Source organism: Promicromonospora sp. AC04 (assembly GCF_003058225.1).
GTDB lineage: Bacteria > Actinomycetota > Actinomycetes > Actinomycetales > Cellulomonadaceae > Promicromonospora.
On the sequence record NZ_QBUG01000009.1, the window covers coordinates 1 to 57,083 of the forward strand.

Annotated in this window: 50 protein-coding genes and 1 rRNA gene (1 of these 51 running past the window's edge); 34 read left to right on the forward strand and 17 right to left on the reverse strand. The window is 71.8% G+C overall.

The window, feature by feature from the left end; genetic code table 11:
• From rrf to C8K30_RS21565, 6 genes are all read left to right on the forward strand, one after another.
• Window positions 1–87, forward strand: a 5S ribosomal RNA gene (rrf, locus tag C8K30_RS21540); the annotation flags it as partial.
• Between the two features lie 487 nt (window positions 88–574).
• On the forward strand, window positions 575–871 hold the full coding sequence (gene gatC, locus C8K30_RS21545) for an Asp-tRNA(Asn)/Glu-tRNA(Gln) amidotransferase subunit GatC (protein ID WP_108494973.1): 297 nt from the start codon (window positions 575–577) through the stop codon (window positions 869–871).
• Between the two features lies 1 nt (window position 872).
• The gene (gatA, locus tag C8K30_RS21550; protein WP_108494974.1) at window positions 873–2,414 is read left to right on the forward strand and encodes an Asp-tRNA(Asn)/Glu-tRNA(Gln) amidotransferase subunit GatA; all 1,542 of its coding nucleotides are present in this window, start codon (window positions 873–875) and stop codon (window positions 2,412–2,414) included.
• A complete protein-coding gene (gene gatB, locus C8K30_RS21555) occupies window positions 2,411–3,931 on the forward strand; it encodes an Asp-tRNA(Asn)/Glu-tRNA(Gln) amidotransferase subunit GatB (RefSeq protein ID WP_108494975.1) in 1,521 nt (506 codons plus the stop codon). Before gatA ends, gatB begins: the two co-directional genes overlap by 4 nt.
• A 24-nt stretch (window positions 3,932–3,955) precedes the next feature.
• Window positions 3,956–4,543, forward strand: a complete 588-nt coding sequence (locus tag C8K30_RS21560; RefSeq protein ID WP_108494976.1) for a GNAT family N-acetyltransferase — start codon at window positions 3,956–3,958, stop codon at window positions 4,541–4,543.
• A 97-nt stretch (window positions 4,544–4,640) separates the two neighbouring features.
• On the forward strand, window positions 4,641–6,968 hold the full coding sequence (locus tag C8K30_RS21565) for an autotransporter-associated beta strand repeat-containing protein (protein ID WP_108494977.1): 2,328 nt from the start codon (window positions 4,641–4,643) through the stop codon (window positions 6,966–6,968).
• A 72-nt stretch (window positions 6,969–7,040) separates the two neighbouring features.
• Here the strand turns inward: C8K30_RS21565 and C8K30_RS21570 are convergent, their stop codons facing one another.
• The 4 genes from C8K30_RS21570 to C8K30_RS21585 form a co-directional block, all read right to left on the reverse strand.
• Window positions 7,041–8,069 (reverse strand): zinc-binding dehydrogenase, encoded by a 1,029-nt coding sequence (locus C8K30_RS21570; protein WP_108494978.1) that lies wholly within the window; start codon window positions 8,067–8,069, stop codon window positions 7,041–7,043.
• Between the two features lie 2 nt (window positions 8,070–8,071).
• The gene (locus C8K30_RS21575) at window positions 8,072–8,860 is read right to left on the reverse strand and encodes a carbohydrate ABC transporter permease (protein WP_233257349.1); all 789 of its coding nucleotides are present in this window, start codon (window positions 8,858–8,860) and stop codon (window positions 8,072–8,074) included.
• Between the two features lie 23 nt (window positions 8,861–8,883).
• The gene (locus C8K30_RS21580) at window positions 8,884–9,846 is read right to left on the reverse strand and encodes a carbohydrate ABC transporter permease (RefSeq protein WP_233257350.1); all 963 of its coding nucleotides are present in this window, start codon (window positions 9,844–9,846) and stop codon (window positions 8,884–8,886) included.
• A gap of 123 nt (window positions 9,847–9,969) precedes the next feature.
• A complete protein-coding gene (locus tag C8K30_RS21585) occupies window positions 9,970–11,307 on the reverse strand; it encodes a sugar ABC transporter substrate-binding protein (protein WP_233257351.1) in 1,338 nt (445 codons plus the stop codon).
• Window positions 11,308–11,519: 212 nt separating this feature from the next.
• On the opposite strand from C8K30_RS21585, the gene C8K30_RS21590 reads away from it, so the two are divergent.
• The gene (locus C8K30_RS21590) at window positions 11,520–12,494 is read left to right on the forward strand and encodes an AraC family transcriptional regulator (RefSeq protein ID WP_108494981.1); all 975 of its coding nucleotides are present in this window, start codon (window positions 11,520–11,522) and stop codon (window positions 12,492–12,494) included.
• Here C8K30_RS21590 and C8K30_RS21595 read toward each other — a convergent pair.
• Window positions 12,478–12,912 carry a CBS domain-containing protein gene (locus tag C8K30_RS21595; protein ID WP_108494982.1) on the reverse strand — a complete coding sequence of 145 codons (435 nt, stop codon included), beginning with the start codon at window positions 12,910–12,912 and terminating at the stop codon, window positions 12,478–12,480. The two genes, C8K30_RS21590 and C8K30_RS21595, sit on opposite strands and share 17 nt — an antisense overlap.
• A gap of 206 nt (window positions 12,913–13,118) precedes the next feature.
• On the opposite strand from C8K30_RS21595, the gene ilvD reads away from it, so the two are divergent.
• From ilvD to C8K30_RS21620, 5 genes are all read left to right on the forward strand, one after another.
• The gene (gene ilvD, locus C8K30_RS21600; protein WP_108494983.1) at window positions 13,119–14,981 is read left to right on the forward strand and encodes a dihydroxy-acid dehydratase; all 1,863 of its coding nucleotides are present in this window, start codon (window positions 13,119–13,121) and stop codon (window positions 14,979–14,981) included.
• A 147-nt stretch (window positions 14,982–15,128) separates the two neighbouring features.
• Window positions 15,129–15,800, forward strand: coding sequence for a VOC family protein (locus tag C8K30_RS21605; protein ID WP_108494984.1), 672 nt, complete (start codon window positions 15,129–15,131; stop codon window positions 15,798–15,800).
• 115 nt (window positions 15,801–15,915) lie between these two features.
• Window positions 15,916–16,734: an ABC-2 family transporter protein gene (locus C8K30_RS21610; protein ID WP_108494985.1), complete on the forward strand. Its 819-nt coding sequence runs from the start codon at window positions 15,916–15,918 to the stop codon at window positions 16,732–16,734.
• Window positions 16,727–17,575, forward strand: a complete 849-nt coding sequence (locus C8K30_RS21615; protein ID WP_233257352.1) for an ABC transporter permease — start codon at window positions 16,727–16,729, stop codon at window positions 17,573–17,575. The genes C8K30_RS21610 and C8K30_RS21615 overlap by 8 nt, the downstream gene beginning before the upstream one ends.
• Entirely contained in the window at window positions 17,572–18,537 is a 966-nt protein-coding gene (locus C8K30_RS21620) for an ATP-binding cassette domain-containing protein (RefSeq protein ID WP_108494986.1), read from the forward strand. The genes C8K30_RS21615 and C8K30_RS21620 overlap by 4 nt, the downstream gene beginning before the upstream one ends.
• Before the next feature lie 83 nt (window positions 18,538–18,620).
• Here C8K30_RS21620 and C8K30_RS31695 read toward each other — a convergent pair whose 3' ends face one another.
• Both C8K30_RS31695 and C8K30_RS21630 read right to left on the reverse strand, forming a co-directional pair.
• A complete protein-coding gene (locus C8K30_RS31695) occupies window positions 18,621–19,925 on the reverse strand; it encodes a cytochrome P450 (protein WP_304590814.1) in 1,305 nt (434 codons plus the stop codon).
• 52 nt (window positions 19,926–19,977) lie between these two features.
• The gene (locus C8K30_RS21630) at window positions 19,978–20,553 is read right to left on the reverse strand and encodes a Uma2 family endonuclease (protein WP_108494988.1); all 576 of its coding nucleotides are present in this window, start codon (window positions 20,551–20,553) and stop codon (window positions 19,978–19,980) included.
• Between the two features lie 128 nt (window positions 20,554–20,681).
• Between C8K30_RS21630 and C8K30_RS21635 the strand changes: the two genes are divergently transcribed.
• The 11 genes from C8K30_RS21635 (at window position 20,682) to C8K30_RS21690 (ending at window position 34,622) form a co-directional block, all read left to right on the forward strand.
• Window positions 20,682–21,944: a 3-oxoacyl-ACP synthase III family protein gene (locus C8K30_RS21635; protein WP_233257353.1), complete on the forward strand. Its 1,263-nt coding sequence runs from the start codon at window positions 20,682–20,684 to the stop codon at window positions 21,942–21,944.
• Window positions 21,941–22,744, forward strand: a complete 804-nt coding sequence (locus C8K30_RS21640; RefSeq protein ID WP_108495221.1) for a glycosyltransferase family 2 protein — start codon at window positions 21,941–21,943, stop codon at window positions 22,742–22,744. The genes C8K30_RS21635 and C8K30_RS21640 overlap by 4 nt, the downstream gene beginning before the upstream one ends.
• A 62-nt stretch (window positions 22,745–22,806) precedes the next feature.
• The gene (locus C8K30_RS21645) at window positions 22,807–24,135 is read left to right on the forward strand and encodes a cytochrome P450 (RefSeq protein WP_233257354.1); all 1,329 of its coding nucleotides are present in this window, start codon (window positions 22,807–22,809) and stop codon (window positions 24,133–24,135) included.
• Complete coding sequence (locus C8K30_RS21650) at window positions 24,132–25,979, forward strand: class I adenylate-forming enzyme family protein (protein ID WP_158281089.1); 1,848 nt, start codon at window positions 24,132–24,134, stop codon at window positions 25,977–25,979. Before C8K30_RS21645 ends, C8K30_RS21650 begins: the two co-directional genes overlap by 4 nt.
• Window positions 25,976–26,950, forward strand: coding sequence for an NAD(P)-dependent oxidoreductase (locus C8K30_RS21655; RefSeq protein WP_108494990.1), 975 nt, complete (start codon window positions 25,976–25,978; stop codon window positions 26,948–26,950). Before C8K30_RS21650 ends, C8K30_RS21655 begins: the two co-directional genes overlap by 4 nt.
• 43 nt (window positions 26,951–26,993) lie before the next feature.
• Entirely contained in the window at window positions 26,994–29,264 is a 2,271-nt protein-coding gene (locus C8K30_RS31370; RefSeq protein ID WP_233257355.1) for an ATP-binding cassette domain-containing protein, read from the forward strand.
• On the forward strand, window positions 29,261–30,025 hold the full coding sequence (locus C8K30_RS21670; RefSeq protein WP_132233321.1) for a hypothetical protein: 765 nt from the start codon (window positions 29,261–29,263) through the stop codon (window positions 30,023–30,025). The genes C8K30_RS31370 and C8K30_RS21670 overlap by 4 nt, the downstream gene beginning before the upstream one ends.
• Window positions 30,026–30,291: 266 nt before the next feature.
• Complete coding sequence (locus C8K30_RS21675; RefSeq protein WP_108494992.1) at window positions 30,292–32,172, forward strand: acetolactate synthase large subunit; 1,881 nt, start codon at window positions 30,292–30,294, stop codon at window positions 32,170–32,172.
• A gap of 16 nt (window positions 32,173–32,188) precedes the next feature.
• Window positions 32,189–32,713, forward strand: a complete 525-nt coding sequence (ilvN, locus tag C8K30_RS21680) for an acetolactate synthase small subunit (RefSeq protein WP_108494993.1) — start codon at window positions 32,189–32,191, stop codon at window positions 32,711–32,713.
• A 48-nt stretch (window positions 32,714–32,761) separates the two neighbouring features.
• Window positions 32,762–33,790 carry a ketol-acid reductoisomerase gene (gene ilvC, locus C8K30_RS21685; protein WP_108494994.1) on the forward strand — a complete coding sequence of 343 codons (1,029 nt, stop codon included), beginning with the start codon at window positions 32,762–32,764 and terminating at the stop codon, window positions 33,788–33,790.
• A gap of 202 nt (window positions 33,791–33,992) precedes the next feature.
• Window positions 33,993–34,622 carry an ASCH domain-containing protein gene (locus tag C8K30_RS21690; protein ID WP_233257356.1) on the forward strand — a complete coding sequence of 210 codons (630 nt, stop codon included), beginning with the start codon at window positions 33,993–33,995 and terminating at the stop codon, window positions 34,620–34,622.
• A 14-nt stretch (window positions 34,623–34,636) separates the two neighbouring features.
• On the opposite strand, the gene C8K30_RS21695 is transcribed toward C8K30_RS21690, so the two are convergent.
• Window positions 34,637–35,848, reverse strand: a complete 1,212-nt coding sequence (locus C8K30_RS21695; RefSeq protein WP_158281090.1) for an amidohydrolase — start codon at window positions 35,846–35,848, stop codon at window positions 34,637–34,639.
• 227 nt (window positions 35,849–36,075) lie between these two features.
• On the opposite strand from C8K30_RS21695, the gene C8K30_RS21700 reads away from it, so the two are divergent.
• The 4 genes from C8K30_RS21700 (at window position 36,076) to C8K30_RS21715 (ending at window position 39,467) form a co-directional block, all read left to right on the forward strand.
• Window positions 36,076–36,474, forward strand: coding sequence for a VOC family protein (locus C8K30_RS21700; RefSeq protein WP_108495223.1), 399 nt, complete (start codon window positions 36,076–36,078; stop codon window positions 36,472–36,474).
• A gap of 46 nt (window positions 36,475–36,520) precedes the next feature.
• Window positions 36,521–37,051 carry a pyridoxamine 5'-phosphate oxidase family protein gene (locus tag C8K30_RS21705; protein WP_108494996.1) on the forward strand — a complete coding sequence of 177 codons (531 nt, stop codon included), beginning with the start codon at window positions 36,521–36,523 and terminating at the stop codon, window positions 37,049–37,051.
• Between the two features lie 69 nt (window positions 37,052–37,120).
• Window positions 37,121–38,179, forward strand: coding sequence for a 3-isopropylmalate dehydrogenase (locus tag C8K30_RS21710; protein WP_108494997.1), 1,059 nt, complete (start codon window positions 37,121–37,123; stop codon window positions 38,177–38,179).
• Between the two features lie 157 nt (window positions 38,180–38,336).
• Window positions 38,337–39,467, forward strand: coding sequence for a branched-chain amino acid aminotransferase (locus tag C8K30_RS21715; RefSeq protein WP_108494998.1), 1,131 nt, complete (start codon window positions 38,337–38,339; stop codon window positions 39,465–39,467).
• Window positions 39,468–39,514: 47 nt separating this feature from the next.
• Here the strand turns inward: C8K30_RS21715 and C8K30_RS21720 are convergent, their stop codons facing one another.
• On the reverse strand, window positions 39,515–40,318 hold the full coding sequence (locus tag C8K30_RS21720) for a GAP family protein (protein ID WP_108494999.1): 804 nt from the start codon (window positions 40,316–40,318) through the stop codon (window positions 39,515–39,517).
• Window positions 40,319–40,428: 110 nt separating this feature from the next.
• Between C8K30_RS21720 and C8K30_RS21725 the strand changes: the two genes are divergently transcribed.
• From C8K30_RS21725 to C8K30_RS21735, 3 genes are all read left to right on the forward strand, one after another.
• Window positions 40,429–41,958, forward strand: coding sequence for a sensor histidine kinase (locus tag C8K30_RS21725; RefSeq protein ID WP_108495000.1), 1,530 nt, complete (start codon window positions 40,429–40,431; stop codon window positions 41,956–41,958).
• Entirely contained in the window at window positions 41,955–42,614 is a 660-nt protein-coding gene (locus C8K30_RS21730; RefSeq protein WP_108495001.1) for a response regulator transcription factor, read from the forward strand. Before C8K30_RS21725 ends, C8K30_RS21730 begins: the two co-directional genes overlap by 4 nt.
• Before the next feature lie 144 nt (window positions 42,615–42,758).
• Complete coding sequence (locus C8K30_RS21735) at window positions 42,759–44,522, forward strand: cellulase family glycosylhydrolase (RefSeq protein WP_108495002.1); 1,764 nt, start codon at window positions 42,759–42,761, stop codon at window positions 44,520–44,522.
• An 86-nt stretch (window positions 44,523–44,608) separates the two neighbouring features.
• On the opposite strand, the gene C8K30_RS21740 is transcribed toward C8K30_RS21735, so the two are convergent.
• Window positions 44,609–45,193: a hypothetical protein gene (locus C8K30_RS21740; protein ID WP_108495003.1), complete on the reverse strand. Its 585-nt coding sequence runs from the start codon at window positions 45,191–45,193 to the stop codon at window positions 44,609–44,611.
• Between the two features lie 137 nt (window positions 45,194–45,330).
• On the opposite strand from C8K30_RS21740, the gene C8K30_RS21745 reads away from it, so the two are divergent.
• Genes C8K30_RS21745 through C8K30_RS21755 form a run of 3 tightly spaced genes read left to right on the forward strand, consistent with a single transcriptional unit; the run spans window position 45,331 to window position 47,923 of the window.
• Complete coding sequence (locus tag C8K30_RS21745; RefSeq protein WP_108495004.1) at window positions 45,331–46,260, forward strand: ABC transporter ATP-binding protein; 930 nt, start codon at window positions 45,331–45,333, stop codon at window positions 46,258–46,260.
• Window positions 46,260–47,087: an ABC transporter permease gene (locus C8K30_RS21750; protein WP_108495005.1), complete on the forward strand. Its 828-nt coding sequence runs from the start codon at window positions 46,260–46,262 to the stop codon at window positions 47,085–47,087. The genes C8K30_RS21745 and C8K30_RS21750 overlap by 1 nt, the downstream gene beginning before the upstream one ends.
• Window positions 47,084–47,923 carry an ABC transporter permease gene (locus C8K30_RS21755; protein ID WP_108495006.1) on the forward strand — a complete coding sequence of 280 codons (840 nt, stop codon included), beginning with the start codon at window positions 47,084–47,086 and terminating at the stop codon, window positions 47,921–47,923. The genes C8K30_RS21750 and C8K30_RS21755 overlap by 4 nt, the downstream gene beginning before the upstream one ends.
• 45 nt (window positions 47,924–47,968) lie before the next feature.
• On the opposite strand, the gene C8K30_RS21760 is transcribed toward C8K30_RS21755, so the two are convergent.
• The 7 genes from C8K30_RS21760 to C8K30_RS21790 are packed head-to-tail and all read right to left on the reverse strand — an operon-like array spanning window position 47,969 to window position 55,561.
• Window positions 47,969–49,369 (reverse strand): alkaline phosphatase family protein, encoded by a 1,401-nt coding sequence (locus C8K30_RS21760; RefSeq protein ID WP_108495007.1) that lies wholly within the window; start codon window positions 49,367–49,369, stop codon window positions 47,969–47,971.
• Complete coding sequence (gene eboE / locus C8K30_RS21765) at window positions 49,366–50,670, reverse strand: metabolite traffic protein EboE (protein WP_199230627.1); 1,305 nt, start codon at window positions 50,668–50,670, stop codon at window positions 49,366–49,368. Before eboE ends, C8K30_RS21760 begins: the two co-directional genes overlap by 4 nt.
• Window positions 50,671–50,681: 11 nt before the next feature.
• Window positions 50,682–51,560: a TatD family hydrolase gene (locus C8K30_RS21770; protein ID WP_108495008.1), complete on the reverse strand. Its 879-nt coding sequence runs from the start codon at window positions 51,558–51,560 to the stop codon at window positions 50,682–50,684.
• Window positions 51,561–51,562: 2 nt separating this feature from the next.
• Window positions 51,563–52,372 carry an EboA domain-containing protein gene (locus tag C8K30_RS21775; RefSeq protein WP_108495009.1) on the reverse strand — a complete coding sequence of 270 codons (810 nt, stop codon included), beginning with the start codon at window positions 52,370–52,372 and terminating at the stop codon, window positions 51,563–51,565.
• On the reverse strand, window positions 52,369–53,262 hold the full coding sequence (locus C8K30_RS21780) for a sugar phosphate isomerase/epimerase (RefSeq protein WP_233257357.1): 894 nt from the start codon (window positions 53,260–53,262) through the stop codon (window positions 52,369–52,371). The genes C8K30_RS21775 and C8K30_RS21780 overlap by 4 nt, the downstream gene beginning before the upstream one ends.
• Window positions 53,259–54,338, reverse strand: coding sequence for an SCO3242 family prenyltransferase (locus C8K30_RS21785; RefSeq protein WP_108495226.1), 1,080 nt, complete (start codon window positions 54,336–54,338; stop codon window positions 53,259–53,261). Before C8K30_RS21785 ends, C8K30_RS21780 begins: the two co-directional genes overlap by 4 nt.
• On the reverse strand, window positions 54,335–55,561 hold the full coding sequence (locus tag C8K30_RS21790; protein ID WP_199230628.1) for an inositol-3-phosphate synthase: 1,227 nt from the start codon (window positions 55,559–55,561) through the stop codon (window positions 54,335–54,337). Before C8K30_RS21790 ends, C8K30_RS21785 begins: the two co-directional genes overlap by 4 nt.
• 349 nt (window positions 55,562–55,910) lie before the next feature.
• Here C8K30_RS21790 and cimA point away from each other — a divergent pair, with 349 nt between their 5' ends.
• A protein-coding gene (gene cimA, locus C8K30_RS21795; protein ID WP_108495010.1) for a citramalate synthase crosses the window boundary here: on the forward strand, window positions 55,911–57,083 show its 5' portion. It continues 459 nt past the right edge of the window; the window shows 1,173 of its 1,632 coding nt (coding positions 1–1,173); the start codon lies at window positions 55,911–55,913; its stop codon lies off the right edge, out of view.

The window sequence follows — 57,083 nt, forward strand, 5'->3', positions numbered from 1 at the left end:
GGTCCCATTCCGAACCCGGAAGCTCAGCCCTACAGCGCCGATGGTACTGCCCTGGAGACGGGGTGGGAGAGTAGGACGCCGCCGGACAACCATTGGAAAGAGGTCTTTCTTTCCTGACCAGTGATGGTCGGGAAAGGAAGGCCTCTTTTCTTGTGCCCGAAACCGGTGAGCAGCCTGTCGACACCCCGGGCCGAAGAAGAACACCCCGGGCAGAACCGAAAGTTGCGCGTCCCCCGGGGGCCGAACCGAATGTTGCACGCCCTCCGGGGGATCGGACCGAAGGTTGATGGTCCACACGGGCGGCGATCGACGCGCGTCCTGCGGCTCGGCCACTGCGACGACCGGCACGTTGCGGCTCGGCGTCTGCGACGGCCGGCAGGTTGCGGTTCGGCGACTGGGACGGCCGGCAGGTTGCGGATTGGCGTCCGCGACGACCGGTAGGTTGCGGTTCGGTACCGTCGGCGGAGAGCGTGTCCGAAGGGCCGAAGTGTTGCCGCACGAGTTGCAGAGATTTCACATTGAACGCGCGGGTATCCGGGCGATCGAACGGCGTCCGGCGACTAGACTGGCGGCCATGTCCACCATCTCCCGTGACGAGGTTGCGCGCGTGGCTGCGCTGGCACGGATCGACCTGCGACCGGACGAGGTTTCCCGCCTCGCCGGTGAGCTCGACGTGATCGTCGAGTCCATCGCTCGCGTCAGCGAGGTCGCCACCGCAGACGTGCCTGCAACGAGCCACCCCCTCCCGCTGACGAACGTGTTCCGAGACGACGTGCCCGAGGCCGCTCTGCCGGTCCAGGACGTGCTGGCCGGTGCCCCGCAGCAGGAGAATGGACGGTTCGCCGTCCCGCAGATCCTTGGCGAAGAGTGAGATGGGTACCAGCGACATGACGAACGACATCACCCGGCTCAGCGCGTCCGACCTTGCGTCCGCGCTGAGCAACAAGGACATCACCAGCGTCGAGGCCACCCAGGCACACCTGGACCGCATCGCCGCCGTCGACGGCGACCTGCATGCGTTCCTGCACGTCTCCTCCGACAAGGCGCTGGCGACGGCCGCCGAGGTCGACGCCAAGCGCGCCGCCGGCGAGGAGCTGCACCCGCTCGCGGGCGTGCCCATCGCGGTCAAGGACGTCGTGGTGACCAAGGGCCTGCCCACCACTGCGGGGTCGAAGATCCTCAAGGACTGGATCCCGCCGTACGACGCGACCCTCGTGGAGCGCATCAAGGCCGCGGGCCTGCCGATCCTCGGCAAGACCAACATGGACGAGTTCGCCATGGGCTCCTCGACGGAGCACTCGGCGTACGGCAACACCAAGAACCCGTGGGACCTCGACCGGATCCCCGGTGGGTCCGGCGGTGGCTCCGCCGCCGCGGTGGCCGGCTTCGAGGCGCCCCTGGCGATCGGCACCGACACCGGCGGTTCCATCCGCCAGCCCGGCGCCGTCACCGGCACCGTCGGCGTGAAGCCCACCTACGGTGGCGTCTCGCGCTACGGCCTGATCGCTATGGCGTCCTCGCTCGACCAGGCAGGCCCCGTGACCCGCACGGTGCTCGACGCCGCGCTGCTGCACGAGCTCATCGGCGGTCACGACCCGCACGACTCGACGTCGATCAACGAGCCGGTGCCCGGCGTCGTCGCGGCCGCCCAGCAGGGCGCCAAGGGCGACCTGAAGGGCCTGCGCGTCGGCGTCGTCAAGGAGCTCTCCGGCGAGGGCTACCAGGCCGGCGTGTCCGCGCGGTTCGAGGAGTCGCTCGACCAGCTGCGCGCGCTCGGCGCCGAGATCGTCGAGGTCTCGTGCCCCAGCTTCACCTACGCGCTCGACGCGTACTACCTGATCATGCCTGCCGAGGCGTCCAGCAACCTGGCCAAGTTCGACGGCATGCGCTTCGGCCTGCGCGTCGAGCCGGCCGAGGGCCCGGTCACCGCGGAGCGCGTCATGGGCGCCACGCGCGGCGCCGGTTTCGGCGACGAGGTCAAGCGACGTGTCATCCTCGGCACGTATGCCCTGTCCGCGGGTTACTACGACGCCTACTACGGCAGCGCGCAGAAGGTTCGCACGCTGATCCAGCGCGACTTCGCGGCCGCGTTCGAGCAGGCCGACGTGCTGGTCTCGCCCACGGCGCCGACCACGGCGTTCAAGTTCGGCGAGAAGCTCGACGACCCGCTGGCGATGTACCTCAACGACGTCGCGACCATCCCCGCGAACCTCGCGGGCGTCCCCGGCATGTCGCTGCCGAACGGCCTGTCCGACGACGGCCTGCCCGTCGGCTTCCAGATCCTGGCCCCCGCCAAGGCGGACGACCGGCTGTACCGCGTGGGCGCTGCCCTCGAGGCGGCCCTCGAGTCCGGCTGGGGCGGCCCCCTCCTGAACAAGGCACCCGAACTCAAGACCACGGAGCTCGCCCGATGACCGCACCGTCGACCGCCACGGCCACCAGCCTGGTCGCCTACGAGGACGCCGTCCGCCGCTACGACCCGGTGCTGGGCATCGAGGTGCACGTGGAGCTCGGCACGCTCACCAAGATGTTCTGCGCGGCCGAGGTCGCGTACGGCGGCGAGCCCAACACCCAGGTGACCCCGGTCAGCCTCGGGCTGCCGGGTGCTCTGCCCGTGGTCAACGGCAAGGCCGTCGAGTACGCGATCCGCATCGGCCTCGCGCTCAACTGCAACATCGCCGAGAGCTGCCGGTTCGCCCGCAAGAACTACTTCTACCCGGACGTCCCGAAGAACTTCCAGACCTCGCAGTACGACGAGCCCATCGCGTACGACGGCTGGATCGACATCGAGCTCGACGACGGCGAGGTGTTCCGCGTCGAGATCGAGCGGGCACACATGGAAGAGGACGCCGGCAAGAACACCCACGTGGGTGGCTCGACCGGCCGCATCCAGGGCGCCGAGTACTCGCTGGTGGACTACAACCGCGCCGGCATCCCGCTCGTGGAGATCGTGACACGGCCCATCGAGGGCGTCGGCGACCGGGCCCCCGAGGTGGCCCGGGCCTACGTGCAGACGCTGCGCGACATCTTCCGCTCGCTGGGGGTCTCCGAGGCCCGCATGGAGCGGGGCAACGTCCGCGCGGACGTGAACCTGTCGCTGCGGCCGACGCCCGAGTCGCCCCTGGGCACGCGCACCGAGACCAAGAACGTGAACTCGTTCCGCTCGGTCGAGCGCGCCGTCCGCTACGAGGTGTCCCGCCAGGCGGGCGTGCTCGACGCCGGCCTGCCGGTGATCCAGGAGACGCGCCACTTCCACGAGGAGGACGGCACCACGTCGTCGGGCCGCGTGAAGTCGGACGCCGAGGACTACCGCTACTTCCCCGAGCCCGACCTGGTGCCCGTGGCTCCGAGCCGCGAGTGGGTAGAGGAGATCCGGGCGACGCTCCCGGAGCTGCCGGTCGCGCGCCGCCGTCGGCTCCAGACGGAGTGGGGGTACGCCGACGCCGAGATGCGCGACGTCGTCAACGCGGGCGCCATCGAGCTCATCGAGGCGACCGTCGTCGCGGGCACGAGCGCCGCGGGCGCGCGCAAGTGGTGGATGGGCGAGCTGGCCCGGCGGGCCAACCAGGACGAGGTCACGCTCGAGGACCTCACGGTCACCCCGGCGCAGATCGCGCAGCTGCAGGGCCTCGTGGAGTCGGGCCGGATCAACGACAAGCTCGCCCGCCAGGTGCTCGACGGCGTGCTCGCCGGAGAGGGCGACCCGGAGGCGGTAGTCGTGGCTCGCGGCCTGGAGATCGTGTCCGACGACGGCCCGCTGCTCGCCGCCATCGACGACGCGCTCGCCGCTCAGCCCGACATCGTCGAGAAGGTCCGTGGTGGCAACCAGGGGCCGGTCGGCGCGATCATCGGCGCCGTCATGAAGGCGACCAGGGGCCAGGCCGACGCGAAGCGGGTCCGGGAGCTGGTGCTGGATCGGATCGGCTCGTGAGGCTCGGCTCATGAGGCCAGGCAGGTGACCCGCGGACCCCTCCTGCACGGCGAGATGATGCGGTTGCGGCCCATCGAGGCGCGCGACGCGGAACGCCTGTGGGAGGCAGTCCAGGATCCGGAGGGGACCCGTCTGACGGGGACCACCGCTGTCTTCACGCGCGACCAGATCGACGAGTGGGCGAGCACGGTCAGCGACCGGCCCGGCCGTTTCGACTGGGCGATCTGCCCCGCTGCCATGCGGGAGGGCAAGCCGATCAGTGACGAGATGATCGGTGAGATCGTCCTCAACGACCTCGACGAGGACGTCCGCTCGGCGAACCTGCGGCTCCAGCTGCTGCCCAACTACCGGGGCCGCGGGTACGGCCGGGAGGCCATCCTCGAGGTCTTGCGGTTCGCGTTCGACGGCGTCGACGACGAGCCCGGGCCGCACCTGCACCGGGTGAGCCTCGACGTGCTCAGCATCAACCCGCGTGCCCAGGCCCTGTACGAGTCGCTCGGCTTCCGTGAGGAGGGCCGCCTGCGGGACATCTACCGCGACGGCGACGCCTGGGCCGACGCCATAGTGATGAGCATCCTCGAGGACGAGTACCGAGCGACGCTGCGGACCTAGATCACACGGTTGCCGGCGGGCGGAGGCGGGCGCGGCCCTGCAAAACACCTTCGGGTTTTCGTCCGTCGGCACCCGAAGTGAGCGCTAACATCCCTCCATGCCGCACCTGTCGTCCCGTCTGCCCCTGCGGCTGCTCGCCGTGGTCGCGCTGACGTTCGCCACCGTCCTGCCTGCCGGGATGCCGGCCCAGGCGGCAACGGACATCACCGAGAGGGTCCGGGCGAACGAGAACATCGAGCTGGCGGGTGACGCCGTCATCACGCTCGGTGACGGCGAGGAGGTCGTCTACGGCGGCGTGTTCTCCGGCGTCGGCACCCTGACCGTCCGCGGGCGAGGCAAGCTCGTGCTGACGGCGGACAGTGACTTCCAGATCCCCGAGGACCGTCAGCGACAGCGCATGGAGATCCTGGGCATCCCGGGGCACCCCTCCATCACGATGCGCGACCCCGATCCTCCGGCCGTCACGGTCGAGGCCGGCGCGACGCTCCAGTACGGTGACGGCGCCGGCTCGACGGGGCGCGTCGGCCACTACCCGTACGACTACCCGAACTTCGCCTGGAACGCGCTCAACCACCACGTCGACGGCACGCTCGTCGTCGCCGTCAGCGGTGCGCTGTACCACCCGGGGATCCTCAGCGGTGGCGGTGTGCTGAACCAGCCGCGGTTCATCTGGGACGGCGTCGACCTGGCCGGGGACCACACTTTCTCGGGCACCATCGTCAACGGGACCGGAGTGCATGTCGGCCGGCGGGAGTACCTGACGTCCCTCCCCAACCTCGCGAAGCTGGTCAACTACGGCTCGTTCATGGTGGACACCCCGCACGCCTACGACACCGTCCTGGGGTTCGACATCTTCTCCCGCGAGTGGGGCAACGACATCAACTTCTACGGCGCCCCCGACGGCAGCCGGGTCATCATGTCGGGCGTCTACTCCTGGAGCGACCAGGGTTCGGAGACGGACCCTTCGCTGTCGGACCCCGACCTGAACTACCGGGCGGTCCCCAAGAACATCAACAAGCGCGGCGTGAACATCCAGGGCGCGATCGTCCAGTGGGGCGACGGCACCCACAACCGGTTCTTCCTGCCCGGCACCCGCGAGACCATCTACATCAACCTGTACACGCGCCGCGCGCGCGGGCACCTCATCTTCGACTACAACGGACCGGTCACCCTGGGCGCGCCCATCTCCGGGGGGCAGTACCACGACACGATGGCCGCCGTGGCGCAGGGGGACGTCACCATCGCCGGCACGCCGGGGAACGACGTCACCTTCGCTGACCAGCAGAACTACGAAGGCACCACAACCATCGAGAACGGGGCGACCCTGCGGCTCGGCAGCGGCAGCCCGGGCCAGGACTCCTGGCTGATCACCGGCACGGCGGGCGCCAAGATCGTCGACGACGGCGTGCTCGTCGTCAGCAACGCCGAGCAGGCCATCGAGCTCTCCGGGGTCACGGGTGCGGGCTCCTTCCAGCAGGCGGGTCCGGCGTCGGTGACGTTCACGGGTGACATCGCCTACACGGGGCCGACGACGGTGTCGAGCGGGGAGCTCGTCCTCGCCGGCGGAAGCATCGCGTCGTCCGCGGGCCTCGACCTGTCGAGACCTGGCGCGGCGCTCGACGTGACCGCCGCCGAGGACCAGACCGTGCACAACCTCCGCGGCGTCAAGGGAAGCGCCCTCCGCCTCGGCGCCGCCGGGCTGATCGTCGCCAGCACCGAGAACACCACCTACGCCGGCAAGGTCGAGGGAGCGGGCGGCCTGGTAAAGGCCGGGGCCGCCACGCTGACCTACTCCGGCACGAGCACCGCCCAGGCCCCCTGGGCCGTCACGGACGGGACGCTCGTGCTCGCGGACGCGAAGCTCGCCGGGGGCCTCGTCGTCGGCAGATCGCTCGGAGTCGCCGGAGCATCCGCGGTGGGCGGCAACCTGACCCTTCGGCGTACCTCCACCCTCCAGGTGGGCACGGGCGCCGCGCTGACGGTCGCCGGCGACGTCGAGCTGGGCGGCAGGCTCACGATCCGCCACAAGGACGGCGCTCGCCTTCCCCGCGAGCTCGCCGTCGTCACGTCCGGCGGAAAGATCACCGGGACGTTCGCCGGCCTCGCCGACGGAGACCGGCTCGACATCGGTGGCACTGCCTACGAGATCAGCTACGCGGCCGACCGGGTCCTGCTCACGGTCCCGGCGCCGTCCGCGGGTCCGAGCGCGGATGCCCAGCCCGAGAACGCCGCCGGCCCCACCGCTCCAGGGGCCAGCGCTTCGCCCGTCGTCGCCATCCTTCTCGGCTCGGCCGCCGTGCTCGTCCTGGGCGCGACCGTCTTCGTCGTCGTCCGTCGACGCCGCAGGCCCCTGACCCCGCGCCACGCCCAGTCCGCCATGATCACGCACGAACAGACCTCGTCCGACCAACCAGACGTCAGGTAGTTCAACCCGCTGCCCCTGCTCCAAGTTCCGCGGGTGGTTCGAGCGGCGAGCACGCCGTCGAGGGACCGGGTGTCACGCCGTCGAGATCATGACCTTCCCCGATGTGTCGGCGCCGGCGGCCGTGAAGGCCTCCGCGACGTCGTCGAGCCCGTAGGTGGCCGACACGATCTCGTCGACGGGAAGCCCGCCCGCCACGGCGATGGCGAGGGACGTGACGATGTCCTCCTCGGTGTACGCCGCGCAGCCCTGCACGCGCAGCTCCCAGTCCTGGATCAGCGGGAGGTTGACCGCGCCCGGCCGAGGGGGCACACCGACGACCAGGAGCGTTCCGGCCCGGCGCAGCAGTCCGACCGCCTGGTCGAGGGACCGGTCGTTCGCCACGCAGTCGAAGACGACGTCGGCCGGTCCGCCCAGCAGGTCGCGGACGTCGTGGGCCAGCCAGCCGGCCGTCGCGAGGACCCCACCGGCCGCACCGACGCGCACCGCGCGGTCGAGCTTGCTCTGCTCCATGTCCGTCACGACCACGGCGGAAGCACCGGCGTGCAGCGCGGCGACGACGCAGAGCAGGCCTATCGTCCCGGCTCCGAGGACGACCACCCGCGCCCCGCGGAGGTCGCCGGCGATCCGGGCGGCGTGCACGGGAGTCGCCAGGCACTCGACCAGCGCCGCCGCTTCGTCGTCCAGGACGTCCGGGACGGGGTAGAGATTGCCCGCGGGTGCGACGAACCAGCCGGCCATCGCGCCGGGGAGCGCACCGGAGGGGTCGCAGCCGACCCAGGCGAGAGTCTCGCAGGCGTTGGTGCGGCCCGCCCGGCAGTTGAGGCAGGTGCCGCAGGCCACGTTCGGCTTGAGCAGCACCCGTTGCCCGGCATGCACTGCGCCGTCGACACCCGGCCCTGTCGACACGACCGCGCCGGTCGCCTCGTGACCCGGCACGTAGGGGCCGGTCAGGAAGGGGTGACGGCCTGCGAGGGCGTGCGTGTCGGATCCGCAGATCCCGACCAGGGTGCTGCGTACCAGCACCTCGCCCGCGCCCGGGACCGGGATCGCGGCCTCTTCCAGCCGGGCGCCCACCCCGGGCTCGACGACGACGCGGCGCATCGTCACTTGACCGCCCCCATGGCCAGGCCGCGGACCAGCTGCTTCTGGGCGAGCCAGCCGGCGAGCACGACCGGCAGGACGGCGAGGCTCGATGCGGCCGACAGGATGGCGAGGAACTGTCCGCGGCCGGAGACGAAGCCGGCCAGGAACGGCGGTACGGTCCGGGCGTCGACGGTCGTGAGGATGGTGGCGAGGAAGTACTCGTTCCACGCGAAGATGAAGCAGATCAGCGCCACGGCCGCGATGCCGGGCAGCACGATGGGCAGGACCACTCGCGCGAGCTCGGCACGGAGGTTGGCGCCGTCCAGGCGCGCGGCCTCGACGATCTCTTCGGGCACCTCGCTGAAGAAGGAGCGCATCATCCATACGGCGATGGGCAGGTTCATCGCGGCGTAGAGCAGCAGCATCACGTTGATGTTGTCCAGGGCTCCGATGGTCTTCAGGATGATGAAGATCGGCAGGATGGAGGCTGCGGCGGGCAGGAAGCGGGTCGAGATGAAGAAGAACAGCACGTCCCGGACCTTGACGATCGGCCGGATGCTCAGCCCGTAGGCCACCGGGATGGCCAGTGCGAGCACCAGCGCTGTCGATCCGAGGCTCGCGATGAACGAGCTGATGAGGTAGTCCCCGATGCCTTCGTCGATCACGGCCTGGAACTGGTCCAGGCTGAGGGCGGCGTCGAATCGCGGGGGGATTGCAGCGGCGTCGTTCTCCGACTTGAGGGCCGTGTACACCATCCAGGCGACCGGGAAGAAGAAGAGCAGCACCACCAGCCACGTGAGGCCGGTCACCAGACTTTCCTTGAAGACCCGCATCAGCGCACCTTCCCTTCGACGAAGATGGAGAACACGCTGCGCAGGGTGATCATCGCGAACCCGATGGTGACGACGACCGCGATGACGCCGAACGCCGCTGCCTGGCCGATGTCCAGGCCGATGAACGCCCGCTCGTACAGCAGGTAGGACAGGGTCTTGGTCCCGCCGGTGCCCTTCGTCATGATCGCGATGGGGTCGAAGACCTGCAGCAGCATGATCGATCCGAGGAGGGTCGCGATCTCGGCGTAGGGGCGGAGGTGGGGAAGCGTGAGCGACCAGAAGACCCGGACGGGTCCGGCGCCGTCGACGGCGGCCGCCTCCAGGACGTCCCGGCCCTGGCTCTGCAGGCCGGCCATCAGGATCAGCATCATGAACGGCGTGTACTGCCAGACCAGGACGATGACGATGGTGGCCCACGGGTAGTTCGTGTTCCACTGCACCGGGTCGATCCCGAACAGCCCGAGGGACCAGTTGACCATGCCGACGTTCGAGTCGAGCATCAGCCACTTCCACAGGAGTGCCGCGGCGGCGGGCATCACCAGGAACGGAGTGATGGCCAGCGTGCGGGCCAGGCCGCGTCCGCGGAACTTGCGGTCCAGCAGCACCGCGAGGAACAGGCCGAGCAACAGGGACAGCAGCACCGCCGAGCCGGTGATGGTGACCGTTGCACCGAGGGACCTGAGGAAGTCGGGTCCGGTGAAGACCACGGCGTAGTTGTCCCAGCCGGTGAAGCGGATCTCGTCCGGACGTAGCTGGTTCCACTGCAGGAACGAGAAGACGATCGTCACGACGAACGGGATCTGGGTCAGCAGGATAGTGAAGATCAGGCCGGGCAGGACCAGGCCCCGGGCGAGCCGGGCCGTCTGCTTCGCGGCTGCGCCGCCCGTGTCGGGCCTTCGGGCTCGGCGCGGTGGCGCGCCGCCCCACATCGCGAGGGGCGCCTGGGTGGGAAGGGTGGCCACGGCGGGACGCGATGGCGTTGGTGTCTCAGGGTTGGTTCTCATGGAGCCTCCGGCCGGCTCCCGGGTCCACCTGGCACGTCGCGGCCGGCGTGGACCCCGGGAGCATCGGCCCGTCGTCGCGGACTACTTCTGCTTGTCGCCGGCGGTCTGGGCGATCTCCTGCCCGCTGTCGAGGGCTTCCTGGACCGTGGTGCGACCGGCGATCGCGTCGGCGACGCCCTGCGCCACCTGGTTGCCGACGTCCTGGAACTCCGGGATCGGGACGTACTGGATCCCGACGTACGGCTGCGGGTCGACGCCCGGGTGCGTCGGATCGACGCTCTCCATCACCTCGAGAGTGATCGGGGCGAACGCGGCCGCCGCCTCCTTGTACTCGGGGATCGAGTAGGTGGACGTGCGCGCGCCCGGCGGGACGCGGGTCCAGCCCAGTTCCTCGCCGACGAGCTGGTGGTACTCCTTGCTCGTCGCCCACTTCACGAAGGTCGTCGCCGCATCGGCGTTCTTCGTCGTCTTCGGCACCGCGAGGTTCCACGACCAGAGCCAACCGGACTCCTCGGTCTTGTTGACCGGCGCGTGGGTGTATCCCATCTGGCCCGCGACCTCCGACGCCTCGGGGTCCTCGAGAATCGACGCCGCGACGGAGGCGTCGTACCACATGGCAACCTTGCCGGAGCTGAGCAGGTTCAGGCACTCGGTGAAGCTGTAGGACACCGGGTCCGACTCCCCGTGCTCCTTGAGGAGGTCGACGTAGAACTCGACACCCTCCACGAACTCGGGCGAGTTGACCTGGGCGTCCCAGTTCTCGTCGTACCAGTTGCCGCCGAAGGTCTGCACCACCGTGGTCAGGGGTGCGAAGAGATCGCCCCAGCCGGGCTTGCCACGCAGGCAGATGCCGGCATGCTCGTCGGTGTCCAGCTCGGCCGCGTACTCGGCGACCTCCTGCCAGGTCGGGTTGTTCGAGATCTCGATGCCCGCCTCGGCGAACATCTCCTTGTTGTACATGAGGATCGACGACTCCCCGTAGAACGGCACGGCGTACTGCTTGCCGTCGACCGACAGCGCGTCACGAAGCGGAGGCAGGATGTCGTCGACGTCGTACGCGGCGTCCTCCTGGAGGGGCTCGGTGAGGTCCAGGAGCCAGTCCTGCGCGCCCCACTGCGGAACCTCGTAGGCACCGACGGTGACGATGTCGTACTGGCCGGCGCCGGAGGCGACGTCGGCGGTCACCGCGGCGCGCAGGTCGCCCTCCTCCATGGTCACGAAGTCGACAGTGATCCCGGGGTTGTCCTCCTCGAAGTGGGAACTGAGCTCCTCCATGTCCTGCATCTGCGGGTTGTTGACCGTTGCGATGGTGAGGTGGGCTTCCTCTCCGGCGCCGCCGGAGGAGGAACAAGCACTTGTCGCCAGCAGGGAGCCCACCAGGGCGATGCTGGTCATGTACGTGCGAGGGCTGGCCTTCACGAGTACTCCTTTGTCACTCTCGGTGCACTGACCGTTCGGGCACCTGGGCTGATGGGTGTGGCGGCCGTCAGTGGCGCTCGGTCCAGGGCCGACCGTGGTCGTGCGATGTGGTCGGAATACGACGGTCGCAGCCTCGCGTCGTTGAAACTACGCCGATACTGAACGGATACTGGTACTTTCATTCCCAGATTCGTCAACGGGAAGGGCTGCTCGTGGTCGTCTCGGACCCTGCCTCGGAGGTGCTCGCCACGCTGGAACGCGTGACCTCGCGGCCGGCTGAGCTCGAGGTCATCTCCGTGCCGCCGACCCAGTCGTTCCGATGGGTTCAGCACGACTATCCGACGGACGTCGCCCGGTGGAACCGCCACCCGGAGTACGAGCTGCACCTGATCCGGTCCAGCCACGGCAGCTTCATCATCGGCGACCAGATCGGCCGGTTCGGACCGGGCCACGTCGCCATGGTCGGCAGCGGAGTGCCGCACGACTGGATGAGCGACCTCGACCCGGGTGAAGTGCTCGTGAACCGCGACGTCGTCATCCAGCTCCACCCCGACTGGCTGCACCAGTCCATCGAGGTGATCCCCGAGCTCCAGGAGGTCGCCGGTCTCCTCGAGCTGTCCCAGCGGGGCATCGAGTTCCTGGGGGAGACCGGACGGCGGGCGGCCGAGCTCATCGAGGAGGTGGGCCGGTGCACCGGCACGGCGCGCATCGGTGCGCTCTACACGCTCCTGGCGTTCCTCGCCCACGCACCCGAGAGCGAGTCACCCTGCATCAACAGCACCTGGATCGCAGACTCCACGAGCAGGGAGAGCGTGGCCGCCGTCGAGACCGGACTGGCCTACATCCTCGAGGATCTGCGAGGACACATCACCGCACAGCGCGCCGCCGAGCTGGCCTACCTGTCCCAGCCGTCGTTCTCCAAGCACTTCAAGCGTGCCAGCGGACTCAGCTTCACCGAGATGGTCCGCCGGCTCCGGATCGCCCAGGCCTGCCGCCTGCTGGTCTCGACCGACCTGAAGGTGGCCAGGATCTGCGAGGAGGTGGGCTATACCAACCTGTCCAACTTCAACCGGCAGTTCCTTGCGGAGATGGGCGTCACGCCGCGGGAGTACCGGCGTCGCGAGCAGCGCATGCCGCCAAGCAGACCGCCCGGCAGGGCCGAGACCCGGCCTACGGGCCCCCGGTGATGTAGGCCGTCAGCTGGTCGCGCTCGGCCTGTACCTCGGCGATCCGGTGCTTGACCACGTCACCGATGCTCACGATCCCGGTCAGCCGGGCGTCCACGAGCACGGGGACGTGCCGGACCCGGTGCTCGGTCATCACGGGCATCAGCTCGTCGAGCGTGGCCTCCGGCCCACAGGTGTGCACGGCGGTCGTCATGATCGCCTCCACCGTGCCGTCGAGGATGCCGTCACCGTCCGAGTGCAGCCGGCGGACGACGTCGCGCTCGCTCACGATTCCGTCGACGCTCACGCCGTCTTCGGACACCACCACTGCACCGATGCGGTGCTCGGCGAGCAGGGCGAGCAGGTCACGCACGCTCCGGTCCCTGGAGATGGTGACGACCGAGCCACCCTTACGCCGCAATGCCTCTGTCACTCGCATTCGAGCACCCCCGTCGCGTGCACGCCGGAAACCCACGCCTTTGCGGGTCCTGCTATGACGGTACGGCACATGGCTCGAATTCAGGTAGGGGCCCATGGGTCACCTTGTGGACGCCTGCTGTCGGTCCCGGGATACCGGAGGTAGCGTGACGTGGCCGTTCGCCCGCATCGCGCACGGCCACCCAGCATCGAAGGAGCTGAACAGTCATGAGTCGTCCCCTGCGCTCCCGGACGTCCACCCACGGCCGCAACATGGCCGGAGCCCGCGCGCTCTGGCGCGCCACCGGCATGGGTTCCGAGGACTTCGGGAAGCCGATCATCGCGATCGCGAACTCGTACACGCAGTTCGTACCGGGGCACGTACACCTCAAGGACATGGGCGACCTCGTGGCCTCGGCCATCCGCGAGGCCGGCGGCGTCGCGAAGGAGTTCAACACCATCGCCGTCGACGACGGCATCGCGATGGGCCACGCCGGCATGCTCTACTCCCTGCCGAGCCGCGACCTGATCGCGGACTCCGTGGAGTACATGGTCCAGGCGCACACCGCCGACGCCCTCGTCTGCATCTCCAACTGCGACAAGATCACGCCCGGCATGCTCAACGCCGCGCTGCGGCTGAACATCCCGGTGATCTTCGTGTCGGGCGGCCCCATGGAGGCCGGCAAGGCCGTCGTCGCGAACGGCGTCGCGAAGACCCCGCTGAACCTGATCAACGCGATCAACTACTCGGCGGACGAGAACGTGGACGACGCCGCGCTCGGCCTGGTCGAGGAGAACGCGTGCCCCACGTGCGGCTCGTGCTCCGGCATGTTCACCGCGAACTCGATGAACTGCCTCACCGAGGCGCTGGGCCTGTCCCTGCCCGGCAACGGCTCGACGCTGGCGACGCACGCCGCTCGCAAGGAGCTGTTCCTGGAGGCCGGCCGCACCATCGTGGACCTGGCCCGCCGGTACTACGAGGACGAGGACGACTCCGCGGCGCCCCGCGGGATCGCCACCAAGGCGGCGTTCGCGAACGCGATGGCGCTCGACGTGGCCATGGGCGGCTCCACCAACACGGTGCTGCACGTCCTCGCCGCCGCCCAGGAGGCCGAGGTCGACTTCACGCTCGCCGACATCGAGGACATCAGCCGCCGGGTGCCGTGCCTGTCCAAGGTGGCGCCCAACCACCCGGACTACCACATGGAGGACGTCCACCGGGCGGGCGGCATCCCCGCGCTGCTGGGCGAGCTCGACCGCGGCGGCCTGCTGGACCACGACGTCACCTCGGTGCACACGCCCACGCTGCGCGCCTGGCTCGACGACTGGGACGTCCGCGGCGGCAAGGCCACCGACCGGGCGCTCGGCCTGTTCCACGCGGCGCCCGGCGGGGTGCGCACCACCAAGGCGTTCTCCACGAACAACCAGTGGGAGTCGCTCGACACGGACGGCGCGGGCGGCTGCATCCGCGACATCGAGCACGCGTACACCGTCGAGGGCGGGCTGGCCGTGCTGCGCGGCAACCTTGCCGAGGACGGCGCCGTCTTCAAGACGGCGGGCGTCGATCCCGACGTGTTCCACTTCGTCGGCAAGGCGCTGGTCTGCGAGTCGCAGGACGAGGCCGTCGAGAAGATCCTGACCAAGCAGGTCGAGCCCGGGCACGTGGTGGTCGTGCGCTACGAGGGTCCCGCCGGCGGGCCGGGCATGCAGGAGATGCTCTACCCGACGTCGTACATCAAGGGTCGTGGCCTGGGGAAGGTGGTCGCCCTGATCACGGACGGCCGGTTCTCCGGCGGGTCCAGCGGCATCTCCGTCGGCCATGTCTCCCCGGAGGCCGCCGCGGGCGGCACGATCGGCCTGGTCGAGGACGGCGACGAGATCGAGATCGACGTCGACACCCGCAAGATCCGGATCAACGTGCCGGACGAGGTGCTCGCCGAGCGGCGCGCCAAGATGGAGTCCTCCGAGCGGCCGTGGCAGCCCGTGGCCCGCGACCGGTACGTGTCGCCGGCGCTGCAGGCGTACGCGGCCCTGGCGACGTCGGCGGACAAGGGTGCGGTGCGGGACGTCGCGCGCCTGCGGCGCGGCTGACGCCGTCGCCCGACGGCGGACCCGCGCCGGGTCCGCCGTCGGGCGACGCACTGACGAGCGGCGACGGCGAGGGCCTGTCGGGTGTCGGAGTCTCGTGCCATGGTGGTGGGACCCGGACGACTGGACGTACGAGGGAAGGCACTACCCATGAGCGACGCGATCACCGCTGCCGAGTTCACCGCGGCAGAAGGCACGGACGACTGGCGGGTGCTCCACGACGCGGCGCTCGCGCGCTTCACCACCGGTTCGTTCGCCACCGGGCTGGTGCTGGTCGCCCGCATCGGTGAGCTCGCCGAGTCGGCCAACCACCATCCCGACGTCGACCTGCGCTACGGGAGCGTGACGGTGCGGACCTGGTCGCACGACATCGGCGGGCTGTCCGAGCGGGACCTCGCGCTGGCGCGGGCGATCTCGGCCGCGGCCCGCAACGTCGGCGTCGCGGCGGACGTGTCCGGGCTGCGCGAGGTGGCGATCGCGATCGACGCCGTGGTCGGGCCCGCCGTCCAGGCCTTCTGGCAGGCGGTGCTGGGTCACGAGGCGCAGCCGTACCGCGGTGGGAACACCGCGGCCGGTCGGCTGCTCGACCGGGACGGACGCCAGCCGATGTTCTGGTTCCAACAGACCGACGAGCACCGGGAGCAGCGCAACCGCATCCACGTGGACGTCTGGGTGCCGCACGACCTGGCCGAGGCGCGGGTGGCGGAGGCGGTCGCTGCCGGCGGGCGGCTCGTCACGGACAAGTACGCCCCGTCGTGGTGGGTGCTGGCCGACGCCGAGGGCAACGAGGCCTGCGTCTGCACCTGGCAGGGTGAGTTCTGAGAGCGCCGCGCGACGGCGTCGTGCGGGCAGGGCCAAGCACGTGCGACGCCGTTCGTCGAACGGATCCGTAAAAGAGGGTGAACTCCGGCCGCACGGCGAGTAGGGTCTCGCGCTTGTGCGCCCACGCCCGTCCCCGGCTCGGAACCCGTACTGGCGGTTCCTCGTAGCGGGTATCCGCGGACAGTCGGCCTACCCGCTGGCGACGCTCGCCGGCCTGGTCGCGAACGCGACGTTCGGCCTGCTCAAGGGCGGGATCATGGGCGCGGCGGTGGCGAGCTCCGGCGGCGAGCTGGCGGGGTACACGGCGGCCACGATGGCGGCGTTCGTCTGGCTGGGGCAGGGGATGCTCGGGTCGGTGAACCTGTCGGGCCGCAGCGACCTGCAGACCCGGATCAAGTCGGGCGACGTCGCCGTCGACTTCCTGCGGCCGGTGAGCGTGCAGGCCGCGCACATCCTGACGGACGTCGGCAAGGGGCTGTTCGCCCTGCTGCCGCGCGGGCTGCCGAGCGTGGTCATCGGTGTGCTCGTCTCCGGCATGGCGCTGCCACCCGACGCTGCCGCGTACGCGCTGGGCCTGGCCAGCCTCGTCATCGGCATCACCGTCTCGCACGCCACCATGTACGCCCTGGCGACCTCGGGGTTCTGGCTGGTGGAGACCCGCGGCGTCAGCGTTCTCTACATGGCGCTCTCCGGGTTCTTCACCGGCCTGTTCACGCCGATCTACCTGTTCCCGGACTGGCTGCTGACCCTCGCGCTGCTCACCCCCTTCCCTTCGATGATGCAGTTCCCCATCGACGTGCTCTCCGGGCAGGTCAGCGGGGCAGCGGCATGGCAGCACCTCGGGGTGCAGCTGGTCTGGCTGGCCGTTGTGCTCGCCGTCGGGCACCTGACCACCAGGGCCGGACGCCGCAGGCTGGAGGTGCAGGGTGGCTGAGCCGAAGCGGAACCGCCGGCTCGGACGCCAAAGGGCACTGCCTGACGGGCTGCGGGCCTATCGGGCGGTCCTCGCGAGCCGCGCGCGCTCGCAGGCGAGCTACCGCGCCAGCTTCCGCATGGACCTGGTGGGCACAGTGCTGGTGGGGCTCATCGAGTTCTCCGAGGTCTGGGTGCTGTACTCGGCGACGGACCAGATCGGCGGGTTCACGCTCGCCCAGATCCTGCTCGTGTTCGGACTGGCCGACCTCGCCTTCTCCCTGGCCGACCTCGTGGCCGGGCACTGCGACAACCTCCCGGTATACGTGCGCGCGGGCACCCTCGACGTCTTCTTCCTGCGGCCGCAGCCGGTGCTGGCGCAACTCATCACGAGCGACCTCAGCCTGCGCCGCCTGGCACGCTGCCTGGTGGGCGCGACGTCGCTCACCGTGGGCCTGGTGCTCAACGACATCGACTGGAGCGTCGGGACGGTTGGGCTGCTGGTGGTGGCCCTCGTCTGCGGGTTCGTCATCTTCACCGCGCAGTTCGTCACCGCCGCCGGCCTGCAGTTCTTCCTGATCAACGGCAGCGAGATGACCAACGCGTTCGTGTACGGCGGCCGGTACGCGGCCACGCAGCCCGCGAACGTGTGGCCGCGCGGCCTGCTGGTCGTCTTCGGCGCTGTCTTTCCGGTGGCCTTCGCCGCCTACCTGCCGGTGTCCACGCTGCTCGGCATGCCCGGCCTCGCCGGGCTGCCGACGTGGCTGGGCTGGTGCGCGCCGATCGCCGCCCTGTGGGCGGTAGTCGTCGCGGGGCTGTGCTGGCGCTGGGGCCTTCGTCACTACCGAGGAGCGGGCGGATGAACGTCATCAAGACCGAGGGCCTGACCCGGGTGTTCACGGGCCGGCCGAACCGCAAGGACAGGTTCCGGCGACCCCGGCACGTCGCCGTCGACCGCCTCGACCTGATCGTGGAGGCCGGCGAGTCCGTGGGCTACATCGGCGCGAACGGCGCCGGAAAGTCCACCACCATCAAGATGCTGGTCGGCATCCTGGTGCCCACGAGCGGCGCGGTGACCACGGTCGGGCTGCACCCGCTGAAGCAGCGCCGCGCGCTCGCGCGCCGGATCGGCGTGGTCTTCGGGCAGCGCTCGCAGCTGTGGTGGGACCTGCCGGTGCGGGAGTCGTTCTCGATCCTGGCGGCGATCCACTCCCTGCCCGCGGCCGACGAGCGCACTCGGACCGCCGAGCTCGTCGAGATGCTCGAGATGGGCGAGTTCTTGAGCACGCCCGTGCGGCAGCTCTCCCTGGGGCAGCGCATGCGCGCCGAGGTCGCGGCGGCGCTGCTGCACCGCCCGGAGCTGGTGATCCTCGACGAGCCGACGATCGGCTTGGACGTGCTGTCCAAGCAGCGCCTGCGCGAGTTCCTCGTGGCGCAGCGGCGCGAGCACGGCACGACGCTGCTGCTCACCACGCACGACATGGGCGACGTCGAGCGGCTCTGCGACCGGATCCTCGTCGTGGACCACGGCAGCCTCGCGTTCGACGGCACGCTCGACGGGCTGGCCCGCACCGTGGGCGCGCGGCGCGAGCTCGTCGTGGACCTCGCCACGGCGAGCGGTGACCTGGTGGACCTGGACGGCGCGGAGCACGTGCGCAGCGAGTCGGACGGCCTGCGGCAGCGCCTCGCCTTCGACCCGCAGCGCACGACGGCGGCGCGGGTGCTCGCCGCGGTCTCCGAGCGGGTCGAGGTGCTGGACCTGTCGATCACCGAGCCCGACATCGAGGACGTGGTGCGCGAGATCTACCGCGCCACCCGGCGGTAACCCCGGCTGTTCGGTTGTGGGCGCGATCGTTGCGACTACGCGTCCGTTCTAGGCGCAACGGTCGCGCCCACAACCAAGGCTCGTCAGGTTTGGGAGACGTGTAGCTCCGACCAGGCCGGGATCAGCACACCATGGGCCGCCCGACGTCGGACGACGCGCAGCGGCCGGTCCTCCGACCACAGCATCCGCAGCAGGGTGCCGATCTCGGCTCTGGCCAGTGCCGCGCCCAGGCAAAGGTGCCGGCCGGCGCCGAACCAGAGCTGGCGGGACTCCCGCACGTACGGGCGGTCGGCGCGGAACGGGCCCGCAGCGGCGTTCGCCGACCAGACCAACAGCATGATCCGCTCGCCGGCGCGCAGGCGTGCGCCGCCGATCTCGACGTCGGCGGCAACCCCGCGGCCGATCACGGAGGCCGGGCTCGTCACCCGCAGCCCTTCGCGCACCACGTTCTCGACCGGGTCGCCCTCGCCCGGGTTCAGCAGGCGACCCGCGCCCGGGCCCGTGCCCTCGCTGCCGGCCTCGGCGAGAGGGACGGTCGCGCCCGCCCGCATCGCCGCGAGCATCCGATGCTGCTCGCCCGTGTCGATCAGCAGCGCGGTGGTGCGGCCCATGGCGCTCGCGGCGGTCTCCGTGCCCGCGACCATGAGCAGGGAGGCCAGGCCGGAGGTCTCGGTCAGCCCGAGCCCGAGCTCCCGGCAGCGGCCGAGCAGGGTGTCCGGCGGCGCGTTCCGCCAGCCGTCGGGGATCCCGGCGGTCAGCTCGGCGACGATGCCCTGTGCGGTCGCCACCTGGTCCGGCGTCAGGGTCGTCGACCCCGCGGTGTTGAGCGCGACGGTGGCCAGGCGCTCACCGGTCTCGAAGACCTGCAGCGCGCCCTCGTCGTCCGGCCAGGTTCCGCGGTGCCCAGCGGGCCGGGGGATGCCCAGCAGGCCGATGACCATGCGTCCCACCAGGACCCGGGCGAGGTGCGCGACGTCGAGCGTGCCGCCCGAGCGCAGCACCTCGCCAGCGGCGGCGACCCGCTCGCCCCACGCGGTGTGCACGAGGTCGCGGGAGACGGCCTCCGTGAAGAGCTCGCGGGTGCGGGATCGCAGGTCGTGGTGGCCGGCGCCGTCGAACAGGTCGAGCACCCAGTCGCCGAGGATCTGCGCCCACAGGTCGCCCACTCCGCCCTCGCCGAGGATCGTGAACGAACGGTGGTCCTGCAGGACCGCGCGGGCCACCACAGGGTCTGCCGTGACCCACCCGATGCCCGGCACCTTGCGGATCGGCGAGCTCTTGACGGGCCAGCTCTGGGCCGCGGTGCCCGCCAGGAGCAGGCCGGCCATCGCAGGCCGAGCGCGGTACAGAAGGCCCAGCTCGTGCCGGGTGGTCGGAAAGGTCTGCATCACAGCCGCCACACTATGGGCAGGTGCTTCTCGCGCGGCGGCGGCCCGCCGCTCAGCCGTACAGGCCCTGGACGTCCAGCTCGATCGGGAACGGCAGGTCGACCTTGAGGGTGTCGCGGAAGATGCCGATCGGGACGTAGGTCCTGGTCATGTCGTCGAGCTCGTAGACATGAATCGTCGTCGACGCGTTGCCGTCCTCGTCTTCGACCCGCCAGAAGTGGCTGATGCCGGCCTCGGCATACTTGTGCGGCTTGACTGCCTTGTCGCGGTGCTCGGACTCGGGCGAGACCACCTCGACCGCCAGCACAATGTCCTTGGCCTCGTACCAGGTCGCGTCGTGAGCTATCGACACGGTCGAGGCGATGACGTCCGGCTCCGGCCGGTTGTGCTTGTCCAGGCGGACCGTCATCTCGCTGTTGACCTCGATCCCTTCCGGCGCCTGGTCGTTGAGGGCATTGTCGAGCGCTTTGATGACACGGCGGTGCCAGTTGCGTTGAGGGGACATCATGAAGACGAGGGCTCCGTCGATCAGCTCGGTGTGGCGGGGAGCGTCCGGCAGATTGTCCAGGTCCTCAGCAAGCCAGCCCTCCGGGCGCGGAGGGCGCATCCAGTCGGGGAGCTCGGCCATGGCACCACGGTAGCAACGCGCAACAGGCGTGTCATGACTCGGCGCTACTGCTGTCGATCGCATGCCTAGACGTTAATACGTCTAGCTGTCATCGGTGCGCGATAAGGGGTGCCGCTACCCTGTGCCGAGTGCTTCCCGAACCAGCCGCCGTGCTGAGCCCGGCACCCACCCGACCCACCGAGCCCTCTGCGCCGTCCCAGCAGCTCCGGCGGGCTCCCCACCCCGTCGCCCGCATCGCCGAAGTGGCCGTTCACCTGCCCGAACGCACGCGGGACGTGGCCGAGGCGGAGCGCGACCTGCACCGCAGGAACCCGCGCGTCGCGCCGCGCATCCCGATGGTGTCGCGCCTGACGGGTGTGCGCCGCGTCCATGTGGCCGACGACGACCAGCAGGCCTCCGACCTAGCCGTCGCCGCCTCCCGCACCGTCCTGGACCACGCGGGCCTGGGACCCGAGGACGTCGACCTCCTGATCTTCGCGTCCGCCACCCAGGACATGGTCGAACCCGCCACCAGCCACATCACCGCGGCCAAGCTGGGCGTCCGCGCGCCGGTGATGGACGTCAAGAACGCCTGCAACTCCGTGCTCAACGGCATCGAGGTGGCCGAGGCGCTCATCGGCACCGGCCGGTACCGCCGGGTGCTCGTCGCCTCCGGCGAGATGCCGACGCGCGGGGTCCGGTGGGACGTGCCCGACCGCCGCACGTACGCGATGTCCGCGGCCGGCTACACGATGTCCGACGCCGGGGCGGCGGTGCTCGTCGAGGCGACCGACCCGCCGTCCGGCGCGGCGCCATGGAACGGGGGCACCTCCGGAGGCTCCAGCGACTTCGAGGACGACCTGGCCGCTGAGCTCGCGGGCCTGGTCGATTCCGGGACCGATTCCGGGATCGACCCCCGTACCGGTGCTAAGACCGATCCCGGGACCGACCCCGGGACGCGGCCCTCGGGCATCCTGGCGTCGGTGTTCACCGCCGAGTCGCAGCACTGGGACGTCGGGATGCTGCCGGGTGGTGGCACCGTCAACCCACGCGACCCGGAGCGGACCTACTTCGAGATCGACGGGTCGCGGCTGCGTGAGGCGTTCCTCGCGCTCGGGCCGGGCCCGGTCGACCAGGCCCTGGACCAGGCGGGCGTCACCATGGACGACGTCGCGCTCGTCGCCGTGCACCAGGTAGCGGTCGCGTACCTCGCGGACGTGCACCGGGCGCTCGGTGTGCCGGCCGACCGCACGATCCTCACCGTGGCCGATCACGGCAACATCGCCTCGGCGACGCTGCCGCTGCAGCTCGTGACGGCACTGGAGTCGGGCCGCCTGAAGCGGGGCGACGTCGTGCTGCTGCTCGGCCTCGCGGGCGGGATCAGCATGGGCGCGATGGTGGTCCGGTGGTGAGCGACGCTCCCGGCACGCCGGAGGGCACGACGGCGCAGCGCCCGCGCCTCGCCGTCGTCGTGCCGGCGCTGAACGAGGCGCACGACCACGGGATCCTGCGCACGCTCGAGGCGCTGCACGCGCAGGAGGACGACGACTTCGACCTGGTGGTGGTGGACAACGCGTCCACCGACGGCACGCCCGATGTCGTGCGCAAGGCGATCGCGGAGTGGGGTCGGCTGCGCTGGCAGGTGGTCGCCGAGCCGCAGAAGGGGACGGGCGCCGCCGCCGACACGGGGATGCGGGCCGCCATCAGTCTCGGGGCCGAGCTGCTGGCCCGGACCGACGCCGACTGCCTGCCGCCGCCCGGGTGGACGCGCGCGGTGCGGGCGGCGTTCGCGTCGGGCGACGAGCTGGTCGCAGGAAGGCTCGTGCCGCGCACGGACGACGTGCCGGTGTCGCGGTTCCAGCAGGGCGTGCTGTCGTTCGCGCTGTGGGCGTCGAGCACGTTCGGCAAGGTCCGCCCGGGCAACCAGGACGCGGGGTACCTCGGGCCGTACGTGATGACGCCCGGCTGCAACATGGCGATCACGGCGTCCCTGTACGAGCGGGCGGGCGGGTTCCCGCGCACCCGGATCGAGGACGTGCACGAGGATCGCGCCCTGGTCAACGCCGTGCGGCGGCTGACAACGCGGTACGCGGAGCACCGCGAGGTGTGGGTGCGCGCCTCGACGCGCCGCGTGCACGCGTGGGGCCTGGTGCGCACGCTCGGCTGGTACGCCGACCACCGGTACCGCCCCGAGCTGGTGGACATCCGATGAGGGCCGTCCAACTCGCCGGGCGGCGATCGACCACAGCAGTTGCTGCCAGGACGAGGCTGGCCTTGGCAGCAGCTGCTGTGGTCAGTCGCCGCCCGCCGGCGGCCGGCGCACTGGGCGACGGCGCGGCCTCGCCCGAGGTGCTCTGGGAGGAACACGTCCAGCGTGCCGCGCACCCGCTCGCCTACCCCGCGCTCCGGTCCGCGCGGAACCGGCCGGTCGTGCGCGTGCCGCGTATCGGGGTGGTGGTGAGCGACGCAGCGATCGCGCGCGAGGTGCTGCTCGACCTGGACCACTTCTCGAAGGTGGGCCCAGGGGCGCCGTCGGACCTGTGGACGCCCGTGCTGGGGCCGTCCGTGCTGCTCAACATGGAGGGCGCGGAGCACGCCGCGCTGCGGCGCACGCTCGGGCTGCTGTTCTCGCCCCGGGCGGTGCGTGAGCTCGTGTCCGCGGACGGTGCGGACGGTGCGGACGGCGGCGGCGTGCTGCCGGAGCTCACCCGGCGGCTTGCCGCGGGGGAGACCGTCGACCTCGCGGCGGCCGTGGCCGCGCAGGCGGGGGCGGTGATCTGCGGGATGGTCGGGCTGCCGCCGACGGACGACGCCGTGCGCTCGTCCATGGCCGCCGCGCAGACGATCACGGGGATGGTGCGGCTGCATCGCCGCGGGCTCACCCGGTCCCAGGTGGCGCAGGCGCGGGTGGTGCTGGAGCGGCTGACGGCGCCCGCGCGCGCCGCCTACCGCGCGGGCGACCCGGCCACCGTGCCCGGTCGGATGCGCGACCTTGGGCTGTCGGAGCGCGAGGCGATGGGCGCCGTCGGCGCGTTCGTGCTCACCGGGACCGAGACCATCCAGTCGTTCGTGCCGCGGCTCGTCGCGATCGCGCACGACACCGGGTGGACCGCCCGCCTGCTCGCGGACGACGCGCAGCTGCGCCGTCGGGCCGTCGAGGAGGGGCTGCGCGTCACCGTGCCGACGCCGGCGATGCTGCGCTCGGTGCGGGCCTCCGCCTCGGTGGGCGGCGTCCCGGTCGCCGCCGGCGATCGCGTGGTCATCGCCACCGTGAACTGCTGCCGGGCGTCGGGCGGCTTCGATCCCGACCGGCCCGTCGACCCCGCTGTGCGGCACCTCTGGTTCGGTGCGGGCCCGCACTTCTGCCTCGGCATGCCGCTTGCGATGGCGCAGGTGGACGCGGTGCTGGACGCGCTGGCGGCTGCGGCGTCGGATGGCCGGGTCCCGGTCGTGGGGCGGCGTCGTGCCGCACGCGGTGTGCTGGTCCCGGCCTACCGGTCGCTGGAGCTGAGCCTGCGCGGCGAGGGCCCGCGGGAATCGAGGCCGCGGGGCGGCAGCCTGCCGGACGCGGGCCGGGGCCGGGCACCGGAGGAGACGGCGTGACGAACTTCCTGGACGACCTGCTGGCCGTGGCGCGGAACGCGCCCGACGTCGTCGCGTTGCGCTGGTTCGGCGGGAGCCGGTTCGGCGGGAGCCGGTTCGGCCGCCGCGATGGGGCGCTGGTGCGCGAGGAGGTCACGTTTGGCGACCTCGCCGAGCGGGTCGAGCGGACGGCGGCCGGCCTGCGAGCGCAGGGCATGGCGCCCGGCGACCGGGTGCTGTTCAGCATTCGCCCCCGGCCCGAGGGCGTGATCCTGTGCCTCGCGGTCCTGCGCGCGGGCGGTGCCGTCGTCTTCGTGGATCCCGGCTCGACGCCGGAGCTGTTCGCGGCGCGGATCGCGGCGGCCAAGCCTCGCTGGGCTGCGACTGAGGCGCTGCTGTACGCGGCGTCGTCCGGTCCGCTGCGGGGGATCGCCCGGTCGCGCGGGCTGCTGCTCCCGGACTACGGGCGGCTGCCCGTGCGGCACCTGTACAGCGGCGGCTGGCTCCCGGGAGTGCCGCGCGGCGCGCGCCGCGTGGCGAGCCTCGCGGGGCGGGTCGCGGCCTCCGGTTCGCTGCTCGGTTCGTTGCTCGGTTCGGCGCCTGGTTCGGCGCCTGGTTCGGCGCCTGGTTCGGCGCCTGGTTCGGCGCCCGGCTCGGTAGCCGAGGCAGCACCGCGGACGGCGCCCGAGGCGGCTCCGGAGGGGGAGGACCGGGAGGCGCTGATCGTCTTCACCTCCGGGACGACGTCGGACCCCAGGGCAGTGGTGCACACCGCGCGCACGCTCGGCGGCATGCTGGGCCTGTTCGCGCAGGTCGGCGACCTGAAGGCCGGTCAACGGGCGCATACCGACCAGATGTTCCTGGGGCTCCCGGCGATCCTCGCGGGCGGCACCTGGGAGATCCCGGCGAAGGCGCCCAAGGAGGCGCCGGAGGCGTTCACGCGCGGCGTCGCGGGGGCGGACTCGTCGTTCCTGGTCCCCGCCGACGTGACCGCGCTGCTCGACGTCCTGGAGGCGCGGCACGACCCGGCTTCCGCGGACGGCGGTGCGGACCCAGCGGTAGGGCCGGCCGTGCTGGCGGTCGGCGCCGCGCCGGTCACCGTAGCGCTGCTCGAACGTGGCCGCCGCATCCTGCCCGGCACGCGCTGGCTCGCCGTCTACGGCGCCACCGAGATCCTGCCCGCGGCGATGACCGACGCCGACGAGAAGATCGTCGCCGCGGCGTCCGGCGACCTCGTCGGCCGCCCGCTCGACGGTATCGGCGTCCGGATCGACACCGCGGTCGTCGACTTGGACGACGACCTGGCGGCCCCGTCCACGACCTCGGACGGCGGGCCGGCGGTGGGCGAGCTCGTGCTGACCGGGCCCTCCCTGATGGCCGGCTACCTGTCCGACCTCGACGCGGGCAAGCCGCGCGCGACCGAGCACCGCACCGGCGACCTCGCCTACCAGGACGCCGACGGCCGGATCGTGCTGGTCGGCCGCAACCGGGACATGATCATCCGCGGCACGGTGAACATCTACCCGGGCTTGTTCGAGCCCCGGCTGCGGGACCTGCCGGGGGTGGCCGACGCCGTCCTGGTCGGCGTCCCCGTGCCAGACGGCGACGAGCGGGTGGTCCTCGTGGTGACGGCGGAGGGCGGGTCTCGACGTGAGCCGGGAGGCGCGGGCGCTCCCCGGGTCCGGACCGACACCGACCTGACCCGGGCCGTCGCGGACCAGGTCGGGCAGGTCCTGGACCACGGCGCCCTGCCCGACCTGGTCGTCGAGGCGTCGCACGTGCCGCTCACCGGCCGCTCGCAGAAACCGGACCGTCGTGCGCTGGTCAACTTGGTTTCACCACTCACGGGTACAGTGCGCGCATGAAGGTGGCTGTGACCGGTTCGTCAGGTTTTGTCGGAGGGGCCGTGGTCCGCGACCTCGCGGCGCACGGGCACGAGGTGGTCGCGTTCTCGCGCCGGGTTCCTCGCCTGCCCAGCGAGATCCTCCATCAGGTCGCCCACCAGTTCTGGGACCTGCGGGACGGCCCGCTGGCCAAGGAGGACCGGCCCGAGCACGTCGACGCCGTCGTGCACTGCGGCGCGGCCGTGGGCGACGGCGGCAGCCACGCCCGCGCGTGGGTGGTCAACGTCGAGGGCACACGTGCCGTGCGCGAGACCTTCCCCGACGCGCGGTTCGTGCACGTCTCGTCGGGCAGCGTGTACGACCCCCGCAAGCCGAGCGTCGCCGCGACCGAGGCGGAGGCGCCCGCGCACGGCTACGTCAACGCGTACGGCTCCACGAAGGCGGCCGCCGAGCGCTACCTCGCGGCCGACGCGGGGCGCGAGGACCGCGGGCCCGTCGTCGTGCTGCGGCCCCACGCGGTGTACGGACCGGGGGACACGACCCTGCTGCCGCGGCTCGAGTCCGCGGCGATCGGCGCCTGGCTGCCGATCCCGGGCGGCGGGAAGGTGCGTCAGCACCTCACGCACGTGGAGACCCTGGCCCATGCCGTGCGAGCCGCCCTGGACGCGGACGTCGAGCCCGAGATCGCGGCCGGCAAACCGCTCGTCGCGAACGTGGCCGACGCCAGGCCCATCGACCTCGACGAGACGATCGAGCTGCTGATGTTCGCCCGGTTCCGGCCCGTGCAGGTGGTGGGCATCCCGATCCGGCTGGCGAACGCCCTGGCCTGGGCCGGGGAACGGCTGGCCCGGTGGACCGGGCGCGAGCCGCGCCTGTCGCGGTACGCCATCAGCCACCTCGCGATGGAACGCACCTACGACCTCACGGTGCTGCGCGAGCGCCTCGGCGTGGACCCGGCGCCGACGTCGCTGCACGGCGCGATGAGCTGGTAGCCGTCGAAACAGGGGCTTTTCCGGAATGCCCTACCCTGTGCGGGTGATCCCGGAGAGCGACGTCGCGATCGAGACGCTCGGGCTGCGCAAGGCGTACCGCTCGGTGCGTGGACGGGTCGTGGGCGTCGACGGGCTGGACCTGCGGGTTCCGGCCGGTGGCGTGCACGCGCTCCTCGGGCTCGCGGGCTCGGGCAAGACCACCACGCTGCGCCTGCTCACCGGCCTCGCCCGCGCGGACGGGGGCGCCATGAAGGTCTTCGGCACCCACGTCCCGGACGGCCTGCCCGACCTCGCCGGCCGCATCGGCGCCGTCGTCGGCGAACCCGGGTTCCAGGCCCGGCTGAGCGGCCGCCGCAACCTGGCCCTCCTCGCGAGCGCGGCCGGCGTGCCGCGTGCCCGGGTCGACGAGGTGCTCACCCGGGTAGTCCTGGCCGACCGTGCGAAGGCCGCCTTCGGCACCTACTCGGCCGACGAGGAGCGCCGGCTGGCGCTCGCTGCCGCCCTGCTGCGCGATCCCGACCTGCTCGTCGTCGACGACCCGAGCGCAGGGCTCGACGCCGTCGGCACCCGCGAGATCCGCCAGGCGCTGCGTCGCCTCGCGGACCAGGGCAAGACCGTCCTCGTCGCGACCGGCGTCCTCACCGAGGCGCAGCAGATCGCGGACACGGTAACCGTCCTCGACGGCGGCCGCGTCCTCGTGCAGGGCGCCGTCGCCGAGCTGCTGGGCGACGCCAAGGTCAGCGTCCGGGTGGGCATCGACGAGCCGGGCAAGGCTGCCGCGGTCCTGCGTACAGCGGGTTTCAAGGTCCGGGCCGACGGCGACGTGCTGCACGTCGACGACGTCGCCGAGCCCGCCGACATCGGGCGGGCGCTCGCCAAGCAGAAGCTCTTCGCGAGCGAGCTGGTGCCGCAGCGGGAGGATCTGGCGGCCGTCGTCGGGCGGCTTCGTCCGGTCGTGGCGCCGACTCCGGAGCCGCTCAGCCGCGCCGAGGAACGGGCTGCCCGCAAGGCGGCCGAGCGGAAGGCAGCGGACCGGAAGAAGGCCGCCGACCAGCGCAAGGCCGACAAGGAAGCGGCCGCGAAGCAGGCCGCGGCCGCGGAGAAGGCAGCCGAGGACGCCGCGGCGAAGCAGGCGGCGATCGACGCCCGGGCCGCGGCCAAGGAGGCGGCCCTCGCGGAGCGGGCTGCCGCGAAGGAGGCGGCGCTCGCGGAGCGAGCTGCCGCGAAGGAAGCCCGGAGGTCGGCTGGAAAGCCCGCCGTGAGCGGCATCGCATTGGCGGGGGAGCGGGCTGCGGCGGCTGCTGCGCCGGGACCGGCCCCGAAGCCCGCTGCGAAGCCTGCCGCGAAGCTCGCTCCGAGCCCGGTCTCGAAGCCCGCCTCCAAGCCGGTGCTGAATCCGGCCGGCAACGCGGCGTCGCCGAAGGTCACTCCGAAGGCCCTGCCAAAGTCGGCCGCGAAACCGGCGAACGCGGGGAAGACCGAGGTAAAGGCGGCGGCCGCCGCGGAGACCGACGCTCCGCCGAAGCAGTCGAAGCTCGCGCAGCGGCGGGCCGCGTTCGACGCCAAGGTCGCGGAGAAGCAGGCAGCCGCCGAGGCGCGGCTCGCCGAGCGGAAGGCGGCCGCTGACGCGAAGGCGGCGGAGAAGCAGGCGGCCGCAGACGCGAAGGCGGCTGCGAAACAGGCGGCCGCGGATGCCAGGGCGGCCGCGAAACAGGCCAAGGTCGAAACCAAACAAGCCCGGATCGACGACAAGCAGGCCAAGATCAACGACAAGGCCGCGCAGAAGCAGGCGGCGATCAACGACAGGGCGGCCAAGAAGCAGGAGGCCGCCGACGCTCGCGCCGCCCGGCTGGCGGCCCAGAAGAAGGGCGCCACGGCGCTCCTGAGCCGGCGCGCGGCGGAGACCTCGGGCGGGCAGGTAGAGCCGGGCGGTCGCGACCAGGGAACGACGACGGCGGCCGCTCCGGCCGGAAAGCCGAAGCCGGCGGCCGACAAGGCCCCGTCGGGGTCGGACGACGCTGAACCGGAGGAGGTCGAGCTGGACGACCTCGAGCTGGACGAGCTTGATTCGGAGTCCGGCGAGCTGGACGACCTTCAGCTGGACGACGTCGAACCGGACGACGTCGAACCGGACGACGTCGAACCAGACGACGTCGAACCAGACGTGTGGGAGTCCGAGGACTCGGATCCGGACACCCCGCAGCCGGGCCCCCAGCAGGACCGGGCCCGGCGCCAGGGTCAGGGACGACAGAACCCGGGGCAGCAGCGACCGGGCCAGGGCCGGGGCAAGAAGCGCTCCAAGGGGAGACGATGATGGGTCTGCTGTGGGCCGAGCTGCGCCGGTTCGGCGTGCGCCCGGCGATCCGGTGGATAGCGGTGGCGATGCTGGCGCACGTCGCGCTGGCGGTAGTGCTGACGGCCTTCGCGCCGGAGGCGTCGACGCTCGCGGCGATGATCGAGCAGGGGCAGATCTCGTTCTACGCGATGACGTCGGTGTTCCTCGCGTACGTGGCGGGCGTGCTGCTGGTGACGGGCGAGGCGGCGTCGGGCGGGACGCGGGCGCTGCTGACCGTCGAGCCGCGCCGCGGCCGCGTGTACTGGAGCAAGCTGGCGGCCGCCGGGCTGGCGGTGGTGCCAGGGATCGCGGCGGCCTACGCGTTGCTGGCTTCCGGCATGTACTGGGTGCACGCGCGCGCCGGCGTGCTCGGCGGTCCGCCGTCGGACCTGGTGTACGCGATGACGTGGAGCGGCGTCCGGGTGCTCGCCCTGGCGGTGTGCGCGGCGGTCGGCGGAGCGGCGCTCGGCGTGCTGGTGCGGCGCTGGTGGGTGGCGGTCGCGCTCGCGGTGGCGTGGTTCCTGTTCGAGGAGCAGGTGGTGCTGAGCGCGGCGTCGGGCGTCCGGGACTGGTTCCCGTTCACGAGCGCGGACGCATGGGTCCGGGGTACGCGGACGGTCCTGTCCGGCGACGGGCTCCTGGCGGTCCCGCTCGTGCACAGCGCGCTCCTGCTGCTGGGCCTCACGGTGGTGCTGACCGTGCTCGGCTCGGTAGTGTTCCGGCATCGGGACGTGCGCTGAGGCCCGGAATCCTGCGGCTGGACCGCCGTCGTGTCTCGGATCGTGGGACCTTCGGCCCGCTGGGTGACATCGCCGAAAATTCGGCGTAACGTGCGTCACGTGCAGACGATCATTCTTGTAGTACTTCCTGAGCGCGCGGCCTAAGCCCAGCACAGGCATCGTCCGCGCGCTCACCCTGGCAGTCCTTCTCACCAAAGGACCCGGGGTTTTTTTGTTGTCACGAACGCTCGCTCGCCCCGGACGGGGCGCGACGGCAGGAGAACCGTATGACCGGCACACCGACACCCGCACAGATCGCCGCGCGCGCCGAGGCGCGTGACCAGGTGCGCACCGAGCTTCGGTCTCGCGTGGTAGGCGGCAAGACCGAGCCCGAGGCAGCCGCGCCTCGCGTCGGGCCGGAAGAAGTCACGGGCGCCGAGTCGATCGTCCGCTCGCTCGAGGAGATCGGGGCCGACACCGTCTTCGGCATCCCCGGCGGTGCGATCCTGCCCCTGTACGACCCGTTGATGGACTCCGCCAAGCTGCGCCACATCCTGGTGCGGCACGAGCAGGGCGGCGGCCATGCGGCGTCGGGCTACGCCCACGCGACCGGCAAGGTCGGGGTGACCATGGCGACGTCGGGCCCGGGCGCGACGAACCTGGTGACGCCGATCGCGGACGCGCACATGGACTCGATCCCGCTCGTGGCGATCACCGGTCAGGTGGGGGCCGCGGCGATCGGCACCGACGCGTTCCAGGAGGCCGACATCGTCGGCATCACGATGCCGATCACCAAGCACAACTTCCTGGTCACCGACCCGGACCAGATCCCGCGCACCATCGCGGAGGCGTTCCACATCGCCTCGACCGGGCGGCCGGGGCCGGTGCTCGTGGACATCGCGAAGTCGGCGATGCAGTCGCGCACCACGTTCTCGTGGCCGCAGGAGCTCGACCTGCCCGGCTACCACCCGGTGACCAAGCCGCACTCGAAGCAGATCCGCGAGGCCGCGAAGCTGCTGGCCACGGCCCGGCGGCCGGTGCTGTACGTCGGCGGCGGCGTGATCCGGTCGGGGGCGGCGGACCTGCTGCGCAAGCTGGTGGACCTGTCCGGTGCGCCGGTGGTGACCACCCTCATGGCTCGCGGAGCCGTGCCGGACAGCCACCCGCAGCACCTCGGCATGCCCGGCATGCACGGCACGGTGCCCGCGGTCGCGGCGCTCCAGAAGGCGGACCTGGTGTTCGCGCTCGGCGCCCGGTTCGACGACCGCGTGACGGGCAAGCTGTCGAGCTTCGCGCCGCTGGCGGCCATCATCCACGCGGACATCGACCCGGCCGAGATCGGCAAGAACCGCGAGGCGGACGTCCCGATCGTGGGTGACCTCCGCGAGGTCATCGGCGACTTGCTGCCCGAGCTGGCCAGGGAGCACGAGGAGCACGGCAAGCCGGACATCGAGGGCTGGTGGCGTCAGCTCGACGAGTGGCGCCGAACCTACCCGCGCGGCTACACCGCGCCGGAGGACGGCCACCTCGCGCCGCAGCACGTGATCCAGCGCCTCGGCGAGCTGACCGGGCCGGACGGGATCTACGTCGCGGGCGTCGGACAGCACCAGATGTGGGCGGCGCAGTTCATCAGCTACGAGCGGCCGAACACCTGGATCAACTCCGGCGGGCTCGGCACGATGGGCTACTCCGTCCCCGCGGCGATGGGTGCGAAGGTCGGCCAGCCGGACAGGACGGTCTGGGCGATCGACGGCGACGGCTGCTTCCAGATGACCAACCAGGAGCTCGCCACCTGCACCATCAACGACATCCCCATCAAGGTGGCGGTGATCAACAACAGCTCGCTGGGCATGGTGCGGCAGTGGCAGACGCTCTTCTACGAGTCGCGCTACTCCAACACCGACCTGCACACCGGGCACGGCACGATGCGCGTGCCCGACTTCGTGAAGCTCGCCGACGCGTACGGCTGCGAGGGCATCCGCGTGGAGCGGGCCTCCGACGTCGACGCCGCGATCAAGCGGGCCAACCAGATCGACGACCGGCCCGTGGTCGTGGACTTCACCGTCTCGCGGGACGCGATGGTGTGGCCCATGGTCGCCGCCGGCGTGAGCAACGACGACATCCAGTACGCACGCGGCATCTCGCCGGCGTGGGACCGAGAAGACTGAGCGAGGACTGAATCCCATGTCGAGGCACACCCTGTCCGTGCTCGTGGAGAACAAGCCCGGCGTGCTCACGCGCGTCGCGGGGCTGTTCGCCCGCCGCGCGTTCAACATCCACTCCCTGGCGGTGGGCCCCACGGAGCACGAGGAGATCTCGCGCATCACCGTGGTGGTCGACGTCGAGGAGCACCCCCTGGAACAGGTCACCAAGCAGCTCAACAAGCTCATCCACGTGATCAAGATCGTCGAGCTCGAACCCGAGTCGTCAGTGCACCGCGAGCTGCTGCTCGTCAAGGTGCGGGCCGACGCCGCCACCCGAACCGGGGTGCTGGAAGTCGTCGAGATGTTCCGGGCGCGCGTCGTCGACGTCGTGCCGGACTCCGTGGTGATCGAAGCCACCGGGCCCGCCGCGAAGCTCGACGCCCTCCTCTCGGCGCTGGAACCGTACGGCGTCCGTGAGATCGTCAAGTCCGGCACACTGGCCATCGGCCGGGGCGCCCGGTCCATCACCGACCGTGCGTTCGAGCGCGCGGTGCGATCCGCCTGAGACCGACCGAGTCTCTCCACCCGATTTACGAACTGAGGAGCAAGAACCGTGGCTGAGCTGTTCTACGACGATGACGCCGATCTGTCGATCATCCAGCAGAAGAAGGTTGCTGTGATCGGCTACGGCAGCCAGGGACACGCGCACGCCCTGAACCTGCGTGACTCCGGTGTGCAGGTGACCGTAGGCCTGCGCGAGGGCTCCGCGTCCCGTGCGAAGGCCGAGAACGAGGGCTTCACCATCGCCACCGTGCCGGACGCCGTCCGGGATGCCGACGTCGTCGTCATCCTCGCGCCCGACCAGGTGCAGCGGCACCTGTACGCCGAGGACATCGCGCCGAACCTCAAGGAGGGCGCGGCGCTGGTCTTCGGGCACGGCTTCAACATCCGGTACGGGTACATCAAGCCCGAGGCCGGGCACGACGTGCTGATGGTCGCCCCCAAGGGTCCGGGCCACATCGTGCGCCGCGAGTTCGCCGACGGCCGCGGCGTGCCCGTGATCGTCGCGGTGGAGCAGGACGCGTCCGGCACCGCCTGGGACCTGGCCCTCTCGTACGCCAAGGGCATCGGTGGCCTGCGCGCCGCCGGTATCAAGACGACGTTCACCGAGGAGACCGAGACCGACCTGTTCGGTGAGCAGGCAGTGCTCTGCGGCGGCGCCTCGCAGCTGGTCCAGTACGGGTTCGAGACGCTGACCGAGGCCGGCTACCAGCCGGAGGTCGCGTACTTCGAGGTGCTGCACGAGCTCAAGCTGATCGTCGACCTCATGATCGAGGGCGGCATCGCCAAGCAGCGCTGGTCCGTCTCGGACACCGCCGAGTACGGCGACTACGTCTCCGGGCCGCGGGTCATCGACCCGCACGTGAAGGAGAACATGAAGGCCGTGCTGGCCGACATCCAGAACGGCGCCTTCGCGGCGCGGTTCATCGCCGACCAGGACGCCGGCGCCCCCGAGTTCAAGGAGCTGCGGGCCAAGGGCGAGCAGCACCCGATCGAGGCCACCGGCCGCGACCTGCGCAAGATGTTCGCGTGGATCAAGCCGTCCGACTCGGACTACGTCGAGGGCTCGGCCGCGCGCTGACCTCGCCGCCGCTGTTGTCCCAGGGCGCGTAACGGCGCTCGGGGAATGCCTGCAGATTCGGGGTGGGTTGCGCTGCGTAGACGTTGTCTACGCAGCGCAACCCACCCCGAGCTCGTTGTGTCTCCCCGCGGAGGGTCCCGCGCGTGTCCGGCCGACGGCGGGCTGGGTGCCCGAGACCTGCGGGTACTGGCAGGATGTCCCCGTGACCGATGACGTGACGCCCGAGAACACCGAGCGCGACTCCGAGCTGGGCTCCGAGCTCGACCCTGAGTCGTTCGACTCCGAGACGTTCGACCCCTCGACGTTCGACCCTGAGGCGGTGCCCGTCGAGGACGCGGAGCTCGCCGCCGAGGTCCTGGACTTCTGGGCCGCGACCCGCCAGTACGCGGGCATGGCGAAGGCGAGCATCGTCGTCGGGCAGACCGTGAGCGAGACCGTGCCGCCGCAGGCCTGGTCGTTCGGCGACGAGCCCGAGCTCGCGGAGAAGCTGCTCGGCGCGGTCCTGGCGGGGGACAAGACGGCGACGTCGTCGGCCCTGTGGGACTACGACGACGAGGGCGCGCCGCTGCCGGTGATCGGCGAGCTGTCGATCCTGCTCGACGGCGAACGCCACCCGCGGGCGCTGATCCGCACCACGAGCGTCGAGACCACGACGTTCGAGGAGGTCGACGAGGACTTCGCCGCCGCCGAGGGCGAGGGCGACCGCACCCTCGAGTCGTGGCGCGCCGACCACGAGGCGTTCTGGCGCCGGACGCTCGCCGAGGGCCGCGAGTTCGCGCAGGACATGCCGGTCGTGTGCGAGCAGTTCGAGCTGCTCTACCCGAAGCCCTGACCCGTCCGTAGCCCTCAGCGCGCCGCGAACTCCGCCTGCGCGCGCTCGACGACAGTGGTGTCCCGGAACGCCGCGAGCGCTACGGCCGCGAGCATCGTTGCGCCGTCGGTGATCGCCGCCGCCGCGTGCGGCCCGTTGGCGGCGGCGGCGAACTCGCGGGTGTGCGCGGCCAGCTCCGGCTCGAGCTCGATCATCGGGTGGATCGCCGGCACGACCTGGCTGACGTTGCCCATGTCGGTCGACCCGCCGGCCGGTGCGTTGAGCTGCGGTTCGCGGCCGAGCGCCCGGTAGGCGTCCGCGGCGAGCTCGACGAGCGTCGGGTTCTGCACGAGCGAGAAGTACGGCGGGGTGTTCTCGACCGCGCGCATCGTGGCGCCGGTCGCGATGGCCGCCCCCTCGAAGCAGGCGCGGACCCGGGGCACCACGTTCTCGAGCAGGTGCTCGCGGTCCTGGGCGCGGATGAACGCGCGGAGCGAGGTGTGCTCCGGGATGATGTTGGGCGCCTGGCCGCCATCGACGATGATCGCGTGCACGCGGACGTCGTCGGTCAGCTGCTGGCGCAGCAGGCCGATCGCCGTGAGCGAGAGCGTAGCGGCGTCGAGCGCGTTGATGCCGAGCTCCGGGCGTGCGGCGGCGTGGCTGGCCCGGCCGTCGAAGTCGACGTCGAGCGCGATGCGGGACAGGCTCGAACCGTCGACGGCGTTCAGGCCCGCGGGATGCACCATGATCGCGAGGTCGACGCCGGTGAGCACGCCGGCCTCGATCATCGGGACCTTGCCGGCCGCGCCCTCCTCGCCCGGGCTGCCGATGACCACGAGGTTGGCCGCGACGGGTGCCTGCTCGAGCGCATCCTTGACGAGCAGCCCGGCGCCGAGCCCGGCGGCCGCGATGATGTTGTGGCCGCAGCCGTGGCCGATGCCTTCGAGCGCGTCGTACTCGCAGAACACGGCGATCGTCGGCGCGCCGTCGGCGTCCGCCGTCGACCAGCGTGCGACGAACGCGGTCTCAAGGCCGGCGTAGCCGCGTGTCACGGCGAAGCCGGCCCGCTCGAGCTCGGCCGTGAGCCGGGCGGCCGCGTGCACCTCGGTGAAGCGGATCTCGGGGTGCGCGTGCAGGTCGGCGGCTACGTCGACGAGTGTCGCCCGGCGGGTGTCGAGGAGCGGTCGCAGCTCCTCGACGATCGTGGCGATCGGCGCGGTGGCGGTCAGGGGCTCGGTGGGCTGCACGAGGGTCCTTTCGGTCCGAGGAGCACGAGAGACAGCCCGCCAAGTGTGCTCACCCGGGATTTCGCGCCGGTTTCGTGCGCCGCTGCGCGATGTTGATGGGCTCCGTGCGAGGTGGACGACCGGCGAGCACGGAACTCATCGGGAGTGTCGGTGTCTCGTCCTAGTCTCTGGGCATCGGCCTGGATCGCGGGCTGAGGGCCACGGAGACGCAGGGAAGGGTGATGGCGATGGCGCTGCGCTGGTACTCGACGGTGGTGGAGTCCACCGATCACAAGAAGTTGGCCCGCTGGTGGGCCGAGGCCCTGGGCTGGGAGGTCATCTTCGAGCTGGACTCGGAGGCGGTGCTGGTGCCGCCGTGGGCGCTCGGTCTCTCGGAGAAGCTGGACTTCCACCAGGTGCCGCCGGGCATGGTGTTCGTCCCGGTCGAGCACGAGAAGTCCGGCAAGAACCGCCTGCACTGGGACTTCGCGCCACACACGAGCGACGACCGGGACGCCGAGATCGCCCGGCTGGTCGAGCTGGGTGCGAAGGTGATCGACGTCGGGCAGCCGGACGATGCGACCTGGACCGTCCTGGCGGACCCGGACGGCAACGAGTTCTGCGTGCTCTCGGCGCGGGAGCAGTAGTCCGGCGGGCCGATGAGTTCTCGTCGCCGGCGTGGTCCACCGGGGTATGAAGACAAAGAACCTCGCAGACCTCTATCACCTCCCGACCCTCGACTGGGCTCCCGTCGCGGCGAGCCTCGACGGCCTCACGCAGGCGCCGGGCACCGGTGGGCCAGACCGGCACTCGCACTGGCTCACCACGATCAACGCGGACGGCAGCCCGCACGTGACCGGCATCGGGGCGATCTGGCTCGACGACGCGTTCTGGGTGGTGTCGGGCCGCTCCGCGCGCAAGGCCAGGAACCTCGAGCGGGACCCGCGGTGCACCATCGCGGTGGCGACTGATGACTACGACACGGTGGTGGACGGCGTCGCGGAGCTGGTCACGGACCCGGCCGTGGTGGCCAAGGTGTCCAAGCAGCTCAGCGACGGCGGGTGGCCGTGCGAGACGGACGAGTCAGGCACGGCGCTCACCGCCCCGTACAGCGCGCCGTCGGCGGGACCGGCCCCGTGGCACGTGTACCGCGTGACCCCCACGAAGGCCAACGCGCTGTACGTGAAGGACCAGGGCGGTGCGACGTCCTGGTCGTTCGACTGAGCCGCCCGGTTACGTCCATTCCGTGAGACCCGCGTCTCAGCCGAGTGGTCGCGCGCGTAGGCTCCGGACATGGCACAGGTGGGCACGACAGACGGCATCGACCTCGCAGTGGTCGCAGGTGACGGCATCGGTACCGAGGTCGTGGAGCAGGGTCTCTCGATCCTCGAGGCGGCGCTGGCGCCGTCGGGCACCAAGCTCTCCACCACCGAGTTCGACCTCGGCGCGCGCCGCTGGCACGCGACCGGCGAGACCCTCACCGACGAGGACCTCGAGCGGATCAAGGGCCAGGACGCGATCCTCCTGGGTGCGATCGGTGACCCGTCGGTCCCGAGCGGTGTGCTGGAGCGCGGCCTGCTGCTCAAGCTGCGTTTCGCGCTGGACCACTACGTGAACCTGCGCCCGACCAAGCTCTACGAGGGTGTCTCCAGCCCGCTTGCCGACCCGGGCGAGATCGACTTCGTCGTGGTCCGCGAGGGTACCGAGGGGCCGTACGTCGGCAACGGCGGTGCGCTGCGCGTCGGCACGCCGCACGAGATCGCCACCGAGGTCAGCGTCAACACCGCGTTCGGCGTCGAGCGCGTGGTCCGGGACGCGTTCGCCCGTGCCGCTGCCCGCCCCCGCAAGCACCTCACGCTGGTGCACAAGCACAACGTGCTGGTGCACGCCGGTCACCTGTGGCGCCGTACGGTCGAGGCTGTGAACGCGGACTTCCCCGACGTCACCACCGACTACGCGCACGTGGACGCCGCGACCATCTACCTCACGACCAACCCGAGCCGGTTCGACGTGATCGTGACGGACAACCTCTTCGGCGACATCCTCACCGACCAGGCCGCCGCGATCTCGGGCGGCATCGGGCTGGCCGCGTCGGCCAACATCAACCCCGACCGCACCGCGCCGTCGATGTTCGAGCCGGTGCACGGCTCGGCGCCCGACATCGCGGGTCAGGGCAAGGCCGACCCCACGGCGACCATCCTCTCGGTCGCCCTGCTCCTCGACCACCTGGGCTTCGCGGCCGAGTCCGCGCGGGTCCAGGCCGCCGTCGCGGCGGACCTCGCGGCCCGCGGCGACGCTGTACGCACGACCGACCAGGTAGGCCGCGACATCGCGGCCCGCGTGACCGGGTAAGCACGCTGCACGACGGCGGCGCCCGGGTCACGCAGACCGACCCGGGCGCCGCCGTCGTACGTCGACGAACGTCCGGGCAGGCGCCCGGCTCGGAATGCTCCTTCCGCCTTGCCGGGCGTGGAAGACTGACAACAGCATTCCGGTGAAAGGCATCGATATGACAACCTCGACGGACCCCATCCTCCCGACCCGGCTCGAAGACCTGGTTGCGCTCTTCGACGTGCGGCCCACCGACGCGCCGACGTCGGACGCCGAGCGCGCCGAGGCGCTCCGCGCTCCGAAGTTCGGGACCAAGTTCACGGACCACATGGCGCGAGTCTCCTGGACCAGCGCCGACGGCTGGAAGGACCGGCGGATCGAGAAGTATGGTCCGCTCCAGCTCGACCCGGCAACTGCCGTGCTGCACTACGCGCAGGAGATCTTCGAGGGCCTCAAGGCCTACAAGCACGCCGACGGCTCGATCTGGACGTTCCGTCCCGACCAGAACGCGGCGCGCTTCGCCCGGTCCGCGCACCGCCTCGCGCTGCCCGCGCTCAGCGTCGACGACTTCATCGGGTCGCTGGCCGCCCTGGTCCGCACGGACATCGACTGGGTGCCCGACGGCGAGGACTCGTCGCTGTACCTGCGGCCGTTCATGTACGCGTCGGAGGTCTTCCTCGGCGTGCGGCCGGCAGCCGAGGTCGAGTACCTGGTGATCGCCTCGCCCGTCGGCCCGTACTTCTCGGGCGGCGTGCAGCCGGTGTCGATCTACGTGTCCGAGGAGTACCACCGAGCCGGGCCCCCCGGCGGAACCGGTGACGCCAAGTTCGGCGGCAACTACGCCGCAAGCCTCCTGCCGCAGCTCCAGGCGCAGAAGCAGGGTTTCGACCAGGTCTGCTTCCTCGACGCCGCGACCAGCAGCTACCTCGAGGAGCTCGGGGGCATGAACGTGTTCCTCGTGATGGACGACGGCACCCTGCACACGCCCGAGCTCGGCTCGATCCTCGAGGGGATCACCCGCGCGTCGGTGCTGCAGCTCGCCCACGACCGCGGGTACGAGGTCGTGGAGCGGCGGATCCCGCTCGCCGACGTCGTGTCCGGCCTGGAGACCGGGAAGGTCAAGGAGTTCTTCGCGTGCGGCACCGCCGCCGTCGTGACGCCGGTGGGGCGCCTCGCCGGGACCACGTTCGACCACGAGGTGAACGGCGGGAAGGCGGGCGAACTCACGATGGCCATCCGCCAGGAGCTCACCGACATCCAGTACGGCCGCGCCGAGGACCGGCACGGCTGGATGCGCCGCCTGGCCTGACGCCACGCCCCCCGCCGAGATGGTCGTCCACCTCGGCGGGGGCGGGCTCAGCCCCAGAGCTTGCCGACCGCGTCGCGGGCCACGAGGAACCCCACGATCCCGACGACCCACGCGGTGGTGCTCGCCGCGTTCCGGGTGAGCCAGCCGTCCAGCCGCCCGAGCGGGCGCTCCACGAGCCGCGAGGCGAACACGCGCGCCGCGGTCAGCACGAGGGCCGGCGCGATCATGACCAGGCAGTACCCCAGGATCCAGAGTGCCGACGCCGGCCAGCCCGGACCCTGCGTCCCGATCAGGCCCAGCGCCGCGAGGTAGGGGAGCATCGACGCGACCTCGACCAGCCCTGCCCCGACCGCCAGCGTGGCCAGCGCGAGCCCGCTGCCGGACTCGGTCCCCAGCACGCGCTCGCGCCAACGGCTCAGCTTCCCCGAGCGCTCCACCGGGTTGTCGGTCGCCTGCGCGGCGCCCGCCCCTGGAGCCGCACCTGCCGACGACCCGCTCGCCACCGACTCCGCGGGCTTGCGGCCCCCGACCGGCTCCAGCTTGAAGCTCCACGCGAACAGTCCCACGCCGATCAGCAGCTGCACGATCAGGAACGGGCGCATGCTGGACAGGTCGGCGAGCGTGTCGCCCAGCGCACCCGCCCCCAGCAGGATCGCCAGCCCGACCAGGGCGTAGAACCCGGCGATCGACCCGAGGTAGACGAGCATCCGCCCCACCCGTACCCGTCCGGGCGACATGAGCAGCCACACGGGGATGAGCAGGGTGCCGAAGCTCGTCGAGTCGATGAGCGCGAGCACGGCCAGGGCGCCGAACAGTGCGGCACCCGTGAGCTCGCCGGAGATGAGGTCCATGCCGCACAGCCTGCTGCACGTCCCCGGGCCGGCGCATCGGCCGAAGCGCCGAGACCCGAGTACATACTTCGGATGACCCGTACCCCGCCACGTCGTGCTGAGATGGTGGCATGCCCAGCCCGTCCGACCTGATCGCGCCAGTCGCGAAGGTAGTCATGGCCGAAGACCGGCGCGGAGACGTCATCACGGCGGCGGGCCTCCTCGTCATCGCGCTGACCCTCGACGCGCTGGGCCTGGTCAGGACGTCGTGGAGCGGTCCACCAAGCGTGCCGTCCTGGTGGTTCGCGGTCCCGGCGATCGTCGGCTGCACCGCACTGGTCTGGCGCCGGGTCCACCCGCTCGGTGCGCTCGGCGTGGCCACTGTCGCCTTCGGCGCCGACGTCGCGCTCGGCGGCAGCGTCGGCCTGGTCGTGATCGTGTGGGAGGCCCTGTACGCGGTCCACCTGCACGGCCGTCCGGCAGCGCGGCGAGTGACCTCCGTCGGCGTCGCGCTCGCCTCGCTCGCGCTGATGATCGCGATCGGTGTGATCACGGGCGAGCTCAGGGCGGCGGTCCTCACCGGGCTCCAGGCGGTGACCCTCCTGGTCATGCCGATGTGGTGGGGCGCGAACGTGCGTCAGGGCCGCGAGCTCACCGCCGCCGCGCACGAGCGGGGACGGCTCGAGCGAGAGCGCGGCACCGCACTCCTCCGTCTCGCCGAGGCATCGCGGCACGACGCCGTCCGCGCCGAGCGCACCGCAGTCGCCCGCGACCTGCACGACGTCATCGCCTCGCACCTCTCCGCCATCACCATCACGTCGGGCGCTGCGCTCGCGGGCGCGGCCGAGCCGGAGCGCGACCGTGCGGCACTGCGCAGCATCCGCGCGGAGAGCCTGGCCTCGCTGCAGGACATGCAGGCGATGATCCGGGTGCTGCGCGCCGAGACCGTACAGCCCGGTTCGGGGCAGGACGGTTCGGGACAGGACGACTTGGGGGCGGACGGCGTGGGCGGCCCGGTGCGGGACAGTACGGCAGCGGGTCGGATGCCAGACGGCCTGGCATCGTCCAGTGCGGGATCGCCCAGTTCAGGATCGCCCAGTTCAGGATCGTCCAGCGCAGGATCGTTCGGTGCGGGATCGTCCCGAGCGGCGTCGTCCGGCGTCGGCAGCGTGGACCTGCTGGCCGCGCCGCGCGCCGCCCAGCTCGCTCCCGTGGTGGAACAGGCGCGGCTCGCGGGGCTCGACCTGGCGGTCGCGGATCCCGACGGCGTGCTGACTGGCGTCACGGCGCTGCCGGCGGCGGTGGACCACGCGGTGTACCGGGTGGTCCGGGAGGCACTGACGAACGTGCACAAGCACGGCGGCGCCCGCGCCGACCTGAGCTTCGCCGCGGGAGACGGCCTGGAGATCGAGGTGCGGGACGTCGGCACGGGGCCGGACGACAGTCCCCGCGACCGGGCCGACGTCGGCGGGGGGACCGGGATCGGGCTGGTGTCGATGCAGGAGCGCGTCGAATCCCTCGGCGGGTCGTTCGAGGCAGGGCCGGAGCGCGCCCGGTCCGGCGGCACCGGATGGCGGGTCCGCGCCGTCCTGCCGCTGCCCGACCGGGTGACTGCGGGGCCCGCGTCGTCGGATCGGCCGACGCCGGAGATCCGCGCATGATCCGTGTCCTGCTCGCCGACGACCACGCGGCGATCCGCGCAGGCCTGCGCATGCTGCTCGCGACGGCCGGCGACATCGAGGTGATCGGTGAGGCCGGGGACGGTGCGGTGGCGGTGACGAACGCACGGGCGCTGCGCCCCGACGTCGTGCTGATGGACGTCCGCATGCCTGGGACCGACGGCGTGACCGCTACCCGGCAGATCGTCGACGAGGGGCTGGCCGAGGTCCTCGTGCTGACGACGTTCGACCTGGACGAGTACGTGTTCGGCGCGCTCCGGGCCGGGGCGGCGGGTTTCCTCCTGAAGACCGCCGAGGCGTCCGCGCTGGTGGACGCCGTGCGGCACATCGCGGCCGGCGACGGCGTGGTGGCACCGGAGGTGACCCGGCGCCTCATCGCGGAGCTGTCGGCGCCGCGCGCCAGGAACGGCGGCAACCGGGGCGTCGGCCCGGCGGCGTCCCTGCCCGCGGACCTGACGCCGAGGGAGCGGGACGTGCTTGCGGGCCTCGGCTGCGGCCTGTCGAACGCGGAGCTCGCCGCCGAGCTGTCGATCAGCGAGGCGACGGCCAAGACCCATGTGTCGCGGGTGCTCGCCAAGCTCGGCGTGACGTCCCGCGTCCAGGCCGCGATCGCGGCCCGCGACGCGGGCCTGGCCTGACCGGTCGCGGTTCCGCGCGGCGCGACGGCGACAGCATGCCAACGGACAATCCTCAGAAATCGGTTACCAGCAGCCCTTGACTTCACCCCGGCCCAACCCGAGCATGGGAGCGTTCCCACAGGTGCACACGAGAAGGGCCTCGTCATGCAGAGAACTGCGCGCACCCTGGCCGGCATCGTCGCCGGCCTCGCACTGACCCTCGCTTCGGTCGCCCCGGCGGCCGGAGCCGGAACCACCAGCGGTCCGGAATCCGGCAGCGCCGCCGGGGCAGCCGCCCAGCCGAGCTCGACCAACGAGAAGGCCAAGGAGAAGGCCAAGCACAAGACCAAGGAAACGGTCGCCGACATGCAGCCCGGCTGGAACCTGGGCAACAGCTTCGACTCGACCGGCGGCGACGAGACGTCCTGGGGCAACCCGCGCGTCACCGAGGAGCTCCTGGACCAGGTTCGCGCCCAGGGCTTCAACAGCATCCGGATCCCCGTCACCTGGGGCCAGCACCAGGGCGGTGCGCCCGACCACACGATCGACCCGGCGTACCTCGACCGCGTCGAGGAGGTGGTGGGCTGGGCGCTGGACGACGGCTTCTACGTGATGATCAACATCCACCACGACTCGTGGCAGTGGGTGAACACCATGCCCACGAACCACGACGCCGTGCTCGACCGCTACACCGACACCTGGACCCAGATCGCCGACCGGTTCCAGGACGCGGACGGCCGGCTGCTCTTCGAGAGCGTCAACGAGCCGCAGTTCACGGGCAGCTCGGGCGAGCCGGCGAACCTCGAGCTGCTGGCCGAGCTCAACGACGTGTTCTACGACGTCGTGCGCGGTTCGGGCGGCGGGAACGCGAACCGGCCGCTCGTGCTGCCCACGCTGAACACGGGCTCCGAGCCGACCAAGATCGAGGCGCTGGCCGCGCAGATCGCCGCGCTGGACGACCCGAACCTCATCGCGACCGTGCACTACTACGGGTTCTGGCCGTTCAGCGTGAACATCGCCGGGTACACCCGGTTCAACGCCGAGGTGCAGCAGGACGTCACGAGCACCTTCGACCGGGTGCACTCCGCGTTCGTCGCCCGCGGCGTGCCGGTGATCCTGGGGGAGTACGGGCTGCTCGGGTTCGACCGGCACACCGGGACGATCGAGCAGGGGGAGAAGCTGAAGTTCTTCGAGTACCTCGGCCACGCGGCCCGCGAGCGCGGCATCACGACGATGCTGTGGGACAACGGGCAGCACTTCGACCGCACCGCCCACAGGTGGCGGGACACGGCCCTGTTCGACCAGGTCTCGTCGAGCTGGACGGGGCGGTCGGGGACGGCGTCGTCGGACCTGGTGTTCGTGCCCGCCTCGGGCGGCGTCGCCGCCCAGAGCCTGACGCTCAACCCGAACGGGACCAGCTTCCAGGCCCTGCTGCACGACGGCGCGGCGCTGGTCGCCGGGACCGACTACACCCTGTCGGGCAACGAGCTCACGCTGTCCGCGGCGCTGCTGGAGCGGCTGGCGGGTGATCGGACGCCGGGACCGGCCGGCGAGCTGGTGGCCCGGTTCTCCGGCGGGGTGCCCTGGACGATCCGGGTCATCAACCAGGAGACACCGGTGCTGCAGGACTCCACGGGCACGACGGGGGCGTTCGCGATCCCGACGTCGTTCACGGGCGACCTGCTCGCGACGATGGAGGCTACCTACGCGGACGGGTCGAACGCCGGGCCGCAGAACTGGACGCCGTACAAGGAGTTCGACGTGACGTTCGCGCCGGACTACGCAGCCGGGACCATCAGCCTCACCCCGGCGTTCTTCGCCGAGGTGAACGACGGGACGGTCAATCTGACGTTCCACTTCTGGAGCGGTGAGACGGTCGGCTACACCCTGACCAAGACCGGGACCACGATCAGCGGCACAGCCGACTGACCCGTTTGTCGAGTGCTGGGTACTTGCTGGTCCGACGCGGCAGCCCCAGCAAATACCCAGCACTCGACGTGGAGGGGAGTGGGCGGTCAGGTGGCCGTGCGGCGCACGACGGTGCGGCTGAGGGTGCCCGTCAGCAGGGACCAGACGGCGGAGCCGATGACGATCCAGACGACCGCGGCGAGGACGGCCGGCACCGGATCGGAGAGATCGGCGAACGGCACGGCGGCGAGGATCACGGTGGCGAGGGAGACCACCCAGCCGAAGAACGCCCGGGGACGCGGCGTGCTCAGGACGAGCAGATAGAGCACGATCGCGGCCGCGAGGGCGAAGAGCGCGCCCGCCACGACCCAGGCCATCGCGTCGGAGCCGGTGCCGAACAGGTCGGCCTGCGGCTGGATCTCCAGGTTCAGGACGTCCTCGAGGATGAAGTCCGCGGCCAGCCCGATGAGGGCGGCCACGAGCATCGTCGCCAGCGCTCCGGCCCAGTAGCGGCCGACTTCCAGGCCGAGGCGCGGGTTCTGCGTGCCGGACGTGACGGGCTGGACGACCTCTTCGTCGGGGCCGTGCCCCAACGGCTGGGTCGGCGTTCCCGGGGTCTGCGCCGGCGGCGGATAGGCGGGCGGCGGCTGCTCCCCGTAGTCGGGGTCATAGGGGCGGTTCGGGTCGCTCATCGCGGTACCTCCCGGTTGTAAGCCCTATGTCCACTCCACCACGGATCGGGCGGGGTTGCACGGCGCGGGGCGAAGGGATCGGGGCGCGACCGCGGAGCTTCCCGTCCGTGTCGGTGACCCGTCCTACTGTGTGTGGCATGGCCAACGATGTCCTGCTCAGCGCGAGCGGTCTCACCAAGCGGTTCGGCGACTTCACGGCGGTCGACGGCGTCGGCTTCGCCGTGCGCAAGGGGGAGTCGTTCGGGTTCCTGGGACCCAACGGCGCCGGCAAGTCCTCGACCATGCGGATGATCGGTGCGGTGTCGCCGGTGACGGCCGGTGAGCTGCGGATCTTCGGGCAGGACCCGGCGACCAACGGGCCGCAGATCCGGGCCCGGCTCGGGGTGGTGCCCCAGCACGACCAGCTGGACCAGGAGCTCACCGTCGAGGAGAACATGTGGGTGTACGGCAGGTACTTCGGCCTGTCCCGCGCCCAGGTCCGCGAGCGCGCGGTCGAGCTCCTGGAGTTCGCCCAGCTCACGGAGCGTGCCAAGGACCGGGTGGAGCCGCTGTCGGGCGGCATGAAGCGGCGCCTGACCATTGCCCGGGCGCTGATCAGCACGCCGGAGATGCTGCTGCTCGACGAGCCCACCACCGGGCTCGACCCGCAGGCCCGGCACCTGCTGTGGGACCGGCTCTTCCGGCTCAAGCGGCAGGGCGTCACCCTCATCCTGACCACGCACTACATGGACGAGGCGGAGCAGCTGTGCGACCGGCTCGTCGTGATGGACCACGGGCGCATCGTCGCCGAGGGCTCGCCGCGGGCCCTCATCCGGCAGCACTCCACCCGTGAGGTGCTCGAGCTGCGGTTCGACGTCGACGACCACGCGGAGTACGGCGCCAAGCTGGCGGGCATCGGCGACCGTGTCGAGGTCCTGCCCGATCGCCTGCTGGTCTACACGGAGGACGGCGACACGGCGGCCGCCGAGGTGCACGACCGCGGCGTCCAGCCCCTGTCGTCGCTGGTGCGGCGCTCCACCCTGGAAGACGTGTTCCTGCACCTGACCGGCCGGACCCTGGTGGACTGATGAGCACCGACGTCTTCACCGCACGCGGGGGCCACGGCCCGCGCCCGCCGCTGGCGACCCGCGAGCGGGTGGGCGCCGTGACCGGGTACATGCTGCTCGTCTACCGGCGCACGCTGCGCGGCACCATCATCAGCACGTTCCTGTCCCCGCTGTTCTTCCTGCTGGCCATGGGCATCGGCCTGGGCTCGCTGATCGACGAGCGCACCGGCGGCGTCGGAGGTGTGCCGTACCTGCAGTTCGTGGTGCCGGCGATCGTGGCCATGCAGACCATGTGGCTCGCCATGTTCGAGGCCACCTATCCGGTGATGGACTACATCAGGTGGAGCAAGCTCTACGACTCCATGCTCGCCACCCCGCTACGCGTGCGGGACGTCATGGTGGGGCACATCGGCTCCATCGCCGGCCGGCTGGTCCTCGCCACCTCCGTGTTCATGCTCGTCGCCGCCCTGTTCGGCGGGTTCGCCACATGGGGCGCGCTGTGGTGCCTCCCGATCGCCGTGCTCACCGGCCTCGCGTTCACGGTCCCCATCTTCGGATTCACCGCCACCCAGCAGAACGAGGACGGGTTCAACATCCTGTTCCGCCTGATCGCGACCCCGCTGATGCTGTTCAGCGGCACCTTCTTCCCGATCGACCAGCTCCCGGTGTGGATGCAGCCGCTCGCCTGGGTGACCCCCCTGTGGCACGGCGTCGAGTCCGCGCGCATGGTCGCCCTGGGGACCGTCGACCCGCCCTGGCTGGCCCTGCACACCGGCGTGCTCCTGATGTTCGTGCTGGTCGGGTGGGTCCTGTGCGAACGTGCGCTGACGAAGAGGCTCGTCACATGAGCACGACGACGGCGCCCGCAGCGCGTCCCGGCCTCGCCTCCCGCATCGCCCGCGCCGTGCCGATCCCCGCCGGCGCCGGGATGGCGCGCATGCTCGTCGAACGCAACGTCCGCGCCTACCGGCACCTGTGGGTCGCACTGGTCACGGGCTTTGCCGAGCCGGTGTTCTACCTGTTCTCCATGGGGATCGGCATCGGCGGCCTGGTCCGCACCGTCACCACCGACAACGGCGCCGAGGTGCCCTACGCGGCGTTCGTGGCCCCCGCCCTGCTCGCGGCGTCCGCCATGAACGGCGCCGTCTTCGACTCCACGTTCAACGTGTTCTGGAAGCTCAAGTACGCCAAGCTGTACGACGCCGTGCTGGCCACCCCGCTCGGCCCGCGGGACATCGCGGTGGGCGAGATCTGCTGGTCGCTCATCCGCGGCGCCGTCTACTCCGCCCTCTTCCTGGTCGTCGCCGCGCTCGCGGGCGCCGTCACCTCGTGGTGGGCGCTGCTCGCCCTCCCCGCTGCCGTCCTCATCGGGTTCGCGTTCGCAGCGATCGGGATGTTCGCCACCACGTTCATCCGCTCCTGGGTGGACTTCGACTACGTGACCCTCGCGATCCAGCCCATGTTCCTGTTCAGCGCCACGTTCTTCCCGCTGGCGACCTACCCGCCGGCCCTGCAGTGGCTGGTGCAGGCGACGCCGCTGTACCACGGCGTCGCGCTCGAGCGGGCGCTCATGCTGGGCCAGGTGGACTCCGGGATCTGGGTGCACGTGGCCTACCTGGTCGGACTCGGCCTGGTGGGCCTGGTCGCGGCGTCGGCCCGGCTGGAGAAGCTGCTGCTGTCGTGAGCGCCGCCTGGTCAGACCCGGGTGACCCGGGCCTGACCCGGCGGCCTAGCGCACCCCCTGCAGGTCCAGCACCAGGCCCTTCACGGCCGACGCCGGCACCTGGCCGGCGTCGTCCTCGACCCAGCGGGAGACCGCCGCGGGGATCCGCGCGTCCGAGCACAGGACGAGCGGCGTGTCCGCGGCCGAGTCGGGCAGCCGGCCGTGGGTGCCGCGCACGTACGACGCGTCGAGCGGGGTGGTGCCCATCGCGTACCGCAGGCCGAGCTTCTTGCGCACCAGGTTCAGGCCCGCCTTGGCCTTGGCCAGCGGGTCGGCGGGGTTGAAGAACAGCTCGGCGGGGTCGTAACCCGGCTTGCGGTGGATGTCGACGCCGCGGGCGTACTCGGGCGCGCGGTCGTCGTCGAGCCAGAAGTAGTAGGTGAACCACGAGCCAGGCTCGGCCACGACCACCAGCTCGCCCGCCCGCTCGTGGTCCAGCCCGTACTTCGCCTGCGCCGCGCGGTCCAGCACCTCGTCGACGCCGGGCACCGCGCGCAGCAGGTCCGCGACCCGGGCGGCGTCAGCGGGGTCGTCGACGTAGACGTGCGCCACCTGGTGGTCCGCGACGGCGAAGGCGCGCGACGTCCAGGGGTCCAGCTGCTCCCGGCCGTCCTGCACGTAGACCTCCAGGAAGCCCTCGGAACGCAGGATGCGGTTGATGTCCACCGGCCGGTTCGCCTGCCCGATGCCGTACTCCGAGACGGCCACGACGGTGACGCCCGCCGCCTCGGCGTCGTCGAGCAGGGGCGCCAGGACGGCGTCCAGCTCGGCCGCCGCCCGGTCCGCCTCCGGCGAGCTCGGGCCGAACCGCTGCAGGTCGTAGTCGAGGTGCGGCACGTACGCCGTCGTGAGGTGGGACGTCCGGGTGCGCAGCAGGTGCCGGGTCACGTCGACGATCCACCGGCTCGACGCGATCGACGCCGTCGGGCCCCAGTAGGTGAACAGGGGGAAGTCGCCGAAGCGGCCCGTCAGCTCGTCGTGCATGGCCGCCGGCCGGACGTACGCGTCGGGCGACTTGCGGCCGTCGGCGTGGTAGATCGGGCGCGGGGTGACGGTGACGTCGGTGGTCATCCCCATCGCGTACCACCAGCACACGTTGTCGGCGCGGTAGCTCGGATCCAGCGCGCGGCCCGCCTCCCACAGCTTCTCGCCCGCGACGAGCCGGTTGTGCTGACGCCACAGGTACACGTCGCCCAGCTCGCGGAAGTACCAGCCGTTGCCGACGATCCCGTGCTCGGCAGGCGTCAGCCCGGTCAGCATCGTGGACTGCACGCTGCAGGTCACCGCGGGCAGCACGGTGGCGAGCTCGGACTGCCAGCCGGACTCCGCGAGCCGGCGCAGGCGCGGCATGTGGGCCAGCGCGCGGGCGGTGAGCCCGACGACGTCGAGCAGCAGGACGGGCTTCATGCGTCCACTCCCTCGGTGACGGTGGCTTCGGGGACAGCGGATCCGGTGCCGGGGACTCCGGTGACGGCGGTTCGAGCGACAGGGGCACCGGTCGCGAGCAGGTGTTCCCCGGCCCAGCGCAGCTCGGCCGCGATCCCGGCCACCAGGCCGGCCTCCCCGCCCGCGGCGGCAGCTCCCACCGCGCCGCCAGCCCCGCCGGCAGCCCCGCCGCCCGCCACGCCGTCCGGCAGCACCGACCACGTGTAGGTCTCGACGTCGAGGTGCGCCTCGGCCCCGTGCGGTGCGGCGCGCACCGCGGCGACGGCGTCGCGCAGCACGCTGGTCGTCGCCGCCAGCGGCGCGGCCGGCTCGTGGTGCAGCGGCACGTGGAAGTGCACCCGCCACGGCCCGACGCCCGGCAGGGCCGGGCGCCCGGTCGTGTCGCCGAGTGCAACGGGCAGGTCGTCGGAGGCCAGCACCTCGCCCGACGGCGCGAGCTCGCCCACCTGGTGCAGGTAGCGCTGCTCGACGAACCGGCCCACGGCGTCCCGTGCGCCCGGCGCGGACAGGTCGGCGACCTCCAGTGCCGCGGAAGCCTGCACCTTGACCACGCGCAGGCCGGCATCGGTGATCCGCCGGACCGCGCCCGCCGGGTCCGCGAACGACACCGCCAGGTGGCACGTGTCCAGGCAGACGCCGACGTGCTCGGGGTCGATGCGCCGGTCGTCCGGCACCTCGGGGCCCGTGCGCGCGGCGAGCCACGCGACGACGTCCTCCACGGTGTCCAGCACGCACCCCGGCTCGGGCTCGACGGCGACGCGCACGGTCCGGCCCGTGCGCAGCGCGAGCTCGCGCAGCTCGGCGGACAGGGTGGCGAAGGCCCGGGTCGCCTCGTCGTCGTCGGCCCGGGTCCAGGGGGCGCGCCAGGCCAGGGGGAGGGTCGAGATCGACCCCGCGGTGCCCTCGGGCAGCAGGTCGGCCAGCACCCGGGCGCACGCCAGGACGTAGTCGAGCCGGGCCCGCTCGGCCCAGGTGGGGGAGTACACCGCGAGCTTGACGACCTCGCGGTGGAAACCGCCGTACGGGAAGGCGTTGAGGGTGTGCACCCGGAGCCGGTGCTCGGCGAGCGCAGCGCGCAGCCGGTCCCGGTCCGCGGCGGACGTGTCCAGGCGGTGCGCCAGCTCGGCGGGCAGCCACAGCCCGACGCTGAGCGTGTCGAGGCCCGCGGCCTCGCGCACCGGGCCGGAGTACCGGGCGAGCTGGTCGAGCACGCCGTCGAGGTCCTCGGCGGGGTGCACGTTGGTGCAGTAGGAGAGCAGCATCGTCAGCCTCCTCAGGCTCGCGCGCCGCGGAGCACGGACGAGCCCTCGAACTCCACGCCGGGCGTCGGGGGAGCGCCCTCGGTGAACCCGGGAACGGGATCGAGCACCAGGTTTCCCGACTGCTCGTAGAAGGCGACCGGGTTGCGCCACAGCACCTGGTCGACGTCGTCGTCCGAGAAGCCGGCGGCCAGCATCGCCTGCCCCGTCCGGGCGGTCTTGAGCGGGTCGGAGCGCCCCCAGTCCGCGGCGGAGTTCACGATCATGCGGTTGATGCCGTACTCCTTCAACAACGCCACCATGCGGTCCTCGTCCATCTTGGTGTCGGGGTAGATCGAGAACCCGGCCCAAGCGCCGGCGTCGCGCACGAGGGCGACGTTGGTCTCGTTGAGGTGGTCCACGAGCACCCGTTCCGGCGCCAGGCCGGACTCGCGCACGACGTCGAGCGTCCGGTGCGTTCCCGCGAGCTTGTCGCGGTGCGGGGTGTGCACGAGGACGGGGAGCTCGGCCTCCTGGGCCATCCGTAGCTGTGCGGCGAACACCTCGTCCTCCTCGGGGGTCATCGAGTCGTAGCCGACCTCGCCGACGGCCACGACGCCGTCCTTGAGCAGGTAGCGCGGAATCTCGGCGAGCACCTCGCGGCAGCGCGGGTCGTTCGCCTCCTTGGGGTTGAGCGCGATCGTCGCGTGGTGCCGGATGCCGAACTGCGCGGCCCGGAACCTCTCCCAGCCGAGCAGGGAGTCGAAGTAGTCGGTGAACGAGCCCACACTGGTGCGGGGCTGGCCCAGCCAGAACGCGGGCTCGACGACGGCGCGCACACCCGCCGCGTACATCGCCTCGTAGTCGTCGGTGGTGCGGCTCGTCATGTGGATGTGCGGGTCGAGGATGCGCATCGTCACTCCCTGGTGTCCGTGAGCCTGCTGTTCGTGGGTCCGGTGTTCGTGGACCGGGTGCTCGCAGGCCGTGTGCTCGTGAGCCGGTCGAGGTCGGTCGGTACGGCACGCCCCGCGGCCCGGCGTTCCGCGGCGAAGTCGCGGGCCATGCGCGCGAGCTCGTCGTCGGCCCGGGCGTCGAGGCCGCTGACGGCGTCGAGGCTCACGCCCTGGAACACGAGCTTGAGCACCGCGTGCCGCCACGTGTGCTGATCCAGGTGCCGGGACCCGAACGGGCCGACGGCGGCCGCGACGAGGCTGGGGTCGTTGGCGCGCAGGGCGTCGGCGGCGAGCTCGATGCCCGTGGTCACGAGCTCGGCCGTTCCGGTGGGGCGGGCGTCGTCGGTCGGGGCGTCGACAGGGCGGGAGACGCCGGTCTGGGCGTCGGTTGGGCGTGGGCGGGCGTCGTTGGAGCTGGCGGCGCCGTCGTGGCCGGGCCCGGCCCGCCCGAGGTCGCCCCGAGCCTCGAGCGCGTCGAGGCCCCGCAGCACGCCGCGCCGTTCGGCGGCGTCCCCCTGCCGGTAGAGGAGCCCCAGGCGCTCGGCGTAGTCCGGCCCGGTCCCCACGGCGTCGGCCAGCGCGACGACGAGCGCCGCCCGGGCGGCGTCGTCGGCCGTGCCGTGCACGACGCCGGCCGGGTCGGCGTCGGGCCGCAGCGGTGCGCGCCCCACCCGGCGGGCGGCAAACGCGAACGCGCGTGTGACGCTGTCCGGGTCACGTGCGACCTCGGCGCGCGCCTCGGTGAGCCAGCCGGAGCCGGGCGACTCGTTCATGACAGGGCCCTCTCGCCGGTGGTCGGGCTGGTCCCGGCGACCGTCGCCCACGCCCGGAGCAGGGCGGCGCGGCTGTGGCGGGCGAGCCGGGGTGCGTCGTGGGAGTGGCGGGGCAGCTCGACGGCGGCGACCCCCGTGTAGCCGATGTCGGCGAGCGTGGCGAGCACGAGCGGCAGGTCGATGCCGCCCTGGCCGAACGGGCGGTGCTCGTGGTGCGTGGGCGGCATGTCGTCGAGCTGCACGTTGCTCAGGTACGGCGCCGCGGCACGCAGGGCACCCTCGACACCGTCTGGCTCGACGACGAGGCAGTGCCCGACGTCGACGGTGATCCCCAGCTCGGGCGGCGCGCCGACATCGGAGCGGAGCCGCAGAGCGTCGTCGACGGTCTCGACGAGCATGCCCGGCTCCGGTTCGAGAGCGAGCCGCACCCCGCGCTCCCCGGCGTACTCGACGAGCGCCGGGACGCGATCGCGGAGCCTGGCCCAGCCGTCGGCGGGGTTGGCGTCGTCCGGGAGGACACCCGAGAAGAACGAGACGCACCGGGCCTCGAGGTCCGCCGCGATCTCGATGGCGCGTTCGAGGAAACGCATCCGGAGGGTGGCGTCGCGGTCGACGAGTGTGGGCCGGTGCTTGTGCAGCGGGTCGAGCAGGTAGCGCGTGCCCGTCTCGACGACGACCGCCGCTCCCGCGCCCCCGCGCATCCGCCGGAGGTGGGCGCGCAGCGCAGCGACGTCGTCGCCGGCGAGGGGAGCGAACGGGTCCAGGTGCGGGAAGCCGAGGGTGACCGCCACCGCGTCGTACCCGACGTCGTCCAGCACGTCCAGCGCGACGCGGAGGGGATGGTCCCCGAAGCCGTTGGTGCCGTAACCCAGGAGGAAGGGAGGCCTCACGTGATGCTCACCCCCGCCCGGCCGCGGGTGCGGCTCAGCAGCCGGAGCCCGTAGCCGACGGCGGCGACCCCGGCCAGGAGCGCCGTCGTGCCCAGGCCGCCGGAGCGTGCCGCCCACGCGGCCTGCAGCGGCACCATCGCCTGGATCCCGGACCGCGTGGCGGTCCGCGCGTTGGCCGCCGTGGGCCGCGCGGCCGCGCGGACCTGCGCCGGCGCACAGGCCGCGGCGTAGGCGGTGGCGGCCGCGACCGTGGTCCAGCGGGCGGCGGTCTGGCGGGCGGTGGGAGCTGTGGTCGTGGGTGTGGCGGCCGCCGCCACCGCACCCGCTATCGTGCCCGCGGCGACGACGCCGGCGACCTGCGCCGTCGTGCCGTGCACCTCGCCGCGGGAGAGCACGGTGACGCCGAGAGTGTGGGCCGTGAGCCCCGCCGCGGCGGGGAGCGCCGACCGCATGCGCCCGGGTGTGGCGCCGAGCAGCACGTCCAGCCCGCGGCACGCCGCCATGACGAACGGCCCGGCCGGCCGGTCCTTGGCGACCAGGTCGTACGTCCATACGCAGGCGGCGAGCGGTACGGCCACGCCGAGCGCACGTCGCCCGCCGGCGACGCCGGCCGCTGCCACGCCGCCCGCCGTGAGGGCCGCGCCGATCGCGATCGCGGCCCGCGGCGTCACCCGGCCCGACGGGATGGGCCGCTCGGGCCGCTCGACCGCGTCGACGTGCCGGTCGGCGTAGTCGTTCAGCGCCATGCCGCCCAGGTAGAGGCAGGCTGAGGCGACCGGCAGCAGGAGGTGGCGGCCGCGGATCGGGACGGGCGCGCCGGCTCGCTCGCCGGGGTGCGCGCCGACTTGTGCGGCGGCTCTCGCGCCGGCGCGTGCGGCAGCCAGGCCCGCCAGGGTGTCGCCGACGACGCTCAGGGCGGCGGGCGCCCGGACGAGCTCGGCGAGGTCTGCAAAGGTAGGTGTTCGCGGCCGGGGCTCTGCCCGGAACTGCGACCAGGGCTCTGACCTGGTCCGCCACCGGGAATCGGTCCGAGACTCGGACCGGTAGGCGAGCCGGGGCTCAGGCCGGGAACTCATCGGCGGACCTGTGTCGAGGTGCGGCCGACCCATTCCTCGAGCGCGGCGGCCTGCTCGGCGGCGTCGTGCACGTCCGAGTCCCATGGATCCTTGAAGAAGAAGCCCAGCTCCTGGACCGTCCCGCTGATCCCCGCTGAGTGCGCGAGTGCGAGCAGGCGGGCCAGGTCGAGGACGAGCGGCGCGGCGAGCATCGAGTCGTGGGCGCTCCAGGTGGTCTGCAGCGTGAGCCGCGACCCGAGGAAGCCCTCGACGTGCACGTGGTCCCAGGCGACCTTGGTGTCGCCCAGGTCGGGCACGTTGTCGATGTGCAGCGGAGTGGTGTCGCTGCCGGTCAGCGCCCTCAGCCCGCGGTTCTTGCTGGCGAGCTTGCTGCGCACGGCGTCAGGGTCCGCGAGGGTGGCGCCGTCGCCGCCGCCCAGCAGGTTGGTGCCGGCCCACGAGAGCACCTTCAGCCCGCGCGCTGCGAACGCGGGGGCCAGGACGGTGCGCAGCCACGTCTGCCCGGTCTTGCCGTCCTGCCCCGCCACGGGGATGCCGCGCTCGCGCGCGAGCCGGGTCAGCGCGGGCAGGCCCATGCCCGCCGACGGCGTGAAGGCGGCGTACGCGGCTCCGGCAAGGATCGCCGCGTACGCCGAGACGGAGGACGCGGGGAGCACCGCGCGAGCCGGGTCGGCCAGGGCCGCGAGCAGGGCCTCGGGGTCGTAGAACTCCGGCACCGGGTCGACGGGCGGCTCCGTGGAGGACAGGTCGATCACGACGACTCGCGCCAGGGCATGCCGCTCCTGGAACGACGTGATGTCGGCGGCGAGCCGCTCGGCCGCGGCCTGCTGAGACCGGCCCTGTGGAGACCGGCCCTGCTGGACGGCGTGCGGGTCGTAACCAGGCCGCACCTCGGCGTCGGCCCGTTCGAGGGCGTCGTGCGTCGCGGCGAGCAGCCGCGGCGGGATCATGCCGGTCTCGACGAGAGCCTCCGCGCGCTTGGTCATGGTGACGGCGGAGATGTCGTGCCCGCCGACCACCAGGTCGGCGAACTCGGGGAGGCCGGCGGAGGCGAAGGGCTCGCGCGCGGTGACGCAGGCCGTCGGGGGTGACTGACCGTCGGCGATGGCCGCGAGGCCCAACGTGGCGGTGCTGGCCACGGAGCCGCGGGCCCCTATGAACCAGATCCCGGTGCGTGCTGAGGCTGCGGCGGCATGGTGGCGTGCAGAGGCGTGGTGCATCATCGCTCCCCGGTTCGACTTCGACTTCGTCGTCCCGAGCAACCTATCCGGACTTATGGCGATTAGCAAACAAAAGTTCGGAGTTGTTCGGAAGAAGCGTGATTCCTGTAGCCCCGACCCTTGGCCGCAGTTCTGGACACCTCTTCCGTCAGCCGTCTCGCTGTGGCACTATGACCCGCATGACTCAGCGCCTCACCCCGAGCTCTACCCTGCGACAGGTGATCATCATTTCGTAGCGCGTCCGGCGAGAACCCCACCGGACGCGCAGACCTTCCACACCCGGAGGGTCTTTTTTTGTTGGCCTGAAGATCCGACCTCAGCCACATCGCCAGCCACATCGTTGGGAGCATCGATGACCACCGCCTCGTTCCAGGTGTACGACACGACGTTGCGCGACGGCGCGCAGCAGGAGGGTATGAACCTCTCCGTCTCAGACAAGCTCGCCATCGCGGTACTGCTCGACGAGCTCGGCGTCGGCTACATCGAGGGCGGCTGGCCGGGCGCGGTACCCAAGGACACCGACTTCTTCGCCCGCGCCGCCACCGAGCTGACCCTGAAGAACGCGGTGCTCGCCGCGTTCGGCGCCACCCGCCGGGCGGGTGTCCGCGCGGGCGACGACCCGCAGGTGCGCGCACTGCTCGACGCCGCCACCCCCGTGGTGACGCTCGTGGCCAAGTCGGACGTCCGGCACGTGGAGCGCGCGCTGAAGACGACCCGCGCCGAGAACCTCGCGATGATCACCGACACCGTCGCGTTCCTCGTCGCGGAGGGCCGCCGGGTGGTGCTCGACGCCGAGCACTTCTTCGACGGCTACCGGTACGACCCGCAGTACGCGACCAGCGCCGTCAGCGCCGCGTTCGACGCCGGCGCCGAGGTGGTCACCCTCTGCGACACCAACGGCGGCATGCTGCCCACCTGGGTCGGCGAGATCGTGAGCGAGCTGCGCGCCGGCGCCGCCGTCGGGCCGGAGCAGCGGCTCGGGGTGCACGCGCACAACGACACCGGCTGCGCCGTCGCGAACTCGCTCGCCGCCGTCGAGGCGGGCGCCACCCACGTGCAGGGCACGGTCAACGGGTACGGCGAGCGCACCGGCAACGCGGACCTGGTCACGGTCGTGGCGAACCTCGAGCTGAAGGCCGGCATGTCCCTCCTGGCCGACGGCGGCCTGCGGGAGGCCGCCCGGATCTCGCACGCCATCAGCGAGATCACGAACATCTCGCCGTTCGCGCGCCAGCCGTACGTCGGGGCGAGCGCGTTCGCCCACAAGGGCGGCCTGCACGCCAGCGCCATCCGGGTGGACCCGGACATGTACCAGCACACCGACCCCACCCTGGTCGGCAACGACATGCGCATGCTCGTATCGGACATGGCGGGCCGCGCCTCGATCGAGCTCAAGGGCCGCGAGCTGGGCTTCGACCTCGCCGGCCAGGGCGAGCTGCTCTCCCGGGTCACGAACCGCGTGAAGGACGACGAGGCCGCCGGCTACACCTACGAGGCGGCCGACGCGTCGTTCGAGCTGCTGCTG

What these genes read in the sequence shown, in the direction of transcription:
- C8K30_RS21775 (WP_108495009.1), bottom strand. Translation starts at nt 52,372, where the DNA reads ATGAACGAGTCGCCCGGCTCCGGCTGGCTCACCGAGGCGCGCGCCGAG.
- C8K30_RS21725 (WP_108495000.1), top strand. Translation starts at nt 40,429, where the DNA reads ATGCCCAGCCCGTCCGACCTGATCGCGCCAGTCGCGAAGGTAGTCATG.
- C8K30_RS21790 (WP_199230628.1), bottom strand. Translation starts at nt 55,561, where the DNA reads ATGATGCACCACGCCTCTGCACGCCACCATGCCGCCGCAGCCTCAGCA.
- C8K30_RS21740 (WP_108495003.1), bottom strand. Translation starts at nt 45,193, where the DNA reads ATGAGCGACCCGAACCGCCCCTATGACCCCGACTACGGGGAGCAGCCG.
- C8K30_RS21595 (WP_108494982.1), bottom strand. Translation starts at nt 12,912, where the DNA reads ATGCGAGTGACAGAGGCATTGCGGCGTAAGGGTGGCTCGGTCGTCACC.
- ilvN (WP_108494993.1), top strand. Translation starts at nt 32,189, where the DNA reads ATGTCGAGGCACACCCTGTCCGTGCTCGTGGAGAACAAGCCCGGCGTG.
- C8K30_RS21770 (WP_108495008.1), bottom strand. Translation starts at nt 51,560, where the DNA reads ATGCGCATCCTCGACCCGCACATCCACATGACGAGCCGCACCACCGAC.
- C8K30_RS21620 (WP_108494986.1), top strand. Translation starts at nt 17,572, where the DNA reads ATGAACGTCATCAAGACCGAGGGCCTGACCCGGGTGTTCACGGGCCGG.
- gatB (WP_108494975.1), top strand. Translation starts at nt 2,411, where the DNA reads ATGACCGCACCGTCGACCGCCACGGCCACCAGCCTGGTCGCCTACGAG.
- C8K30_RS21720 (WP_108494999.1), bottom strand. Translation starts at nt 40,318, where the DNA reads ATGGACCTCATCTCCGGCGAGCTCACGGGTGCCGCACTGTTCGGCGCC.
- C8K30_RS21745 (WP_108495004.1), top strand. Translation starts at nt 45,331, where the DNA reads ATGGCCAACGATGTCCTGCTCAGCGCGAGCGGTCTCACCAAGCGGTTC.
- C8K30_RS21570 (WP_108494978.1), bottom strand. Translation starts at nt 8,069, where the DNA reads ATGCGCCGCGTCGTCGTCGAGCCCGGGGTGGGCGCCCGGCTGGAAGAG.
- gatA (WP_108494974.1), top strand. Translation starts at nt 873, where the DNA reads ATGGGTACCAGCGACATGACGAACGACATCACCCGGCTCAGCGCGTCC.
- C8K30_RS21755 (WP_108495006.1), top strand. Translation starts at nt 47,084, where the DNA reads ATGAGCACGACGACGGCGCCCGCAGCGCGTCCCGGCCTCGCCTCCCGC.
- C8K30_RS21700 (WP_108495223.1), top strand. Translation starts at nt 36,076, where the DNA reads ATGGCGCTGCGCTGGTACTCGACGGTGGTGGAGTCCACCGATCACAAG.
- C8K30_RS21630 (WP_108494988.1), bottom strand. Translation starts at nt 20,553, where the DNA reads ATGGCCGAGCTCCCCGACTGGATGCGCCCTCCGCGCCCGGAGGGCTGG.
- C8K30_RS21715 (WP_108494998.1), top strand. Translation starts at nt 38,337, where the DNA reads ATGACAACCTCGACGGACCCCATCCTCCCGACCCGGCTCGAAGACCTG.
- C8K30_RS31695 (WP_304590814.1), bottom strand. Translation starts at nt 19,925, where the DNA reads ATGCAGACCTTTCCGACCACCCGGCACGAGCTGGGCCTTCTGTACCGC.
- C8K30_RS21675 (WP_108494992.1), top strand. Translation starts at nt 30,292, where the DNA reads ATGACCGGCACACCGACACCCGCACAGATCGCCGCGCGCGCCGAGGCG.
- C8K30_RS21705 (WP_108494996.1), top strand. Translation starts at nt 36,521, where the DNA reads ATGAAGACAAAGAACCTCGCAGACCTCTATCACCTCCCGACCCTCGAC.
- C8K30_RS21760 (WP_108495007.1), bottom strand. Translation starts at nt 49,369, where the DNA reads ATGAAGCCCGTCCTGCTGCTCGACGTCGTCGGGCTCACCGCCCGCGCG.
- C8K30_RS21785 (WP_108495226.1), bottom strand. Translation starts at nt 54,338, where the DNA reads ATGAGTTCCCGGCCTGAGCCCCGGCTCGCCTACCGGTCCGAGTCTCGG.
- C8K30_RS21730 (WP_108495001.1), top strand. Translation starts at nt 41,955, where the DNA reads ATGATCCGTGTCCTGCTCGCCGACGACCACGCGGCGATCCGCGCAGGC.
- ilvD (WP_108494983.1), top strand. Translation starts at nt 13,119, where the DNA reads ATGAGTCGTCCCCTGCGCTCCCGGACGTCCACCCACGGCCGCAACATG.
- eboE (WP_199230627.1), bottom strand. Translation starts at nt 50,670, where the DNA reads ATGCTGCTCTCCTACTGCACCAACGTGCACCCCGCCGAGGACCTCGAC.
- C8K30_RS21655 (WP_108494990.1), top strand. Translation starts at nt 25,976, where the DNA reads ATGAAGGTGGCTGTGACCGGTTCGTCAGGTTTTGTCGGAGGGGCCGTG.
- C8K30_RS21605 (WP_108494984.1), top strand. Translation starts at nt 15,129, where the DNA reads ATGAGCGACGCGATCACCGCTGCCGAGTTCACCGCGGCAGAAGGCACG.
- gatC (WP_108494973.1), top strand. Translation starts at nt 575, where the DNA reads ATGTCCACCATCTCCCGTGACGAGGTTGCGCGCGTGGCTGCGCTGGCA.
- C8K30_RS21670 (WP_132233321.1), top strand. Translation starts at nt 29,261, where the DNA reads ATGATGGGTCTGCTGTGGGCCGAGCTGCGCCGGTTCGGCGTGCGCCCG.
- C8K30_RS21710 (WP_108494997.1), top strand. Translation starts at nt 37,121, where the DNA reads ATGGCACAGGTGGGCACGACAGACGGCATCGACCTCGCAGTGGTCGCA.
- C8K30_RS21735 (WP_108495002.1), top strand. Translation starts at nt 42,759, where the DNA reads ATGCAGAGAACTGCGCGCACCCTGGCCGGCATCGTCGCCGGCCTCGCA.
- C8K30_RS21750 (WP_108495005.1), top strand. Translation starts at nt 46,260, where the DNA reads ATGAGCACCGACGTCTTCACCGCACGCGGGGGCCACGGCCCGCGCCCG.
- C8K30_RS21565 (WP_108494977.1), top strand. Translation starts at nt 4,641, where the DNA reads ATGCCGCACCTGTCGTCCCGTCTGCCCCTGCGGCTGCTCGCCGTGGTC.